General features: G+C 73.9%; 52 protein-coding genes and 1 riboswitch. Of the genes, 23 read left to right on the forward strand and 29 right to left on the reverse strand.

The features are described 5' to 3' along the window. Positions 1–91 precede the first annotated feature (91 nt). Positions 92–1,222, reverse strand: a complete 1,131-nt coding sequence (locus tag AB0953_RS19195; RefSeq protein WP_366860684.1) for an alpha/beta fold hydrolase — start codon at positions 1,220–1,222, stop codon at positions 92–94. 388 nt (positions 1,223–1,610) lie between these two features. Between AB0953_RS19195 and AB0953_RS19200 the strand changes: the two genes are divergently transcribed. From AB0953_RS19200 to AB0953_RS19230, 7 genes are all read left to right on the forward strand, one after another. Continuing rightward, a complete protein-coding gene (locus AB0953_RS19200; RefSeq protein ID WP_366860685.1) occupies positions 1,611–2,918 on the forward strand; it encodes an inorganic phosphate transporter in 1,308 nt (435 codons plus the stop codon). Between the two features lie 28 nt (positions 2,919–2,946). Further along, positions 2,947–3,168 (forward strand): hypothetical protein, encoded by a 222-nt coding sequence (locus tag AB0953_RS19205; RefSeq protein ID WP_366860686.1) that lies wholly within the window; start codon positions 2,947–2,949, stop codon positions 3,166–3,168. Positions 3,169–3,388: 220 nt separating this feature from the next. After that, positions 3,389–3,473: riboswitch (cobalamin riboswitch) on the forward strand. 58 nt (positions 3,474–3,531) lie between these two features. Beyond that, positions 3,532–4,518, forward strand: a complete 987-nt coding sequence (locus tag AB0953_RS19210) for a cobalamin biosynthesis protein (RefSeq protein WP_366860687.1) — start codon at positions 3,532–3,534, stop codon at positions 4,516–4,518. Between the two features lie 17 nt (positions 4,519–4,535). After that, positions 4,536–6,062 carry a cobyric acid synthase gene (locus AB0953_RS19215; protein ID WP_366860796.1) on the forward strand — a complete coding sequence of 509 codons (1,527 nt, stop codon included), beginning with the start codon at positions 4,536–4,538 and terminating at the stop codon, positions 6,060–6,062. A 322-nt stretch (positions 6,063–6,384) separates the two neighbouring features. Then, complete coding sequence (locus tag AB0953_RS19220) at positions 6,385–8,565, forward strand: putative cobaltochelatase (protein WP_366860688.1); 2,181 nt, start codon at positions 6,385–6,387, stop codon at positions 8,563–8,565. Further along, a complete protein-coding gene (gene cobO, locus AB0953_RS19225) occupies positions 8,565–9,164 on the forward strand; it encodes a cob(I)yrinic acid a,c-diamide adenosyltransferase (protein ID WP_361917758.1) in 600 nt (199 codons plus the stop codon). The genes AB0953_RS19220 and cobO overlap by 1 nt, the downstream gene beginning before the upstream one ends. Next, the gene (locus AB0953_RS19230) at positions 9,158–10,576 is read left to right on the forward strand and encodes a cobyrinate a,c-diamide synthase (protein WP_366860689.1); all 1,419 of its coding nucleotides are present in this window, start codon (positions 9,158–9,160) and stop codon (positions 10,574–10,576) included. The genes cobO and AB0953_RS19230 overlap by 7 nt, the downstream gene beginning before the upstream one ends. Before the next feature lie 74 nt (positions 10,577–10,650). On the opposite strand, the gene AB0953_RS19235 is transcribed toward AB0953_RS19230, so the two are convergent. Beyond that, positions 10,651–11,376 (reverse strand): ZIP family metal transporter, encoded by a 726-nt coding sequence (locus tag AB0953_RS19235; protein ID WP_366860690.1) that lies wholly within the window; start codon positions 11,374–11,376, stop codon positions 10,651–10,653. Between the two features lie 86 nt (positions 11,377–11,462). On the opposite strand from AB0953_RS19235, the gene cobC reads away from it, so the two are divergent. Both cobC and AB0953_RS19245 read left to right on the forward strand, forming a co-directional pair. Continuing rightward, entirely contained in the window at positions 11,463–12,908 is a 1,446-nt protein-coding gene (gene cobC / locus AB0953_RS19240; RefSeq protein ID WP_366860691.1) for an Rv2231c family pyridoxal phosphate-dependent protein CobC, read from the forward strand. Positions 12,909–13,259: 351 nt separating this feature from the next. Beyond that, the gene (locus AB0953_RS19245) at positions 13,260–14,489 is read left to right on the forward strand and encodes a CapA family protein (protein ID WP_366860692.1); all 1,230 of its coding nucleotides are present in this window, start codon (positions 13,260–13,262) and stop codon (positions 14,487–14,489) included. 21 nt (positions 14,490–14,510) lie between these two features. Here the strand turns inward: AB0953_RS19245 and AB0953_RS19250 are convergent, their stop codons facing one another. Both AB0953_RS19250 and AB0953_RS19255 read right to left on the reverse strand, forming a co-directional pair. Continuing rightward, positions 14,511–15,437, reverse strand: coding sequence for an SCO1860 family LAETG-anchored protein (locus AB0953_RS19250; RefSeq protein ID WP_366860693.1), 927 nt, complete (start codon positions 15,435–15,437; stop codon positions 14,511–14,513). A 320-nt stretch (positions 15,438–15,757) separates the two neighbouring features. Then, positions 15,758–16,846 carry an amidohydrolase family protein gene (locus AB0953_RS19255; RefSeq protein WP_366860694.1) on the reverse strand — a complete coding sequence of 363 codons (1,089 nt, stop codon included), beginning with the start codon at positions 16,844–16,846 and terminating at the stop codon, positions 15,758–15,760. 67 nt (positions 16,847–16,913) lie between these two features. On the opposite strand from AB0953_RS19255, the gene AB0953_RS19260 reads away from it, so the two are divergent. After that, positions 16,914–18,002 carry an aminotransferase class V-fold PLP-dependent enzyme gene (locus AB0953_RS19260; protein WP_366860695.1) on the forward strand — a complete coding sequence of 363 codons (1,089 nt, stop codon included), beginning with the start codon at positions 16,914–16,916 and terminating at the stop codon, positions 18,000–18,002. A gap of 24 nt (positions 18,003–18,026) precedes the next feature. On the opposite strand, the gene AB0953_RS19265 is transcribed toward AB0953_RS19260, so the two are convergent. From AB0953_RS19265 to AB0953_RS19295, 7 genes are all read right to left on the reverse strand, one after another. Further along, positions 18,027–18,734, reverse strand: coding sequence for a DsbA family oxidoreductase (locus tag AB0953_RS19265; protein ID WP_366860696.1), 708 nt, complete (start codon positions 18,732–18,734; stop codon positions 18,027–18,029). 88 nt (positions 18,735–18,822) lie between these two features. Beyond that, positions 18,823–19,314 carry a GNAT family N-acetyltransferase gene (locus tag AB0953_RS19270; RefSeq protein ID WP_366860697.1) on the reverse strand — a complete coding sequence of 164 codons (492 nt, stop codon included), beginning with the start codon at positions 19,312–19,314 and terminating at the stop codon, positions 18,823–18,825. A gap of 64 nt (positions 19,315–19,378) precedes the next feature. Further along, positions 19,379–20,827: a penicillin-binding protein 2 gene (locus tag AB0953_RS19275; protein WP_366860698.1), complete on the reverse strand. Its 1,449-nt coding sequence runs from the start codon at positions 20,825–20,827 to the stop codon at positions 19,379–19,381. 62 nt (positions 20,828–20,889) lie between these two features. Beyond that, positions 20,890–21,552, reverse strand: coding sequence for a response regulator transcription factor (locus AB0953_RS19280; protein WP_366860699.1), 663 nt, complete (start codon positions 21,550–21,552; stop codon positions 20,890–20,892). Continuing rightward, complete coding sequence (locus AB0953_RS19285; RefSeq protein ID WP_366860797.1) at positions 21,549–22,820, reverse strand: histidine kinase; 1,272 nt, start codon at positions 22,818–22,820, stop codon at positions 21,549–21,551. The genes AB0953_RS19280 and AB0953_RS19285 overlap by 4 nt, the downstream gene beginning before the upstream one ends. 238 nt (positions 22,821–23,058) lie before the next feature. Continuing rightward, the gene (locus tag AB0953_RS19290) at positions 23,059–24,084 is read right to left on the reverse strand and encodes a hypothetical protein (protein WP_366860700.1); all 1,026 of its coding nucleotides are present in this window, start codon (positions 24,082–24,084) and stop codon (positions 23,059–23,061) included. 94 nt (positions 24,085–24,178) lie between these two features. Then, positions 24,179–24,892 carry an IclR family transcriptional regulator gene (locus AB0953_RS19295; RefSeq protein ID WP_366860798.1) on the reverse strand — a complete coding sequence of 238 codons (714 nt, stop codon included), beginning with the start codon at positions 24,890–24,892 and terminating at the stop codon, positions 24,179–24,181. Positions 24,893–25,249: 357 nt separating this feature from the next. Here AB0953_RS19295 and AB0953_RS19300 point away from each other — a divergent pair, with 357 nt between their 5' ends. The 4 genes from AB0953_RS19300 (at position 25,250) to AB0953_RS19315 (ending at position 28,635) form a co-directional block, all read left to right on the forward strand. Then, a complete protein-coding gene (locus AB0953_RS19300) occupies positions 25,250–26,800 on the forward strand; it encodes an aldehyde dehydrogenase (NADP(+)) (RefSeq protein ID WP_366860701.1) in 1,551 nt (516 codons plus the stop codon). Between the two features lie 47 nt (positions 26,801–26,847). Continuing rightward, complete coding sequence (locus tag AB0953_RS19305; protein ID WP_366860702.1) at positions 26,848–27,069, forward strand: hypothetical protein; 222 nt, start codon at positions 26,848–26,850, stop codon at positions 27,067–27,069. A 49-nt stretch (positions 27,070–27,118) separates the two neighbouring features. Beyond that, positions 27,119–28,321 (forward strand): TerD family protein, encoded by a 1,203-nt coding sequence (locus AB0953_RS19310; RefSeq protein WP_366860703.1) that lies wholly within the window; start codon positions 27,119–27,121, stop codon positions 28,319–28,321. 125 nt (positions 28,322–28,446) lie between these two features. Then, the gene (locus AB0953_RS19315; RefSeq protein WP_366860704.1) at positions 28,447–28,635 is read left to right on the forward strand and encodes a hypothetical protein; all 189 of its coding nucleotides are present in this window, start codon (positions 28,447–28,449) and stop codon (positions 28,633–28,635) included. Positions 28,636–28,729: 94 nt separating this feature from the next. Here the strand turns inward: AB0953_RS19315 and AB0953_RS19320 are convergent, their stop codons facing one another. Continuing rightward, entirely contained in the window at positions 28,730–30,169 is a 1,440-nt protein-coding gene (locus tag AB0953_RS19320) for an alkaline phosphatase PhoX (RefSeq protein WP_366860705.1), read from the reverse strand. Positions 30,170–30,459: 290 nt separating this feature from the next. After that, the gene (locus AB0953_RS19325) at positions 30,460–31,980 is read right to left on the reverse strand and encodes a hypothetical protein (RefSeq protein ID WP_366860706.1); all 1,521 of its coding nucleotides are present in this window, start codon (positions 31,978–31,980) and stop codon (positions 30,460–30,462) included. A gap of 332 nt (positions 31,981–32,312) precedes the next feature. On the opposite strand from AB0953_RS19325, the gene AB0953_RS19330 reads away from it, so the two are divergent. The 3 genes from AB0953_RS19330 to AB0953_RS19340 all read left to right on the forward strand — a co-directional run bounded on the left by AB0953_RS19330 (position 32,313) and on the right by AB0953_RS19340 (position 35,093). Next, positions 32,313–34,154 carry an endonuclease/exonuclease/phosphatase family protein gene (locus AB0953_RS19330; RefSeq protein ID WP_366860707.1) on the forward strand — a complete coding sequence of 614 codons (1,842 nt, stop codon included), beginning with the start codon at positions 32,313–32,315 and terminating at the stop codon, positions 34,152–34,154. A 64-nt stretch (positions 34,155–34,218) separates the two neighbouring features. Next, positions 34,219–34,656, forward strand: coding sequence for a GNAT family N-acetyltransferase (locus AB0953_RS19335; protein ID WP_366860708.1), 438 nt, complete (start codon positions 34,219–34,221; stop codon positions 34,654–34,656). Positions 34,657–34,835: 179 nt separating this feature from the next. Continuing rightward, on the forward strand, positions 34,836–35,093 hold the full coding sequence (locus AB0953_RS19340) for a hypothetical protein (RefSeq protein ID WP_366860709.1): 258 nt from the start codon (positions 34,836–34,838) through the stop codon (positions 35,091–35,093). A 345-nt stretch (positions 35,094–35,438) separates the two neighbouring features. On the opposite strand, the gene dapD is transcribed toward AB0953_RS19340, so the two are convergent. Together dapD and AB0953_RS19350 are read right to left on the reverse strand one after the other, a co-directional pair. After that, positions 35,439–36,419, reverse strand: coding sequence for a 2,3,4,5-tetrahydropyridine-2,6-dicarboxylate N-succinyltransferase (gene dapD, locus AB0953_RS19345; protein ID WP_366860710.1), 981 nt, complete (start codon positions 36,417–36,419; stop codon positions 35,439–35,441). Positions 36,420–36,428: 9 nt separating this feature from the next. Next, positions 36,429–37,661: an MFS transporter gene (locus tag AB0953_RS19350; RefSeq protein WP_366860799.1), complete on the reverse strand. Its 1,233-nt coding sequence runs from the start codon at positions 37,659–37,661 to the stop codon at positions 36,429–36,431. Positions 37,662–37,757: 96 nt separating this feature from the next. On the opposite strand from AB0953_RS19350, the gene AB0953_RS19355 reads away from it, so the two are divergent. Both AB0953_RS19355 and AB0953_RS19360 read left to right on the forward strand, forming a co-directional pair. Further along, entirely contained in the window at positions 37,758–38,636 is an 879-nt protein-coding gene (locus tag AB0953_RS19355) for a winged helix-turn-helix transcriptional regulator (protein ID WP_366860711.1), read from the forward strand. A 143-nt stretch (positions 38,637–38,779) separates the two neighbouring features. After that, positions 38,780–39,646, forward strand: coding sequence for a hypothetical protein (locus tag AB0953_RS19360; RefSeq protein ID WP_366860712.1), 867 nt, complete (start codon positions 38,780–38,782; stop codon positions 39,644–39,646). On the opposite strand, the gene AB0953_RS19365 is transcribed toward AB0953_RS19360, so the two are convergent. From AB0953_RS19365 to AB0953_RS19415, 11 genes are all read right to left on the reverse strand, one after another. Continuing rightward, on the reverse strand, positions 39,643–40,278 hold the full coding sequence (locus AB0953_RS19365) for a TetR family transcriptional regulator (protein ID WP_366860713.1): 636 nt from the start codon (positions 40,276–40,278) through the stop codon (positions 39,643–39,645). The genes AB0953_RS19360 and AB0953_RS19365 overlap by 4 nt on opposite strands. Next, positions 40,278–40,598, reverse strand: a complete 321-nt coding sequence (locus tag AB0953_RS19370) for a multidrug efflux SMR transporter (protein ID WP_366860714.1) — start codon at positions 40,596–40,598, stop codon at positions 40,278–40,280. Before AB0953_RS19370 ends, AB0953_RS19365 begins: the two co-directional genes overlap by 1 nt. 79 nt (positions 40,599–40,677) lie before the next feature. Further along, positions 40,678–42,033 (reverse strand): hypothetical protein, encoded by a 1,356-nt coding sequence (locus tag AB0953_RS19375; protein WP_366860800.1) that lies wholly within the window; start codon positions 42,031–42,033, stop codon positions 40,678–40,680. A 173-nt stretch (positions 42,034–42,206) separates the two neighbouring features. Continuing rightward, positions 42,207–42,551 carry a metal-sulfur cluster assembly factor gene (locus AB0953_RS19380; RefSeq protein WP_366860715.1) on the reverse strand — a complete coding sequence of 115 codons (345 nt, stop codon included), beginning with the start codon at positions 42,549–42,551 and terminating at the stop codon, positions 42,207–42,209. Further along, the gene (sufU, locus tag AB0953_RS19385) at positions 42,548–43,009 is read right to left on the reverse strand and encodes a Fe-S cluster assembly sulfur transfer protein SufU (protein ID WP_366860716.1); all 462 of its coding nucleotides are present in this window, start codon (positions 43,007–43,009) and stop codon (positions 42,548–42,550) included. The genes AB0953_RS19380 and sufU overlap by 4 nt, the downstream gene beginning before the upstream one ends. A gap of 10 nt (positions 43,010–43,019) precedes the next feature. Next, entirely contained in the window at positions 43,020–44,276 is a 1,257-nt protein-coding gene (locus tag AB0953_RS19390; protein WP_366860717.1) for a cysteine desulfurase, read from the reverse strand. After that, positions 44,273–45,046 (reverse strand): Fe-S cluster assembly ATPase SufC, encoded by a 774-nt coding sequence (gene sufC / locus AB0953_RS19395; protein ID WP_366860718.1) that lies wholly within the window; start codon positions 45,044–45,046, stop codon positions 44,273–44,275. The genes AB0953_RS19390 and sufC overlap by 4 nt, the downstream gene beginning before the upstream one ends. A 7-nt stretch (positions 45,047–45,053) precedes the next feature. After that, the gene (locus AB0953_RS19400; protein ID WP_361902233.1) at positions 45,054–45,371 is read right to left on the reverse strand and encodes a bifunctional 3-phenylpropionate/cinnamic acid dioxygenase ferredoxin subunit; all 318 of its coding nucleotides are present in this window, start codon (positions 45,369–45,371) and stop codon (positions 45,054–45,056) included. Continuing rightward, positions 45,371–46,549: a Fe-S cluster assembly protein SufD gene (gene sufD, locus AB0953_RS19405; protein ID WP_366860719.1), complete on the reverse strand. Its 1,179-nt coding sequence runs from the start codon at positions 46,547–46,549 to the stop codon at positions 45,371–45,373. The genes AB0953_RS19400 and sufD overlap by 1 nt, the downstream gene beginning before the upstream one ends. A gap of 62 nt (positions 46,550–46,611) precedes the next feature. Then, positions 46,612–48,027, reverse strand: a complete 1,416-nt coding sequence (gene sufB, locus AB0953_RS19410; RefSeq protein WP_366860720.1) for a Fe-S cluster assembly protein SufB — start codon at positions 48,025–48,027, stop codon at positions 46,612–46,614. Beyond that, positions 48,024–48,785 carry an ArsR family transcriptional regulator gene (locus AB0953_RS19415; RefSeq protein WP_366860721.1) on the reverse strand — a complete coding sequence of 254 codons (762 nt, stop codon included), beginning with the start codon at positions 48,783–48,785 and terminating at the stop codon, positions 48,024–48,026. Before AB0953_RS19415 ends, sufB begins: the two co-directional genes overlap by 4 nt. Positions 48,786–49,004: 219 nt before the next feature. Here AB0953_RS19415 and AB0953_RS19420 point away from each other — a divergent pair, with 219 nt between their 5' ends. From AB0953_RS19420 to AB0953_RS19435, 4 genes are all read left to right on the forward strand, one after another. Further along, on the forward strand, positions 49,005–49,931 hold the full coding sequence (locus AB0953_RS19420; RefSeq protein ID WP_366860722.1) for an ABC transporter ATP-binding protein: 927 nt from the start codon (positions 49,005–49,007) through the stop codon (positions 49,929–49,931). Further along, entirely contained in the window at positions 49,928–50,710 is a 783-nt protein-coding gene (locus AB0953_RS19425; protein WP_366860723.1) for an ABC transporter permease, read from the forward strand. The genes AB0953_RS19420 and AB0953_RS19425 overlap by 4 nt, the downstream gene beginning before the upstream one ends. 85 nt (positions 50,711–50,795) lie before the next feature. Continuing rightward, positions 50,796–51,947: a hypothetical protein gene (locus AB0953_RS19430; protein ID WP_366860724.1), complete on the forward strand. Its 1,152-nt coding sequence runs from the start codon at positions 50,796–50,798 to the stop codon at positions 51,945–51,947. 4 nt (positions 51,948–51,951) lie between these two features. Then, complete coding sequence (locus AB0953_RS19435) at positions 51,952–52,941, forward strand: COX15/CtaA family protein (RefSeq protein ID WP_366860725.1); 990 nt, start codon at positions 51,952–51,954, stop codon at positions 52,939–52,941. A gap of 67 nt (positions 52,942–53,008) precedes the next feature. On the opposite strand, the gene AB0953_RS19440 is transcribed toward AB0953_RS19435, so the two are convergent. The 3 genes from AB0953_RS19440 to AB0953_RS19450 form a co-directional block, all read right to left on the reverse strand. Further along, a complete protein-coding gene (locus tag AB0953_RS19440) occupies positions 53,009–54,130 on the reverse strand; it encodes an amidohydrolase family protein (protein ID WP_366860726.1) in 1,122 nt (373 codons plus the stop codon). A 125-nt stretch (positions 54,131–54,255) separates the two neighbouring features. After that, entirely contained in the window at positions 54,256–54,609 is a 354-nt protein-coding gene (locus AB0953_RS19445; protein WP_366860727.1) for a hypothetical protein, read from the reverse strand. A 15-nt stretch (positions 54,610–54,624) separates the two neighbouring features. Beyond that, positions 54,625–55,572: a heme o synthase gene (locus tag AB0953_RS19450; RefSeq protein WP_366860801.1), complete on the reverse strand. Its 948-nt coding sequence runs from the start codon at positions 55,570–55,572 to the stop codon at positions 54,625–54,627. Positions 55,573–55,742 lie beyond the last annotated feature (170 nt).

The raw sequence follows: 55,742 nt of genomic DNA on the forward strand, positions 1-55,742 counted from the left end.
ACGGAATCGGCCATTATCAGAGGTCACCAAAGGGGCATATCGGGGCGTAGCTCATACCCTGCCCCAGTGTGCACACGGAGTTCACACCAGTTCACATCAGGGGGGTGAGGAAGCGGCGCAGGGCTTCCTCGTAACCCTCCGGGTCGGCGTTCCACATCGCCGCGTGCGGGGCGTCGCGGACCGTCTTCAGGGTGACGAGGTCGGGCCGGGCGGCGGCGAGCCGGCGCGAGGGCTCCCAGGGCGCGATCACGTCGTCGGGGCCGTGGAAGATCAGCACGGGGACGCGCAGCACGCCGGGGTCCGCGCCGGGCGCCCTGCGGTCGGCCCGCAGTCCGGCCCGCCCCTCGGCCGCGCGCACGGCGAAGGGCATCAGCGCGGCCGGGGTGCGGCGGGCGGCGGCGAGGGCGCGCAGGGTGGTGTGCCAGTCGAGCACCGGCGAGTCGAGCACCAGCCCGCTGATCCGGCCGGCGAGGGCGGAGCGCTCGGCGGTGTGCAGGGCCATGGCGGCGCCGGTGGACCAGCCGTGCAGGACGACGCGGCGGGCGCCGTAGCGCAGGGCGTAGCGGATGGCGGCGTCCACGTCGCGCCACTCGGACTCGCCGAGGTGGCCCAGGCCGTCCGGCGAGGCGGGGGCGCCGAGGTCGCCGCGGTAGGCGAGGGCGAGGACGGGCAGCCGGAGGCGGTGGAGGAAGGGCATGACCACCATCGGGTGCTCGCGGCCGGCGCCGAGCCCGTGCACGGCGATCACCCAGGTGTCGCGGGCGCCGGGCACGAACCAGGCGGGCAGTTCGCCGAGCTCGCCGGGTACGTCCACGTCGGCGTGGTCGAGGCCGAGGGCGGCGCCGGGGTCGCCGAGGTGGACCTGGGGGGTGAGCACGACCCGGGTGCCGGGCTCCAGGCTGCCGTGGGTGACGGCGAGGAGCCGGCGCACGACGGTGTCCGGATCGTGGGCGGCGCCGTCGATGACGGGCCCGACGACGGCATGCACCCCGGGCGCGGCGAGCCCGTACGTACCGGGGCGCAGCGAGGCCAGTGAGCGGGTCAGCGCGACCCGGCCGGGGGCGGTGGAGTGGACGCTGAGCCGCGGCGTGCCGGGCAGCGGGCGCCCCGGCTCGGGCCGCAGGGCGGCGTCCGCGGCGTACCGGCCCGCGGCGACGGCGGCCGCGCCGGCGCCCAGGAGCGTGGTGGCGACGGCCGCGGCCGTCGCTGTGGCGGTGCGCACCGCTCCAGTGTCGGGGCGGAAGCGCACGGGGGCCATTCGGCGCGGGGGCGGGGCGCTGCGGCCGCGGGCCCCGGGGCGGCAAGCGGAATCCTCTCCGGGAGGTCCGCGGCCGGTGCGCAGGAGGGGCGCCGCACGCATGATCGAAACAGGTGATGTGGATCACTTTTGCGCGGCCGCCGAGGGCGTCCGTCACGCTCCGCCACTGCCCGAAGCGATGGGTTCACCCCCCTTTGACGTGCATTAATCCTGGTATCAGGGGCAAAATCGGGAGGAAGGCGCCACCGCGGGGCCGCATGCGTACATCGCTCCGCCGGTGTCAGTTCATCTTCCGTTCACCCAGGTTGCCTACGGTCGGCGTGCCACTGACGCCAAACAGAAGCCTGGGTAAATGGAGCACATAACGCTTCTCCTCGGGATCGTGATCATCACCGCTCTCGTGTTCGACTTCACGAACGGTTTCCACGACACAGCCAACGCGATGGCGACCACCATCTCGACCGGCGCCCTCAAGCCCAAGACGGCGGTGGCCATGTCCGCCGTGCTCAACCTCGTCGGCGCGTTCATGTCCGTGGAGGTCGCCAAGACGATCTCCAAGGGCCTCGTCAACGAAACGGGCATCCAGCCCGAGGTGATCTTCGCGGCGCTCGTCGGCGCGATCCTCTGGAACCTGGTCACCTGGCTGGTCGGACTCCCCTCCAGCTCCTCCCACGCCCTGATGGGCGGCCTGATCGGTGCCGCGGTCGCCTCCGCCGGCATCGGGGCCGTCAACGGCAGCGTCGTCGTCACCAAGGTGCTCATCCCCGCCGTCGCCGCGCCGATCGTGGCCGGTGCGGCCTCGATGCTGGCCGCGCGCGTCACGTACAAGCTCGGCGGCCGCATCGGCGAGAAGACCTCCGCCAAGGGCTACCGCGCGGGCCAGATCGCCTCGGCCGGCCTCGTCTCCCTGGCGCACGGCACCAACGACGCGCAGAAGACCATGGGCATCATCACCCTGGCGCTCGTCGCCGGCGGCGCCCTGGAGTCCGGCGCGAACCCGCCGGTCTGGGTCATCGTCTCGGCGGGCACGGCCATCGCGCTCGGCACCTACCTGGGCGGCTGGCGCATCATCCGCACCATGGGCAGCGGCCTGACCGACCTCCAGCCGCAGCAGGGCTTCGCCGCCCAGACCTCGGCCGCGAGCGTCATCCTGGCCTCGTCCAACCTCGGCTTCTCCCTCTCCACCACCCACGCCTGCTCCGGTGCGGTGATGGGCGCGGGCCTGGGCCGCAAGGGCGGTGTGGTCCGCTGGTCCACCGCCACCCGCATGTTCGTCGCGTGGGGCCTGACCCTGCCGGCCGCCGCCCTGGTCTCCGCGGGCGCCGAGCTGATCATGGGCACCGGCAACCTCGGCATCGCCGCCGTCACGGTCTTCCTGATCGGCTCCTGCCTGGCCATCTGGCTGGTCTCCCGCCGCCAGGTCGTCGACCACCACAACGTCAACGACGTGCAGCCGGCCGCCGCCTCCGCGGTCCCGGCCGAGGAGCCGGGCGTCGTCACCACGGCCATGGCCGCCGTCGCCGTCCCGCCGACCGCGGGCGCGGCCGCCGCCGCTGCCGCCGGTACGACCGCCGCCGTCACGGACGAGGACCTCAAGGCCACCATCCCGGCGGCCGGCCCGACCCCTGCGACCCCTGCGGCCCCGGCCGCCGCGGTCTGACCCCGCGAACGACAGAGGAATCCGCAGCATGAAGATCGACTGGGCAGCCCTCGGCTCCGTCTTCGGGGTCAGCCTCTCCGCCACCGTCGCCCTCGTGGCCCTGTTCACCGTGGGCCTGGTGGGCCTGTCGAAGCACGAGGCCGCCACCGAGCAGGGCGGCACCGCCACCCTGGCCCGCAGCGGCGCGTACGCCTGCTTCGCGGTCGTCGCCGCAGCCGTGGTGTACGGCATCTACCTGATCGTCAGCTGACCGGCCCGGCCCCCGCCGCGTACGGGGTCCGCCGCCGCAGCGCTCCAGAGCTCCCCCCGGTCCTTCCGGGGGGAGCTCTGCCGTGTCCGCGCGCCCTGCCGGCGGGCTGCCGCGCCCCGGCCCGCGCCCCGGCCCGCGGCCCGCCAGAGCGCAGGTCAACGGCGAGTTGACGGGCCTTCGCGGTGCGTGGTGGACTGCCCGAGCCAATACGGCGGCATGGAGAGGAAGTCCGGTGCGATTCCGGCGCGGTCCCGCCACTGTCACCGGGGCGCACGCGGCGCGTGCGGCCCGGGAGCCAGGAACTCTCGCCGCCGGACACGTCGAACCAGGGCGCGGACCCTGAGTGAGGACATACCTGCAACCATGCGTGCCGATCGCGTCTTCGCGTACGGCGCCACGGTGGGCCTGATCGGCGACCGGATCCTCGGTGATCCGCGCCGGGGACACCCCGTGGCCGCCTTCGGACGGGCCGCCGCCGCCGTCGAACGCGCCCTGTGGCGCGACGACCGCGCCCGCGGCGTCCTGCACACCCTCGTCTGCGCCGGGGGCGCGGCCGCCGTCGGCGCGCTGGGCGCCCGCGCCGTGCGCTCCCGGCCTGCGGCCGCCCGCATCGCCCTGACCGCCGCGGCCACCTGGGCCGTCGTCGGCGGCACCTCGCTGGGCCGCGAGGCCCGCGCCATCGGCGGAGCGCTCGCCGCCGGCGACGAAGAGGTCGCCCGCGAGCGGCTGCCGCACCTGTGCGGGCGCGACCCGCAGGCCCTGGACGGACAGCAGATGGCCCGGGCCGTCGTGGAGTCGGTCGCCGAGAACACCTCCGACGCGGTGGTGGGCGCCCTGGTGTGGGGCGCCGCCGGCGGCGTCCCCGGACTGCTGGCCTTCCGCGCGATCAACACCCTCGACGCGATGGTGGGCCACAAGTCCCCCCGCCACCTGCGCTACGGCTGGGCCTCCGCCCGCCTCGACGACCTCGCCGGCTGGCCCGGCGCCCGGCTCACGGCCCTGGCCGCCGTGGTGGCCGGGCCCGACCGGCGCGGGGCCGTACGGGCCTGGCGCGCCGACGCCGCCGCCCACCCGAGCCCCAACGCCGGGCCGGTGGAGGCCTCCTTCGCGGGGGCGCTCGGCGTACGGCTGGGCGGCACCCTCTCGTACGGCGGGCGCGTCGAGCACCGGGCCGTGCTCAACGGCGGGGCGGGGCGGCCGGTGGAGGTCGCGGACATCGAACGGGCCGTGCGGCTGTCGCAGCGGGTGACGTGGCTGGCCCTGGGAGCGTGCGTGGCACTGCGGTGTGCGGTGTCGCGGTGGTCGGCGGCGTCGTCGGCGTCGGCGTCGTCGCGGAAGGGGCGGGCATGAGCGGGGGCGGTACGGCCATGGACGGCAGGAAGGCGGGGCAGGCGGGGGGACTCCTCGTCGCGGGCACCACGTCGGACGCCGGCAAGAGCGTGGTCACGGCCGGAATCTGCCGGTGGCTGGCCCGCCGGGGCGTGAAGGTGGCGCCGTTCAAGGCGCAGAACATGTCCCTCAACTCGTTCGTGACGCGCGAGGGCGCCGAGATCGGCCGGGCCCAGGCCATGCAGGCCCAGGCCGCCGGCGTGGAGCCGACCGCGCTGATGAACCCCGTCCTGCTCAAGCCCGGCAGTGACCGCAGCAGCCAGGTGGTGCTGCTGGGCAAGCCGGTGGGCGAGATGAGCGCCCGCGGCTACCACGGCGGGCGGCAGGAGCAGCTGCTCGGCGTCGTCACGGACTGCCTGGCGCAGCTGCGGGGCACGTATGACGCCGTGATCTGCGAGGGGGCGGGCAGTCCGGCCGAGATCAACCTGCGCCGGACCGACATCGTGAACATGGGCATCGCCCGCGCCGCACGGTTCCCGGTGGTCGTGGTCGGCGACATCGACCGCGGCGGCGTCTTCGCGTCGTTCTTCGGCACGACGGCGCTGCTCTCGCCCGAGGACCAGTCCCTGATCGCCGGCTACCTGGTGAACAAGTTCCGCGGGGACGTCTCCCTGCTGGAGCCGGGCATGGAGATGCTGCGGTCGCTGACCGGCCGGGCCACGTACGGGGTGCTGCCCTACCGGCACGGGCTGGGCATCGACGAGGAGGACGGCCTGAGGGTCTCCCTGCGCGGCTCGGTGCGCGAGTCGGCGGTGGCACCGCCGGTCGGCGAGGACGTGCTGCGGGTCGCGGTGTGCGCGGTGCCGCTGATGTCGAACTTCACCGATGTCGATGCGCTGGCGGCGGAGCCGGGCGTGATCGTGCGGTTCGTGGACCGGCCGGAGGAGCTGGCGGACGCCGATCTGGCGGTCGTGCCGGGGACCCGCGGCACGGTGAAGGCCCTCGCGTGGCTGCGCGAGCGCGGCCTGGCGGACGCGCTGGTGCGGCGGGCCGCGGAAGGACGCCCGGTCCTGGGCATCTGCGGCGGCTTCCAGGCGCTGGGCGAGCGGATCGAGGACGAGGTCGAGTCGAAGGCGGGCGTGGTGGACGGGCTCGGCCTGCTGCCGGTGCGGATCCGCTTCGCGCGCGAGAAGACCCTGGCGCGGCCCGAGGGCACGGCACTGGGCGAGCCGGTCGCCGGCTACGAGATCCACCACGGCGTGGCGGAGGTCCTGGGCGGCGACCCCTTCCTGGACGGCTGCCGGGTCGGCTCGGTGTGGGGCACGCACTGGCACGGCTCCCTGGAGTCGGACGGCTTCCGCCGGGCGTTCCTGCGGGAGGTGGCGCGGGCCGCGGGCCGGCGCTTCGTCCCCTCGCCGGACACCTCCTTCGGCGCGCTGCGGGAGGAGCAGCTGGACCTCCTGGGCGACCTGATCGAGGAGCACGCGGACACGGCCGCGCTGCTCCGCCTCATCGAGACGGGCGCCCCGGCCGGGCTGCCGTTCCTGCCGCCGGGTGCCCCGTGAGGGCCGCCCTGCGGGCAGCCGCCCCCACCCCGCCCCTTCCCGACACCGGGACCTGCGCCCCCGGCCCCCGCCACTGCGCTCACACGCCGCGCGGGCTGGAGGTGCCCCGCCGGCGTGTGAGGCGGGGGGTCCGGGGCGGGGCTCCGGGGGACGGGGGAAGGACGGGCCGGGGAGCGGCTCCGCGCAGCGGCACCCGCCCCCTCACGTACGCCGACCACCCGGGATCAACCCCGCACGACCGGGGAACACGCACCAACTCTCGCACCATGGGCGCGCGTCGGCCGGCGCGTCGACACGAGCCACTCGAAGGAGCGATCGGTACATGAGCAGCGCCCCCTTCCCTTTCACCGCCGTGGTCGGCCAGGACGACCTGCGCCTGGCCCTGCTGCTCAACGCCGTGAGCCCGGCGGTCGGCGGCGTGCTCGTGCGCGGCGAGAAGGGCACGGCCAAGTCCACCGCGGTCCGCGCCCTGTCGGCCCTCCTGCCGGAGGTCGACGTCGTGCCCGGCTGCCGGTTCAGCTGTGCGCCCGCCGCCCCGGACCCGGCCTGCCCGGACGGCCCGCACGAGCCGGGCCCCGGCGCCGCGCGCCCCGCCCGCATGGTCGAGCTGCCCGTCGGCGCGTCCGAGGACCGCCTCGTCGGCGCGCTCGACATCGAGCGGGCCCTGTCCGAGGGGGTCAAGGCCTTCGAACCCGGCCTGCTCGCCGACGCGCACCGCGGGATCCTCTACGTCGACGAGGTCAACCTGCTGCACGACCACCTCATCGACCTCCTGCTGGACGCGGCCGCGATGGGCGCCTCGTACGTGGAGCGCGAGGGCGTCTCCGTGCGGCACGCCGCCCGCTTCCTGCTCGTCGGGACCATGAACCCCGAGGAGGGCGAGCTGCGCCCGCAGCTGCTCGACCGGTTCGGGCTGACCGTCGAGGTCGCGGCCTCCCGCGAGCCCGAGCAGCGCGTCGAGGTGGTGCGCCGCCGGCTCGCGTACGAGGACGACCCGGCCGGGTTCGCGAGCCGCTGGGCCGGTGACGAGGCGGAGGTCCGCGCCCGCGTCGTGGCCGCCCGGGCCCTGCTGCCGCAGGTCCGCCTCGGCGACACCGCCCTGCTGCAGATCGCGGCGACCTGCGCCGGCTTCGAGGTGGACGGCATGCGCGCCGACATCGTGATGGCCCGCACCGCGACCGCGCTGGCCGCCTGGGCCGGGCGGACCTCCGTACGCAAGGAGGACGTGCGCCGGGCCGCCCTGCTGGCGCTCCCCCACCGGCGCCGGCGCAACCCGTTCGACGCGCCCGGCCTCGACGAGGACAAGCTCGACGAGATCCTGGACGGCTTCCCCGACGAGGAGCCGGAGACGGACCCGGAGGGTCCGGACGACGGCGGCCCCGGCGACGGCGGCCCCGACGGCGACGGCGGCGGGGTTCCCCCGCAGGGCGGCGGCCCGGAGGAGGCCCCGGCACCGCAGGCGCCCGGAGGACCGCAGGCGCCCGGAGGACCGCAGGCACCGGAGCCCGCCGAGGCCCCCGCCGAAGCACCCGGCGACGCCCCCGCCGAGGCCCCGCAGCCCACAGCCCAGGCCGCCGGCGCGCCCGAGCAGGCCGCCGTACGGGCGGCGGAGCCGTTCCGCACGAAGGTGCTCAGCGTGCCGGGCCTCGGCGAGGGGGCGGCCGGCCGCCGCTCCCGCGCCCGCACCGCGCACGGCCGCACCACCGGCGCCCAGCGCCCCCGCGGCCAGCTGACCAAGCTCCACCTGGCGGCGACCGTGCAGGCGGCCGCGCCGCACCAGCGGGCGCGCGGCCGCACCGGCCGCGGCCTGGTGGTCCGCAAGGACGACCTGCGCCAGGCCACCCGGGAGGGCCGGGAGGGCAACCTCGTCCTCTTCGTGGTGGACGCCTCCGGCTCGATGGCCGCCCGCCGGCGCATGGCCGCGGTCAAGGGCGCCGTGCTGTCGCTGCTGCTGGACGCCTACCAGCGCCGCGACAAGGTCGGCCTGATCACCTTCCGCGGCGCGGGCGCCGAGCTCGCGCTGCCGCCCACCTCCTCGGTGGACGCGGCCGCGGCCCGGCTGGAGCGGCTGCCGACCGGCGGCCGCACCCCGCTCGCCGCGGGCCTGCTCAAGGCCCACGAGGTGCTGCGGATCGAGCGGCTGCGGGACCCGAGCCGCAGGCCGCTGCTCGTGGTCGTCACCGACGGCCGCGCCACCTCGGCCGCCGGCCTCGGTTCCGGTTCCGGCTCCGGCTCCGGCGGCGCGGGCGGCGACGCCCGCGAGCTGGCCGCGCGCAGCGCCCGGCTGCTGGCGGCCGAGGGCACCGCCTCGGTGGTCGTGGACTGCGAGTCCGGCCCCGTCCGGCTGGGCCTGGCCGGGCGGCTGGCCGCCGACCTCGGCGGCCCGGCCGTCACGCTCGACGGGCTGCGGGCCGAGGCGCTCGCCGGGCTCGTGAAGAACGTACGTACCCCGGTGGCGTCCCCGGCGTCACCGTCACCGCACACCCACAGGAGGGCCGCGTAATGCCGCAGGGAAAGCCGACCGTCGTTCCCGACGACGGACTCACCACCCGCCAGCGCCGCAACCGCCCGCTCGTCTTCGTCCACACGGGGCCGGGCAAGGGCAAGTCGACGGCCGCGTTCGGCCTGGCGCTGCGCGCCTGGAACCAGGGTTGGCCGATCGGGGTGTTCCAGTTCGTCAAGTCGGCGAAGTGGAAGGTCGGCGAGGAGAACGCGCTGAAGGTGCTCGGCGCCTCCGGCGAGGGCGGCACGGTCGTCTGGCACAAGATGGGCGAGGGCTGGTCCTGGGTCCAGCGCGACGCGCAGCTCGACAACGAGCAGGCGGCCAAGGAGGGGTGGGAGCAGGTCAAGCGCGACCTGGCCGCCGAGACGCACCGGCTGTACGTGCTGGACGAGTTCGCGTACCCGATGCACTGGGGCTGGATCGACGTCGACGAGGTCATCGAGGTGCTCCGCAACCGCCCCGGCACCCAGCACGTGGTGATCACGGGCCGCAACGCGCCGGAGAAGCTGGTGGAGTTCGCGGACCTCGTCACCGAGATGACGAAGGTCAAGCACCCGATGGACGCCGGCCAGAAGGGCCAGAAGGGCATCGAGTGGTGAAGCCGCCCCACCCGCTCGCCGTGCCGCGGCTGGTCATCGCCGCGCCCTCGTCCGGCAGCGGCAAGACCACCGTCGCGACGGGCCTGATGGCGGCCTTCGCCGGGCGCGGCCTGGCCGTGTCCCCGCACAAGGCCGGGCCGGACTACATCGACCCCGGCTACCACGCGCTGGCGACGGGGCGCCCCGGGCGGAACCTGGACGCGTTCATGTGCGGGCCGGAGCTGGTGGGTCCGCTGTTCGCGCACGGGGCGGCCGGCTGCGACCTCGCCGTCGTCGAGGGCGTGATGGGCCTGTACGACGGGGCCGCGGGGCGCGGTGAGCTGGCGTCGACGGCCCAGGTCGCGAAGCTGCTGCGGGCGCCGGTGGTGCTGGTGGTGGACGCCTCCTCGCAGTCCCGGTCGGTGGCGGCGCTCGTGCACGGCTTCGCCTCGTTCGACCCACAGGTGCGCCTCGGCGGCGTGATCCTGAACAAGGTCGGCTCGGACCGCCACGAGGCGATGCTGCGGGAGGCGCTGGAGGAGGCCGGGATGCCGGTCCTGGGCGTCCTGCGCCGCGCGCCGCAGGTCGAGGCGCCGTCCCGGCACCTGGGCCTGGTCCCGGTGGCGGAGCGGCGGGCGGACGCGGTGGCCGCCGTCGCGGCGCTGGCCGAGCAGGTCCGGGCCGGCTGCGACCTGGAGGCGCTGCTGGCGCTGGCCCGGTCGGCGCCGCCGCTGGACGGTGCGGTCTGGTCGGCGGAGCAGGCGTTGACGGAATCTCAGGTTCCGGTGCCGGCGTACCCGGCCGGGGCCTCCGGCCGGGGGGCCCGCCGGCCCGTCGTGGCCGTCGCGGGCGGGGCCGCGTTCACGTTCTCGTACGCCGAACACGCGGAGCTGCTCACCGCCGCCGGAGCCGAGGTCGTCACCTTCGACCCGCTGCGCGACGAGGCGCTGCCCGAGGGCACCGCCGGCCTGGTCGTCGGCGGCGGTTTCCCCGAGGTGTACGCCCCGGAGCTGTCCGCCAACGAGCCGCTGCGCAAGGCCGTCGCGGACTTCGCCGCGGCGGGCGGGCCGGTGGCCGCCGAGTGTGCGGGGCTGCTGTACCTCGCGCGCTCGCTCGACGGCAGGCCCATGTGCGGGGTGCTGGAGGCGGACGCGCGGATGTCGCAGCGCCTGACCCTCGGCTACCGCGAGGCCGTCGCGGTGTCGGACAGCTCCCTCGCGGGGGCCGGAACCCGGCTGCGCGGGCACGAGTTCCACCGGACGGTGGTCGAGCCGGGCGCCGGCGCGGCCCCCGCCTGGGGGTTCACGCACCCCGAGCGGCGCGTCGAGGGCTTCGTCCAGGGGGGCGTGCACGCCAGCTACCTGCACACGCACTGGGCGGCGGAGCCCTCCGTCGCCCGGCGCTTCGCGGCAGCGGCGGCGGCGCACCGGTGAAGCCGACGCCGTCGCCGCCGGCGCCCGCGCGCGCACCCGCAGCCCCGATCCGCGCGGCATCGACCCACGCGGCCTCACTCCGCCAGGCCCACCACGAGCCAGATCCCGGCCACCCCGCCCACCGTGCACAGCAGCGTGGACAGGGCGGGGTGCCTGTGGTGCGCCTCGGGCAGGATCTCGGCGGCCGCCAGGTACAGCAGCACCCCGCCGAAGAACCCGAGGTACGCCCCGAGCGGTTCCTCCGGAAGGGTGAACAGCGCAGTGGACGCCGCCCCCACCACCGGGGCGACGGCGTCCGCGAGCAGCATCAGCTGCGCCCGCCGGCGGGCGTTGCCGTACAGCCGGGTGAGCGTGTACGTGTTGAACCCGTCGGCGAAGTCGTGCGTGACCACCGCCAGTGCCACGGTCAGCCCCATCCCGCCGCCGACCTGGAACGCCGCACCCAGCGCGACGCCGTCGGCGACGCTGTGGCCGACCATCGCCGCGGCCGCGGTCAGCCCGACCTGCGGCACGCGGGCGCCGTTCTCGGCGCCGTGCGCGGCCTGGCGTACGGCGAGCAGGCGCTCCACGACGTGCGCGACGAGGAACCCGGCCACGAACAGCAGCAGGGCGAGCGGCACGCCGAACACCGGCCTGCCCGCCGCCTCCAGCGACTCCGGCAGCAGGTCGAGGCCCACCACGCCGAGCATCAGCCCGCCGGCCAGGCCCAGCACCAGGTGGCGGCGGTCGGTGACGCGCTGCGCCGTCCACCCGCCCGCCAGGGTCATCAGGAACGCGCCCAGCGCCACGATCACGGCCATGTGCCCCTGGATACCGACTGCCGACCGCGTGTGCACGTGTGCGCGCGGGCGGCGGTCCACGCACGATTGACGACTGAGGAGGGGCGATGAACCCGGCGGACGAGCAGGCGGCGGATGCCTACGCGACGCGGCTGGTGGTCGGCGTGGGCGGCCGGGCCGGGGTGTCGGTCGCGGAGGTCTGCGCCCTGGTCGAGGAGACGCTGCGCGGGGCCGGACTGGCCGCGGGTGCGGTGAAGGCGCTGGCCACGGTGGAGTCGAAGGCCTGCGAGGCGGGGATCACCGGCGCGGCGGAACGTTTCGGCGTGCCCCTGCTCAGCTATCCCGCCGAGCAGCTGGCCGGCATCGACGTGCCGCACCCCTGCGACGCGGCCCGGCTGGCCGCCGGCACCCCCTCGGTCGCGGAGGCCGCGGCGCTCGCGACCGGCGGCGAACTCCTCGTACCGAAGCGGCGGTCGGTCGCGGCGACCTGCGCGGTGGCGACGGCCCAGCCGCACGACCTGCGCCACCACGGCGACGCGGAGGTGCGCGGCGACGGCGGGACGCTGGTGGACCTCGCGGTCAACGTACGGGCGCACACACCCCCGGAGTGGCTCAAGCAGCGCATCGCGGCTTCGCTCGACGTGCTCTCGGCATACCCCGACGGGCGCGTGGCTCGCGCGGCGGTGGCGGATCGGCACGGGCTGCCGGTCGAGCGGGTGCTGTTGACGGCCGGGGCGGCGGAGGCGTTCGTGCTGATCGCGCGGGCCCTCGGCGCGCAGCGGCCGGCGGTGGTGCACCCGCAGTTCACCGAGCCGGAGGCCGCGCTGCGGGACGCGGGGCACCGGGTGGAGCGGGTGGTGCTGCGCGCGGCGGACGGGTTCAGGCTGGATCCGGCGGCCGTGCCGGAGGAGGCGGACCTGGTGGTGGTCGGCAACCCCACGAACCCGACCTCCGTCCTGCACCCGGCGGCGACGCTGGCCGCGCTGGCCCGGCCGGGCCGGATCCTGGTCGTGGACGAGGCGTTCATGGACGCCGTCCCGGGGGAGCGGGAGGCCCTGGCCGGGCGGACCGACATCCCGGGGCTGGTGGTGCTGCGGAGCCTGACGAAGACGTGGGGCCTGGCGGGGCTGCGCATCGGCTACGTGCTCGCGGAGCCGGAGGTCATCGCGCGGCTGGAGGCGGCGCAGCCGCTGTGGCCGGTGTCCACGCCGGCGTTGGTGGCGGCGGAGGCGTGCGTCGGGCCTGCGGCGCTGGCGGAGGCGGAGGCCGCGGCGCGGCAGATCGCCGTGGACCGCGAGCACCTGGTCGCCGGGCTGGCGGAGTTCGAGGAGATCTGGGTGGCAGCCCCTGCGGAAGCCCCCTTCGTCCTGATCCGCCTGGACAACGCGGCGGAGATCCGCACCCGTCTGCGGAACCTCGGTTTCGCGGTGCGCCGCGGGGACACCTTCCCCGGGTTGGACGACTCCTGGCTGCGCCTGGCCGTCCGCGACCGCACGACGACGGGCCGCCTCCTCCAGGCCCTGGACCACGCCCTGGCCCTCACGACCCCCTGACCCCTCGTCACCTCCGACCCGACCGCCGGTGCCGCTCGCTACCGCTGGGGGTACCCCCTGCGCCTCAAACGCCGGCGGGGCTGGAATATCCAGCCTGCGCGGCGTTTGAGCGCACCGGGCGCGAAGCGCCCTGGGGGTCCCCCCGGACGGAGTCTGGGGGAGGGTCCGGGCGGAGCCCGGTTTCGGGAAGGGGCGGGGTGGGGGACGGCTCCGCGCAGCGGAACAGCGGCAGCGGCAGCGGCAGCGCGCTGACCTGCGGAGAGGCCTGGCGGAGGCGCCGACTCCGGATGGCGCCCCGCGCCCCCGTCCGCGATGATCGCCCCATCGGCAGCACACCCAGGGGGGACCACCATGAAGAAAGCCGCCAGGATAGCCGCGGCAGCAGCGGCCCTGGCGGTGGCGGGCGGCGGCGCACTGTACGCCGTCCTCCCCACCGCCAAGACGGCCCAGACCACCACCGACCAGCGGCTCGCCGCCAAGCCGACCCCCGGCAAGGCGAGCCCCGCGGCCCCGGCCGACGCCCGCCCGTTCACGCTCCTGGCGACGGGCGACACCATCCCGTACCCGTCGATCATCCAGCAGGCCGCGGACGACGCGAAGGGCGCCGGGGGCCAGAGCCACGACTTCCGCAAGATACTCGCGGGCGTCAAGCCCCTGGTGGCCGCCGCCGACCTGGCGATATGCCACCACGAGATACCGTACGGCCGGCCCGGCGGCCCCTACACCGGATACCCGGCCTTCAAGGCCCCGCACCAGCTGGCCGACGCCCTGAAGGACGCGGGCTACGACAGCTGCTCGACCGGCTCCAACCACACCCTGGACGACGGCTACGACGGCCTCGTCCGCACCCTGGACCACCTCGACCGGGTCGGTCTGAAGCACGTCGGCTCGGCCCGCAGCGCCGACGAGGCCAAGGCGCCGGCCGTGCTCTCCGCCGGCGGCGCGAAGGTCGCCCAGCTGGACTACACGTACGGCACGAACGGCATCCCGCTCCCGTCCGGCAAGCCGTGGTCCGTCAACCTGATCGACCAGGACCGGATCATCGCCGACGCCCGCGCGGCGCGCGCGGCCGGTGCGCACGTGGTGGTCATGAGCGTCCACTGGGGCACCGAGTGGCAGACGGCCCCCGACCAGCAGCAGCGCGACCTCGCGCAGGCGCTGACCGCCTCCCGCGGCCCGGACGGCCTGCCCGACATCGACCTCATCGTCGGCACGCACAACCACGTGCCGCAGCCGTACGAGAAGATCAACGGCACCTGGGTGGTCTTCGGCATGGGCGACCAGATCGCGAGCTTCTACGAGTCCGAGAAGCTGCGCGGCAACATGTCGTCCATCCCCCGGTTCACGTTCACGCCGTCATCGGCGCATCCGGGCCGCTGGGAGGTGACCAAGGCCGAGTACCTGACCTCGTTCTCGGACCGGGGCGCTCCGTTCCGCGTCGTGTGCACCTCCTGCGCCGCTTCGGACGGCGGACTCGGCTCCGCCAAGCGGACCGAGTACGCCGCCGTCGACCAGCAGGTCAGCGAGGCCGTGCTGTCGCGCGGCGCGGACAAGCAGGGGCTGGTGCACGCCACGCGCTGAACCCCCGCCGCCGGGCGGCCGCTATGAGGCCCGGCCGCGCCGGGTCACGACGAGGGCGCCCGCGCCGAGTCCGAGCAGGGCCACGGCGCCGCCCGCGACGTACGGGGTGAGCGAACCGCCGCCGGTCTCGGCGAGGCCTGGCCCGTCGTGGGCGACGACGGCCCCGGTCCCGGAGGCGCCCGTCTGCGGCTTGATGTCGGGCCCGCCTGCGGGGTTCGGGGAGGCGGGCGGCCCGGCCGGGGACTCGCAGTGCGCCTCGGCGAGGACGACCTCGCCCTCGACCTGCGCCACGTTCAGGTCCAGGGGGTTCACGGACACCTTCAGCCTCAGCGCGGCCGCCGCGGCGGTGGTGGAGGTGGTCTGCGCCCCGGAGAGCTCCAGGCTGACCAGGCCCACCTTGGGGACCTCGACCTTGGTGGGGCCGCCGGCGGAGAGGGTGACCTTCTTGCCGAGGACGGTGACCGCGCCCAGCACGTTGGCGGTGGCGACGGGCTTCCGGCCGGCCTCGCACACCGCCTTGGAGGTGACCTTCTCCACCTCGATGAGGGAGAGGGCCGGCAGACCCGGCACGTGCACCCTGGCGCGGGCGAGGTCGGCCTCGGCCGCGGCGCGGCTGCGGTCGGCGGTGGCCTTGGAAGTGGCCACGTCCGCGCGCAGCACGCTCACCGGCTGCCCGCCCTCGACGCCGTCCAGGGCCACCGTCAGCGCGGTCTTCTCGGCCGTCGCCGGGGCGCTGACCTCGTTGAGGGTGGTCTTCAGCGGGAGGTGGACGGCCTTGTTGAGCAGGCCCACGTCCAGTCCGGCGCGCAGGACGACGGCACCGGCGCGGCCCTCGCTCCCGGCGGCGGCCGCGGGGCCCGCGGCGTGGGCGGGCGGGGCGGTGAGCAGGGCGACCGCTCCCGTGGCGAGCAGGGCGGCCGCGGGCATGCGGAAGGAGTTGCGGTTCAAGGTGGTGGAACCCCCGGGGAGTTGGGGGCCGTCGCGCAGCCAATGGGGGACATCGCGCGCCGACGGCCTGTTACCCGGGGAATTTTTTACGCACGGAGAGTGAACGGGCAGCCACCCGAGGTGAGTTCACCCCAACGGGTGGTTTCCATGCACGTATTCGAATCCTCGGTCCTCAGGAGGCACAGGAGTTCTTTTTCGCCACAGGAGTGGGTGGCTGCGGGTGCCGGTCGGGCAGGTACAACGCCCGCCGACGCCCCCGCGTCACGCCGCGTCGGCCGTTGCGTCAACCCGCGCGTCAACCCGTCGCGCCAACGGCCCGCTCACGCCCTGACCGTGCCGTTCACGACCACCCGCAGCGGCTGCGCCAGCGCCCGTACGTCGGCCCGCGGGTCGGTGCCGTAGACGACGAGGTCCGCCGGGGCGCCCTCGGTCAGACCGGGCCTTCCCAGCCACGCGCGCGCCGCCCACGTCGTCGCCGACAGGGCGTCCAGCGGCGGGATCCCGGCCCGCACCAGCTCCGCGACCTCGTCGGCGACCAGGCCGTGCGGCAGCGAGCCGCCGGCGTCCGTGCCGACGTACACCCCGATGCCCGCGTCCCAGGCGGCCCGGACGGTGTCGTAGCGGCGCTCGTACAGTCGCCTCATGTGCGCGGACCAGCGCGGGAACTTGGCCTCGCCGCCCGCCGCGAGCTTGGGGAACGTCGCGATGTTCACCAGGGTCGGGACGATCGCCACCCCGCGCTCCGCGAACAGCGGGATGGTGTCCTCGGTCAGGCCGGTGGCGTGCTCGATGCAGTCGATGCCCGCCTCGACCAGGTCGCGCAGCGAGTCCTCGGCGAAGCAGTGCGCGGTGACCCGGGCGCCGAGCCGGTGCGCCTCGGCGATGGCCGCCTCCACCTCGGCCCGGGGCCAGCAGGCCGTCAGGTCGCCCGCGTCGCGGTCGATCCAGTCCCCGACCAGCTTCACCCAGCCGTCGCCGCGCCGCGCCTCGCGCCCGACGTACGCGACGAGGTCCGCCGGCTCGATCTCGTGGGCGTAGTTGCGGATGTAGCGGCGGGTGCGGGCGATGTGCCGGCCCGCGCGGATGATCTTCGGGAGGTCCTCGCGGTCGTCGATCCAGCGGGTGTCGGAAGGGGATCCGGCGTCGCGGATGAGCAGGGTGCCGGCGGCGCGGTCGGTGAGGGCCTGCCGTTCCGCGGTCGCTGCGTCGACCGGGCCGTGGGCGTCCAGCCCCACGTGGCAGTGGGCGTCGACCAGGCCGGGCAGCACCCAGCCGGACACGGTCGTGGTCGCCCGGGCGCCGGTCGGGCGCTCGTAGGAGATCCGGCCGCCGACCACCCAGAGCTCGTCGCGCACGTCGTCGGGTCCGACGAGCACACGTCCCTTCACATGCAGCACGTCATCGGTCATGCCCGCACTGTACGTGCGCCCTCGATAGGCTCTGGCGGGTAGCCCCGGACGAAGAGAGAGCACCCCCGTGACCCACCCCCTGCTGGACCTCCCGCCGCTCACCGCGGAGCGCTTCGCGTCGATCGAGCAGCAGGTCGCGGACCTGCTGCGGACCCGGCAGGACGTGGTGATCACCCAGGGCGAGGCGCTGCTGCCGCTGGAGGGGTGCATCCGCTCGGGGGCCCGGCCGGGCTCGACCGCGCTGAACATCGTCACGGGCCCGTACGGGACCACGTTCGGCAACTGGCTGCGCGACTGCGGGGCGAGCGTGGTGGACCTGGCGGTGCCCTTCGACACCGCGGTGGGCGCCGAGGCGGTCGCCCGGGCCCTGGACGGGCACCCGGAGATCGATTTCGTGTCGCTGGTGCACGCGGAGGCGGCGACCGGCAACACCAACCCGGTCGCGGAGATCGGCGAGGTGGTACGGGCCCACGGGGCGCTGTTCATGCTGGACGCGGTGGCGTCGGTGGGCGCGGAGCCGCTGCTGCCGGACGCGTGGGGCGTCGACCTGTGCGTGATCGGCGCGCAGAAGGCGATGGGCGGCCCGGCCGGGGTCTCGGCGGTGTCGGTCTCGGAGCGGGCGTGGGAGCGGTTCGCGCAGAACCCGGCGGCGCCGCGCCGCTCGTACCTGTCGCTGCTGGACTGGAAGGAGCGCTGGATCGACGGCGGCCGCACGGCGCTGCTGCACGCCCCGGCGCAGCTGGAGATGCTCGCGCTGGAGGCGTGCCTGGACCGGATCGCGGCCGAGGGCCTGGACGCGGTGACGGCCCGGCACGCGGCCGCCGCGGCGGCGACCCGGGCGGGCGCGGTGGCGCTGGGCCTGGCCCCGTACGTGGGGCGGGCCGCCGAGGCCGCGCCGGTGGCCACGACGCTGCGCGTGCCGCAGGCCTCGCAGGTGGCGGCCAAGGCGCTGGCCGCCGACCCGTCGGCCCCGCTCGCGGCGGGCGGGGGCGCGCTGGCAGGGGAGATGGTCCGGGTCAACCACTACGGACCGGACGCCTCGCCGGCCGCGGTCCGCTCCGCCCTGACGGCCCTGGCCGCGGCCCTGTCGGCGGACCCGGCCGAGGCCGTCGCCGCCGCGGAATCGGCCTGGCAGTCGTCCGCCGCCGGAGCGTGAGGGCCGGGCCGGGTCCGTCGGCCGTTACGCCTGCGGGACCGCGCAGGCGCCGTCCGGGTCGCAGGCGTCGGCCGTGGGCTTCGGCTCCTCGATCTCCCGGCCCGCCCAGGCCTGTTCCAGGGCGCGGGTGAACACCTCGGCCGGCTGGCCGCCGGAGATGCCGTAGCGGCGGTCGAGGACGAAGAACGGCACGGCGTTGGCGCCCAGTTCGGCCGCCTCCCGCTCGTCGGCCCGCACCTGCTCCGCGTAGGCCGAGTCGTCGGCGAGGACGGCGCGGGCCTCGGCCTCGTCGAGGCCCGCCTCGACGGCGAGCGCGAGCAGCACCTCGGCGTCGAAGACGGACCGCTCCTCGGCGAAGTTGGCGCGGAACGCCAGGTCGAGCAGTTCCTCCTGGCGGCCGCGGGCGGCGGCCAGGTGCAGCAGCCGGTGGATGTCGAAGGTGTTGCCGTGGTCGCGGCCCTCGGTGCGGTAGTCCAGGCCTTCGGACCGGGCGGCGGCCGCGACGTGCTCCTCCATGCCGCGTGCCTCGTCGAGGGTGCGGCCGTACTTCCTGGCGAGCATCTCCAGGACGGGGGCGGTGACGCCCTTGGCGCTGTTCGGGTCGAGCTCGAAGGAGCGGAAGACGACCTCCACCTCGTCGCGGTGCGCGAACGCGGCCAGCCCCTTGGCGAAGCGGGCCTTGCCGATGTAGCACCAGGGGCAGGCGATGTCGCTCCAGATCTCGACGCGCATGTTCCTTCTTCTCTCCGGGTTCGAGGGACGGCGCCGCCGCGACGGGGGAGCCGCGGCGGTTTCACGTTCAACCACCTTGCGGAGCGTCTCATTCCCCGGACGGGGGCCCGATTCTGAGCCAGAGCGTCAGGTGGGAGCCGGCGCGGGGCGCGGAGGGGTCCGGGAGCCAGCCGTGGCGGGCGTAGAAGGCCTGGGCGCGCAGGTTGTGCTCGTAGACCTCCAGGCGGACGCGGTCGACGCCGGCTCGGCGCCAGGCGTCCAGGCAGGCCGCGTGGAGGGCGGCGCCGGTGCCGCGGCGCCAGTGGGCCGGGTCGACGTGGAGCTGGGTGAGGGTGGTCTCGCCGTCGGCGGTGCGGAAGGCGGCGACGCCGGTGAGCTCGCCGTCCTCCTCCGCGCACAGCACCCCGCCCTCGGCGGCGGCGCGGGCCACGGCGCGCGACCAGCCCTCGCGGGTCCGCGCGAGCTCGGCCTCGCCGGCATAGGCCTCCTCGGGCACACGGCCCCGGTAGTAGGTGGCGCGCGCCCGGGTGTGGAGGGCGGCGATGTCGTCGAGGTCTGCGGGTCGCGCGGTCCTGATCATGGGAAGGGAAACGCGCCGGGAACCTTGTTCGGTTCCCGGCGCGTCGAGGGCGCGGCGGGCATGGCTACTTCTTCAGCCACGCCTCCATCATCTTCTGCGCGATGGGGGCGGCCAGCCGGCCGCCGCCGATCTCGGACCGGTCGGTGTCCGAGTTCTCGATCATCACGGCGACCGCGATCTGCTTGTTGTTCATCTTCCCGTACGAGGTGAACCAGGCCAGCGGGGGAAGGCTGTTCTTCACGCCGCGCTGGGCCGTGCCGGTCTTGCCGCCGACCTCGGCGCCCGCGACCTGCGCGGGCTTGCCGCCGCCCTCGGTGGCGACGGTCTTCATGGCGTCCCGCAGCATCGCGGCGGTCTTCGGGCTCAGGACCTGCTGGACCTTGGGGTTCTTGAAGCTCTCCAGAACGGTGCCGCCCGAGTCGGTGACCTCGGAGACCGAGTGCGGGGCGACGAGCTTGCCGTCGTTCTCGATCGCGGCCGTGACCATGGCGATCTGGAGCGGGGTGGCCTGCACGTCGAACTGGCCGATACCCGTCTGCGCGACCTGGTCCACCGACATCTTCTTGGACGGGTACTTGCTCGGCAGCCGCGTGGTGACCGGGGTCTCGACATTCGCGTTGAAGCCGAGCTTCTCGGCCGTCGCGCGCATCTTGTCCTGGCCCAGCTTCGAGGCGAGCTCGGCGAAGACGTTGTTGCAGGACAGCCGGAGCGCCGTGCGCACCGAGACGTTGTTGCAGGCGGCGGAGCCGGCCTCGCTGGGCAGCAGGGTCTTGGTGCCCGGGATCGTGTACGGGTCCGGGGTGCCGGTCGGCGCGTCGATGCTGGTGACCAGCCCGTTCTCGATGGCCGCCGCCATGGTGACCAGCTTGAAGGTGGAGCCGGGCGCCTGCGGCTTGCGCAGCGCCACGTTCTCCATGGCCTTGCCGTTGTCGGCGGACAGCTCCTTCCAGGCCTCGGCGTCGTTGGCGCCGGAGATGCGGCCCGGGTCGAAGGAGGGGTTGTTGACGATGGCGAGGATCTCACCGGTCGCGGGGTCGATCGCGACGGCGGAGCCCTGCTTGCCCTGGAGCGCGGCGTACGCGGCCGTCTGGACGCCCTTGTCGATGGTGGTCAGGACGTTGCCCGGCGAGGCCCGCTTGTTCGTGATCATGTCCATCACGGTCTTCAGGCGGTCGTCGGAGCCGTTGAGGATCTTCTTGTAGACACCCTCCAGCATGCTCGTGCCGAACGCCTGCGAGCTGAAGCCGGTGACGGGCGCGTAGAGCGGACCGTCGGTGTAGGTCCGCTTGTACCCGAAGTCCTTGCCGCCGGTCTTGACCGAGCCGGTGATCGCCTCCCCGCCCACGATGATGTTGCCCAGCGGGTTCTCGTACTGCCCGATGAGGTTCCGCCGGTTGTTCTCGTTGTCTGCGAGGGCCTTGCCTTGATACGCCTGCACCCACGTGACCCGCAGCAGCAGGGCGAGCACCAGGAGCAGGCAGAAGACCGACGCACGCCTGATCGTCTTGTTCATCTTCCGAAAAGACGCGCGAAGGCGTCCGTGCGTTCCCCTCTGCCCCGATTGTGGCCGGGTTCTCAGCTTTTCCTCATGACGAACCCCCCTTCGTAGGCGGCGATGACGGCCTGCGTGCGGTCGCGGGAACCGGTTTTGGACAGGATCGCGGCCACGTGCGTCTTGACGGTCTGGGGGCCGACGCCGAGGCGCTCGCTCATCTCGTGGTTCGACAGGCCGGTGGCCATCAGGCGCAGTACGTCGGCCTCGCGCTCGGTGAGCCGGGCCACCCAGGGCGCCGTCGGGCCGTCGGCAGCCGCGTGCGAGGCGGCCAGGGCGCGCACGGCCGCCGGGAAGAGCAGGCAGTCCCCGCGGGCGACCAGCCGTACCGCGCCGACCAGTTCGTCGGGGTCGGCCCGCTTCAGCAGGAACCCGGCGGCTCCGGCGCGCAGCGCGTCGTAGACGTAGGCGTCGTTCTCGAAGGTGGTGACGACCACGATCCTGGGCGGCTGCGCCATGGTGGCGAGGATCTGCTCGGTGGCCCGTATGCCGTCGATCTCCGGCATCCGGACGTCCATGAGCACCACGTCGGGCGCCAGCGAGCGGACCACCGACACGGCCTCGGCGCCGGTGGCGGCCTCGCCGACGACCTCCAGCCCGGGTTCGGCCTCGAGGATGACCCGCAGCGCGGTGCGCACCATCCGCTCGTCGTCGGCGAGGACGATCCGCAGCGGCGGCCGGCTCATCGGGCCCCCGCCCCGAGCGGGAGGACGGCCCGCAGCCGCCACAGCCCCCGGTGCGGGCCGGCCTCCACGCGGCCGCCGAGCAGGGCGGCCCGCTCGGCGGCTCCGTGCAGCCCTCGGCCCCCGGTACTGCGGGCCGCCGGCCCGTCGCCGGATCCGGGCGGATTGGTCATGGTGATCTCCAGTTCGCGGTGTGCGCTGCCCCCGCCGTCCGTCTCCTGCACGGCGATCCGCAGCTCTACGGGTCCCGCGCCGTGGCGCAGGGCATTGCTCAGGCCCTCCTGGACGATCCGGTACGCCTCGCGGGAGGCGATCGCCGGTATCTGGGTCCAGTCCCCGGCGGGCCCGGGGTCCTGGTGGGCGGTGACGGCGGTGCCGGAGGCCCGGGTGCGGGCCAGCAGCCCGTCGAGGTCGGCCGCCAGGGTCGGGGCGGGCGCCGCGTCCGGCCGGCCGGGGTCCCCGTCCCGCAGCAGGCCCAGGACGGCGTCCAGCTCGCCCACGGTCCGCCGGGTGGTGTCCTCGATGGCGGCCAGCGCCTCCCGTACGAACGCGGGGTCGCTGTCGAGGACCCGCCGGGCCGCGACGGCCTGGAGGGTGACGGCGCTCAGGGCGTGCCCGACCGCGTCGTGCAGCTCCCGGGCCAGCCGGTTGCGCACGGCCAGGTCGGCGGCCCGCTCCTCGGCCGCGGCGAGCCGGTCCGCCGCCGTCGGCCCGAGCAGCCGCGGCGCCGCCCGGGCCAGCAGCAGCCCCGCACCCGTGGCGCACAGGACGAGGCCGGCCAGCAGCCCGACCCCGAGGAAGGGCGCGGTGTACGGCGAAGCCAAGGCGCTGAGCCAGACCGGCCCCTCCCTGACCTTCTGCAGGGAGTCGAAGAACGGCAGGGCGATCAGCACCACCGCCATGGGCGGCACGGCCAGGCTCATCCCGCTGACCGCCGCGCCGACGCCGAGGTGCAGGGACCACCAGGCGGCGGCCCTGCCCCGAGCCGCCCAGGACCGGGCCGGCCCCTCGGCCAGCAGCTCCCCCGGCACCCCGCACATGGCCCGCACGGCGGCCACGGACAGCGGCCGGACCGGCCCGAACACCGCGGTCAGCGCCGCGAGCGGCACCGACACCCCGTAAGCGATGAAGGTCAGCGGGGTGGAGGCCAGGGCGTTGACCCCGCCGGCCAGGACGCCGACCACCACCTGCGTGAGCAGGAAGTACGGCATCAGCAGGGCCCCGCCGAGGATCAGGTGCACCCAGCGCAGCCGGGCCCGTGGCCCGAACAGCCGCCCCGGCCCGCCCCGTACGGCCGCCCCCGCCCCGGCCCGGGCTCCCGGCCGCGGACCCGCCTTGTCCTCCGCCCCGTCCGGCTCCCCCTTCCGCACACCTGCGGCCGCCCCCGCCCTCGGCCTCGTATCCGGCCCTGATGCCGGACCGGTTCCCCGCTCTCGCTCCGACTCTGTCCCGCTCCGCACCCTGCCCCCCTTTCCGGATGCGCCCGCTCCCGCCGGTCCCACTCCCCCGTCAGGCCGCCGCGCACCGTGCGGCCGCGAATCGGGCCAGGACCACGGCCCCGAGGCATCCGGTGACCACCTGGCCAGCGTAGGTCAGGAAGATCACGGCCGGGGTCCCGTCGCCCGGCCCGAGGTCCGGTCCCAGCGCGGCCACCACCAGCCACAGCCCCCAGGCCAGCATCTCGGCCGCCCCGATCCACGCCAGCGCCAGCGGCCACCACGCCCGGCGCGCCCCGCCCCGGGCCAGCAGCAGCACCCCCACTCCGGCGAGCAGGGAGCACACCGCGTGGACGCCCGAGACCACACCGGTCTCCGCGGAGTACAGCGCCGCCCTCTCGGCGCCCAGCCCGGCGCTGCCCCCGAAGGCCCAGTACAGGTGTACCGCGCCCACCGCAGTGCCGAGTGCGGCCGCGGCTCCCGCCACCACCCCCGTGGGCGACGGGAGCCGCGTGCCCAGCGCGCCCTGCCAGACCCGGCCCCAGCGCCGCCGCGCGTAGGGGACGAACAGGCCGGCCAGGGCGAGTCCTTGGATCGTGAAGCCGCCGTAGACCACCGTGAACACCCACGGGTCGAGGAAGGGCCCCCGGGCCGCCTTGACCGCCTCACTCGCCCCCATGCCCAGCGCCCTGACCAGCATCTGGCCGGGGAACGCGGTCATGATCGGGGTGAGCAGCCCGGTGGCCGTGAAGGCCGGTACGAGCAGCAGCCAGCCGGGCACCCGTCTTCCCCAAGGTCTGGTGAGCAGCAGGGCGAGCACGATCACCGCGGCGTCCATGGCCACGGTGACGGCATTGGCCACCGTGAGGAACAGCCCGGCCTTCAGCAGCACGCTGCCCTCCGGTATGCCGATGTGACTCCCCGACAGCCAGGCGACCTTGAGGACCAGGTACGGCGCCGTGGCGAGCACGGCCACCGCCCTCAGGATCCGCTGCGCCCGGCCCGGGCCGGTGTCGGACGCCGGACCGTTCACCGCGCCGGCTGCTACCGGGCCGCCTACCGCGCTGTTCGTCTGCTGCACCGCTGCTCGTGTGGTCATGGCTCAACGATCAGGCCCGCACCGGCCCCTGCACCTCCCCCGCGAAGGGGAACCGCCTCCCCCGCCCGGGGGAGGAGCCCCTCCTTCCCCCGCCTCACATGCGCCGGGTCACCACCGAGAGCCGGTCCCGCGCCGCGAAGAGCGCCTCCTTGATGGTGTGTTCGTGCTCCGCCGTCAGCCGGGCCACCGGAACCGAGCAGCTCACCGCGTCCCGCGCCGGCGTCCGGTACGGCACGGCCACGCCGAAGCAGCGCAGCCCGAGCGTGTTCTCCTCGCGGTCCACGGCGTAGCCCCGCTCCCGCACCACTGCCAGCTCCTCGATGAGCTGTTCGCGGTCGGTCACGGTGTGCTCGGTGACCGCCTCCAGCCGCTGCGGCAGCAGCGCCCGTACCTCCGCGTCGGAGTGCGTGGCGAGCAGCGCCTTGCCCAGCGCGGTCGAGTGGACGGGCAGACGGCGCCCGACGCGGGTGAACGGCCGCAGGTAGTGCTGGGACTGGCGGGTGGCCAGGTAGACCACGCTCGTGCCGTCCATCCGGGCCAGGTGGATGGTTTCGGTCGTGTCCTCGGAGAGGCGGTCCAGCGTGGGCCGGGCGGCGGCGACCACCTCGTCCCCGTCGATGTACGAACTGCCCACGAGCAGGGCGCGTACGCCGATGCCGTACCGCGTCCCCGTCGCGTCGGTCTCCACCCACCCCAGGTTCACCAGCGTGCGCAGCAGCATGTAGAGGCTGGACTTGGGCAGCCCCAGGTCGTGCTGGATGTCGGCCAGGCTGTGCAGGCCGGGCCGCGCGGCGAAGTGCTCCAGCAGGAGGACCGTGCGGACACGGCGGACTTGACGGCTGCCGGAGCCGCCGGAGACGCAGCTCCCGCCCCGCCCGACGCGTCCGGCAACGCCGCTCCCGCCGCATCTGACGCATCCACCGAATCCGCCGCATCCGACGTTTCCACCGAATCCGCCGCTCCGGACGTGCCCGATGCTTCCGGTCCGGCAGCGGACCGGTCCGACTCACCTCTGTTCATTCGCCTTCTTGCCCCTTGTCTCTTGTCACGCGAAAGGCGCGGAAATAGAGTCCGGAACGGATGGAGATCATTCATCCATCGGAACGGCGTTCACCATACTGAACGACTTCGCGCGGGTCAGCGTGGATCCAGGAGGCAGTGCGGCATGGCAGCAACCCCAGTCTGGAGTGTGGACCCCCGCACCGGGAAGCAGCGCGCGCAGGTCACGGTGGAAGCCGGCCCCCGCGAGGTGGACGAGGCGGTGCGCGCCGCCCACGCCACCCGCGGCGCGCTCGCGGACCGCACGGCCCGCGCCGCCTTCCTGCGGGCGGCCGCGGACCTGCTCGACGGAGCGGCCGCGCGCGTGGTGGAGACCGCCGACGCCGAGACCGCCCTCGGGCCGGTCCGGCTCACCGGCGAACTCGCCCGGACCACCGGCCAGCTGCGGGCCTTCGCCGACAGCGTCGACGAAGGCGGCTACCTCGACGTCCGGATCGACCGGGCCGACCCCTCCCTCACCCCGCCGCGTCCCGAACTGCGCCGTTACAAGGTGCCGCTGGGCGTCGTGGCCGTCTACGCCGCCTCCAACTTCCCGCTCGCCTTCTCCGTCCCGGGCGGCGACACCGCGAGCGCCCTGGCCGCGGGCTGCCCCGTGGTCGTCAAGGCGCACCCCGACCACCCGGCCGCCTCCGAGCTGTGCGGCGCGCTGCTGCGCCAGGCCGCGGTGGCGGCCGGCCTGCCGGCCGACGTGGTGAGCGTGGTCCACGGCTTCGACGCGGGCCTGGAGCTGATCCGCCACCCGCTGGTCACCGCGGCCGGGTTCACCGGCTCGCTGCGCGGCGGGCGCGCGCTGTTCGACGCGGCGGCGGCGCGGCCCGTGCCCATCCCCTTCCACGGCGAACTGGGCTCCCTCAACCCCGTCGTCGTCACCCCCGGTGCCGCCGCCGAGCGCGCCGAGGAGATCGGTGCCGGGCTCGCCGCCTCCGTCACGCTCGGAGCCGGCCAGTTCTGCGTCAAGCCCGGCCTGGTCCTGGTCCCGGAGGGCGAGGCCGGGGACCGGCTCGCCGAGGCCCTCGCCAAGGCGCTCGGCGAAGCCGCCCCGGGCGTCCTGCTCGACCACCGGATGCGGGAGAACTTCCTCGCCGGGGTCGCCGAGCGGGCCGCGCTGCCGGGCGTCGCCGCGCCCGTCGCCCCGGGCGCCGCCGGCGAGCACACCGTCGGCGCGGGGTACCTGAGCGTGCCGGCCGAGCGCCTCCTCGCGGGCGGTGCGTACGGTCTGCTGCTGGAGGAGTGCTTCGGCCCGGTGACCGTGGTCGTGCGGTACGCGGCCCAGGACGAGGCCGGTGCGGTGTTGGACCTGCTCCCCGGGAACCTGAGCGCCACCCTCCAGCTGTCGTCCGACGAGGCGGCCGGGGCTCCGGGCCCGGCGGCCGAGCTGGTCTCCCGGGTGACGGCGCTGGCCGGGCGGATCGTGGTCAACGGCTGGCCGACCGGGGTCGCGGTGGCGCCGGCCCAGCACCACGGCGGGCCCTACCCGGCGGCGACCTCGCACTCCACCTCGGTCGGCGCGACCGCGATCGAGCGCTGGCTGCGGCCGGTGGCCTACCAGTCGGTGCCGGACCCGCTGCTGCCGCCGGAACTGCGCGAGGCCAACCCTCTGGGGCTGCCGCGCCGGGTCACCGGAGCGCCGGACTCCACGGCGCGGCCGGCCGGCTGAGCAAATTCCGTTGCCCGCCCCGCCCCGTACGGGGCAGGCTGCGGCCCATGCCGAGACCGCATGGATTCACGTACGAGCAGCGGGGCGACGGCTCCGTCGTCATCACCCACCGGGGCAGGGCCGCGGGCACCCTGCGCGGCGCCCGCGCCGGGAGGTTCCTGGCCGAGGTCGAGTCGGGGGACGCCCAGCTGGTGATGGCCCGCTGGACGGGCGCGTACAAGTTCGGCAACGAGCGGGTCGCCCGCAACCACCCGCGCAACCGGGGCTGACGTCGGGGAACGGCACGGGCCCCCCGGTCGTTCTCCCGGCATGACCGCTATGACCCCTGGTTCCAACCTGCCGCTCCACACCGCCCGGGTGACGGTGGACGTGGCTGCCCCGGTGCGGCTCGACGTGTCGGGGCTCCTCCTCGCGGCGGACGGCAAGGTGCGTTCCGACGCCGACTTCATCTTCTACAACCAGCCGTCCGGACCGGGTGTCAGCCACCGCTCCGGGGGCGGGACGGCGCCCGATTCCATCACCGTCGACACCGGGGCCCTGCCGGCCGGCATCGAGCGCGTCGTCGTCACGGCCAGTCCGGATGCGGCCGGGCAGACGTTCCAGGGCATCGAGCCCACCGCCACCGTGCGCCATGCGGACACCGGCGCGGTGATCGCCACCTTCACCCCGCCGCAGCTGGGCACCGAGACGGCGCTGCTGGTGGTGGAGGTCTACCAGCGCGGCGGCGTGTGGAAGGTGCGCGCCGTCGGGCAGGGGTACGCCAACGGGCTGGCCGGCATCGCCACCGACTTCGGGGTCACGGTGGACGAGGAGCCGGCCCCTGCGGCGGCCGCCGCGGCGCAGCCTCCCGCCGCGCCGCAGCCTCCCGCCGCGCCGCAGCCGCCCGCAGCACCGCCGGCCGCACCGCCCGCGCCGCCCGCCGTCGCCGCTCCCGCCGGCACGGGGCGGATCAACCTCGACAAGGGGCGGGTCAGCCTGCAGAAGAACCAGACCGTCTCCCTGGTCAAGAACGGCCGTCCGCTGCTCTCCCAGGTGAAGATGGGCCTGGGCTGGGAGCCCGCGTACGGCGGGCGGGACATCGACCTCGACGCCTCGGTCATCGCGTACGGACCGCAGCGCAACCACATCGACAGCTGCTACTTCGGCAGACTGACGATCCTCGGCGGAGCCGTGAAGCACTCGGGCGACAACCTCACCGGCGAGGGCGCCGGGGACGACGAGGTGATCGTCGTGGACCTCGGCCGGCTGCCCGCGGAGGTGACGGGGCTGGTCTTCACCGTGAACTCGTTCTCCGGTCAGAAGTTCACCGACGTGGCCAAGGCGTACTGCCGCCTGATCGACGGGGCGAGCGGCGAGGAGCTGGTCCGCTTCGACCTCACGGACGCCGAGCCGCAGACGGGCGTGATGATGGCGAAGCTGATCCGCCAGTTCTCGGGGGAATGGGAGATGACGGCCATCGGGGACTTTGTGAAGTCGCGCACAGTGCGCGGCATGGTGCAGCCCGGCTCGATGGCACTCTGAGCAGGTGAGCGGGCACATGGAGCGACCGGGGGCCGGTCCGCGCCGCCGGCCCGGACCGGTCGAGGTGATGGATTACACCCGGAAAGCGGGGGTGACCGTCAGTGCCCGCCCGTAGCCTTGGAAGCATGTACAGCACACTCCGGCCCGCGGGTCCCGCCCGCCCGTCCGCCGCAGAGGCGAACGAGGCGATACGGCACCTCGTCGAGTCCAGGGTGGATGGCGAATGGCCCTCTGAGGCGTACGAGTTCCTGCTCGAGGAATGGGCCAACGCCAGCCGCGCCGAAATGCTCGCCGAGTTCGCCGCCGCCCAGTGAAGGGCGGCGGCGCAGCCGCCGATCCCCGGCCGGGCGCACCGCCCGGCCCTTCCGCGGCGTCACCCAGCGTGGCCGCAGGCCCCGAGGGGCGTGCTCAGTGGGCGCGGCGCCAGGGCCCGGTGATGGCCAGCATGATGCCCGGCTCCTGGATGTTGGCGAAGAGGGTGCGCCCGTCCGGGGAGAAGCAGACCCCGGTGAACTCGGAGTACTCCGGCTCCTGCTCGGTACCGATGTTGAGCTCGTTGCGCGCCAGCGGGTAGGTGCGGCCCGATTCTGTCGCGCCGAACAGGTGCTGCAGGCCGCTGCCGTCCTCCGCGATGACGAGGCCGCCGTACGGGGAGACCGTGATGTTGTCGGGGCCGTCGAGCGCGCCGTCCCGGTCCGGATCGGCGTTCACTCCGAGCAGCACCTTCAGCGTGATGGTGCGCCGCTTCGGGTCGTAGAACCACACCTGCCCGTCGTGCGCCGCGCCCGGGCTCTCCTCACGGGCGTAGGAGGAGACGAAGTAGGCGCCCCCGTCGGCCCACCACATGCCCTCCAGCTTCCGGGCCCGCGTCACCGCGCCGTCCGCGAACTGCTTGCGGACCGAGACCGTACGGGCGTCGCGGTCCGGCACGGCCGCCCAGTCGACGCCGTAGACGGTGCCGGTCTTGGTCGCCCGTGACAGGTCGTCGACGAACCGTCCGGCGCTGTCGAAGCACTTGGCGGCCGCGAGCACCCCGGCGTCGGCCGCCAGCGTACGGAGCCGGCCGCGCCCGTGGCGGAAGCCGCTCGGCGGGGTCCAGCGGTAGAGCAGCCCGTTGGGGCCGGAGGCGTCCTCGGTCAGATAGGCGTGGCCCTGGCGCGGGTCGATCACCACGGCCTCGTGCGCGTACCGCCCGAAGGCCTTGACCGGCTGCGGGTCGCGGTTGGCGCGGCGGTCGTGCGGGTCGACCTCGAAGACGTACCCGTGGTCCTTGGTCATGCCGTTCTTGCCCGCGAGGTCCTCGGTCTCCTCGCAGGTCAGCCAGGTGCCCCAGGGGGTGGCGCCGCCGGCGCAGTTGGTCGACGTGCCGGCCACGCCCACCCACTCGGCGACCTCGCCGCCGCGCCGGACCTCGACGACCGTGCAGCCGCCGGCCGCGGCCGGGTCGTAGACCAGGCCCTCGGCGAGCGGGACGGGGTGGGCCCAGTTGGCGCGCTTGCCCTTGAGCTCGTGGTTGTTGACCAGGAGGGTGACGCCGCGGTGGCCCTCGAAGGCGGCCGTGCCGTCGTGGTGGGAGGGGGTGGACTCGCCGGATTCGAGGGTGGTGACACCGCTGTGGGTGAGGACGCGGTACGTGAATCCGGCGGGCAGGGCGAGGATTCCGGCCGGGTCCGGCACGAGGGGGCCGTAGCCGGGCTCGCAGGGCCGGCCCTGCTCGTCGCGCAGGGCGGCGTCGTCGGCGGCGAGGGCCCCCGGCGCGGTGGCGAGGGCGCCGACCGTACCGGTGAGCGCCATTCCGGCGCCGGCGAGGACGGTGCGGGCGGTGAAGTCTCTGCGGCTGAGCGGCATGGGGTCTCCAGGGGTGGGGAGCGGGTACGCGCCTGTCGTACGGTCGTCCGCCTGTCGTGCGGCCGTCCGCCTGTCGTGCGGTCGTCGGCGCACACGCTCCCGCCCGCACGTGAAGCGCGGCTGAACTACCCGTGGGGGCGAAGCGACCCCTCGCCGGTGGCGGCAATGGCCGACACCGCCTCAGGAACGTCTCGTTCCGCCCCTCTTGAACGTCAACGCCCCGCGCCGGCCGCTCCCGCCTTGGCCCCGCCCGGGCGGCGCCGGTCCGGCGTCCGCCCGCCGGAGCGGTGTCAGCGCCGGCGCGAGCGGGCCTTGAAGGCCGCCTTGCGGGCCTCCTTGGCCGCCTTGCGGTCCGGGTGCATCCGGCCCATCGCCTCCAGCACCTCGGCCGTCGCCGGGTGCTCGACCCGCCACGCCCGCTCGAAGAATCCCGTGTGGTGTGAGGTCAGGGACTGCATCAGGAGCGGCAGTTCACCCGCCTCCTCGGTGGAGGCGCCGAGGGCGGCCCCCGACCCGAACGGCCCGTCCGCGGCGAGCTGGGCCGCGAGGGTGTCCACGGTCAGCCAGTACACGAGCTCCGCGTCCGGCGCCGGTACGCCGGCCGCCCCCCGCTCGGCCAGCCACACGCGCGCGAGCCCGCCCAGCTCCGGGTCGTCCAGCACCGCCCGCACCGCCGGCTCGGCCTCGGGCCCGGCCAGGGCGAGGGCCTGCTGGCAGCGCAGCCGCCGCAGCGGGCCGGCCGCGTCGGCGCCCCGGGCCGCGGCCAGCAGCTCGGCCACCGCCGCGGGCAGGTCGCGGCCGTCGAGCCACTGCGCGATCTCCGCCTGGGCGGAGCGCTCGGGGTAGCCGCAGACCGCATCGAGGAGCGCGTCGGCGCCCTTGTCGGCCAGCTCGCCGACGGCGGGGGCCCCGATGCCGGCCTCCCGCATGCGGGCGCGGACCCCGTACAGGCCGAGGGGGGTCAGGCGGACCATCCCGTACCGGGCGACGTCCTCGTCGTCGAGGGCGCCGGCCACCGAACCCGCGGCGAGCTCCTCGTCGTCCGCCTCCGCCATCAGCGCCTCGTCGACGGGCCGGAACTCGACCAGCCCGATCGGCTCCAGCTGCCGGAACTGGTCGTCGAGGCGCATCATCGCGTCCGAGACCTGCTCCAGGACGGCGTCGGTGGGGGCGCCCATCCCCTCGGGCACGACCATGGAGGCGGCGAGCACGGGCAGCGGCACGGGGCCCTGGCCGGCCCCGCGTTCGTCGGCGGTCAGCAGGTAGAGGTTGGCGAGGACGCCGTCGAGGAAGTCGGCCTCGCGCTGCGGGTTCCAGTCGAGGCGGTCGAAGTCGATCGTGCCGCCCTCCTCGAGGGCGTCGACGAGGTCGTCCAGGTCGGGCACCGCCGCGTCGGCGAGCACGGCGTCCAGGGCGGCCCGCCACAGGTCGAGGACGTCGGCGGGTGCGCCGCCGGTGATCAGCGCCAGGTCCTCGCCGGGCGAGGCGGTGCCGTACTCCTCCTGGACGGCGCCCCCGTCGCCCTCCGGTTCCGTGACCTCGACGAGGCCGGTGTCCAATGCCACGCGCCACGCCTGGCTCGCGAGGGCCGGGGCGTCCTCGTCGGCCGGGTCGAGGCCGAGGGCCTGCGCAGCCTCGGCCAGCTGCTCGGCGGCGAGTTCGCCGCTGCCGTCGACGCGGATGCCGGGTCCGGACCAGCGGGCGAGGCGTACCGCGCGGGCGAACAGGGGCGCGCCGAGGGCGTCCCGGGCGAGTTCCGCGCCGGAGGGCAGCCGTACCGGGGGGAGCGTGGGCTGCGGCTGTGCGGACATCGGGCGGTCTCCTCGCGGCGGGCGGATCGCATGGCCCTCGGCGGCCATCCGGCGCACCAGAGTAGACGCATTTCGGGCGTGTCCGGCGGGCATCCCTTTGGTTCATCTCACAGTTGCCCTCCGTATGCCCTGTAGGTCTTGACAACTTCGCTGGTCACGCACGAAATTGACGCGCGTAGAACCTTCGGGGGACCTCCCGGAGCCCTGCGGACGCCACGGCCCGGCCGTCGACCACCGCAGGTTTCCGGCCGTATTCACGCTTCAGGCTCCACCACGCTCCACGCTTCACCCTCCTGCCGCTTTTCCTCTCCACACACCGGAGTTCCTTGACCATGCGCTCCTCGCATCCCCGTTCCGCCGCCGTCGCGGCCCTCGTCGCCGGCGCGCTGGCCACCGGCCTGCTCACGGGTACCGCCGATGCGGCCGAAGGCGCCGTGTCCGCCGACGCGGTACGCATCCACGACATCCAGGGCACCACCCGCATATCCCCGCTGAACGGCAAGCAGGTTGCCGATGTCCAGGGCATCGTGACGGGGGTGCGCACGTACGGCTCGCGCGGCTTCTGGATGCAGGACCCCGACGCCGACGACAACGCCGCCACCAGCGAAGGCATCTTCGTCTTCACCGGCTCCGCCCCGACCGTCGCCGTCGGCGACGCGGTCAAGGTCTCCGGCACGGTCGGCGAGTACGTCCCCGGCGGCGCGTCCTCCGGCAACCAGTCGGTCACCCAGATCACCAAGCCCGCCGTGACCGTGGTCTCCTCCGGCAACGCCCTGCCCGAGGCCGTCGACGTCAACGAGTACTCGGTGCCCGCCGCGTACGCCCCGGCGGGCGACCCGGCCGCCGGCGGCAGCATCAACGGCCTCGCCCTGGAGCCCTCGCGCTACGCGCTGGACTACTACGAGTCCCTGGAGGGCATGAACGTCGCCATCGGCACCTCCCGCGTCGTCGGCGCCACCGACCCGTACGCGGAGCTGTGGGTGACCGTCAAGGGCTGGGAGAACACCGCCAAGCGCGGCGGCACCATCTACGGCTCGTACGAGTCGCAGAACACCGGCCGGCTCCAGATCCAGCAGCTCGCGCCGCTCGCCCAGCAGCCCTTCCCCGTCGCCAACGTCGGCGACAGGCTGACCGGGCGCACCGAAGGTCCGATGGACTTCAACCAGTTCGGCGGCTACACGCTGGTGGCCCGCACCCTGGGCACCGTCGCCAAGGGCACCCTCGCCCCCGAGAAGACCAAGGCGCAGGCGCCGGGCGAGCTCGCGGTGGCCACGTACAACGTGGAGAACCTGGACCCGGGCGACCCGCAGGAGAAGTTCGACGCGCTCGCGAAGGCGGTCGTGGAGAACCTGGCCTCGCCCGATATCCTGGCCCTGGAGGAGATCCAGGACGACAACGGCGCCAAGAACGACGGCACCGTCTCGGCGGAGCAGACGCTGACGAAGTTCACCGCGGCGATCGCGGCCGCGGGCGGCCCCGCGTACCAGTGGCGGACCGTCAACCCGGAGAACAACAAGGACGGCGGCGAGCCCGGCGGCAACATCCGCCAGGTGTTCCTGTTCAACCCCGAGCGGGTCTCCTTCACGGACCGCGCCGCCGGCGACTCCGCGACCGCGACCGGTGTGACGACGGAGAAGGGCCACGCGGCCCTCACCCACTCCCCCGGCCGCATCGACCCGGCGAACGCGGCGTGGAAGGACAGCCGCAAGCCGCTGGCCGGCGAGTTCGTCTTCCGCGGCCGCACGGTCTTCGTGATCGCCAACCACTTCAGCTCGAAGGGCGGCGACGAGGGCCTGGCCTCGCACCACCAGCCGCCGGTGCGCTCCTCCGAGGCCAAGCGGCTGCTGCAGGCGCAGGCCGTGAACGGCTTCGTCAAGGAGCTGCTGGCGACCGACAAGAACGCCAAGGTCCTCGCGGTCGGCGACATCAACGACTTCGAGTTCTCCGGGACGGCGCAGGCGCTGGAGGACGGCGGCGCGCTGTACTCGGCGATCAAGTCCCTGCCGAAGGCGGAACGTTACTCCTACGTCTACCAGGGCAACGCCCAGGTCCTCGACCAGATCCTGGTCAGCCCGGCGATCAAGTCCTACGCGTACGACAGCGTGCACATCAACGCGGAGTTCTCGGCTCAGAACAGCGACCACGACCCGCAGGTCCTGCGCTTCCGCCCGTAACACCCCGCAGTCCGCAGGGGGCCCGGCCGCCGTCCCGGCCGGGCCCCCTGCCACACTCCTGGCCATGGAGCTCCGCGAAGCCACCCGCCAGGACCTGCCCGTCGTACTCGCCCTGCTCGCCGACGCGGGCGAGGAGCGGGCCGAGGTCACCGAGGCCCACGAGCAGGCCCTCGCCGCCATCGGCGCCGACCCCCGCAACGAGATGCTGGTCCTCGCCGACGGGGAGGCGGTGGTGGGCTGCCTCCAGCTGACGTACATCCCGGGCCTCGGCCAGGGCGGCCGCGAGCGGGCGCTGGTGGAGGCGGTACGGATCCGCGAGGACCGGCGCGGCGGCGGGCTCGGCGCGGTGCTGATGCGGCTGGCGGTGGAGCGGGCCCGCGGGCGGGGGTGCGCCCTGGTGCAGCTGACCAGCAACAAGCGGCGGAGCGCCGCCCACCGCTTCTACGAGCGCCTCGGCTTCGCCCGCAGCCACGAGGGCTTCAAGCTCCGTCTGGACGGCTGAGCGGCCCGCGGGCGCGCCCGGAGCAGGCCCGGGAAGCGGCCCCGGGCGGGTCCGGCGGGCGAGATGGGGACTTTCGCCCCTGGCGTGACGCTCGACACATCAGTACCCATTCGGCCCGGGTTGTGGTGTTGAGTGTCCCCACACGCTCGACCATGTCCCACCGTCCCCTGGGAGGACGCGTGTTCCCCTCCATCTCCCCCGCCGGGGAAGTCGGCCTCGCCGTCCTGCTGGCGGCGGCCCTCGCCGGGGTCGTCGTCGGTCTCGGCCGCATGCTGCGGGACAGCCGGTTCCACCGCTCGGAGCCCGGGGCGCGCGGGGGCCTCGCAGCCATCCCCGCCCAGCGCACCGCGGCCGCCCATCCCATGGAGACGGTCGAACTGACCGCGGCGGAGGAGGAAGCCTTCGACGGCCTCATCCGCACCCTCCCCCTGCACTGACCCCCCACTGCCCCCCGGCCCGCCGGCGGCCGCTCCCCCGCTCGGGGAGGGAGCGGCCGCCGACCGGCCGGCCGGACCCCGTGTGGCCGCGGCGACACGGGCGTACGTCGAAGAGGCCTGGGCCCGCACCACGTGCCGGCTCTGCGGCGAGTACTGGCCCGTCGGCAGCCGTTCTTCGGCGAGGCGCTGGCGCGCCGCCGACGCGGGCCTACCGGATCCCCGTCAGGCTGACCTTCGGGGCCGAGGTCCGGGACCTGCCGTACGGGGACCCGCCCTGACGCGAGCCCCCGGGCCGGCCGCTCCGTGCCGGCGGGCAGGGAGCGGCCGCCGCTGACGACCCGGGTGTCAGTTGTGGGAGTGGAGGATTTCGTTCAGGCCGCCCCAGACCGCGTTGTTCGGGCGGGCCTCCACCGTGCCGGTGACCGAGTTGCGGCGGAAGAGGATGTTGCTGGCGCCCGACAGCTCCAGGGCCTTGACGATCTGGCCGTCCGGCAGGGTGACGCGGGTGCCGGCGGTGAGGTAGAGGCCGGCCTCGACGACGCACTCGTCGCCGAGGGCGATGCCGATGCCCGCCTCGGCGCCGATCAGGCAGCGCTCCCCGACCGAGATGATCTGCTTGCCGCCGCCGGAGAGGGTGCCCATCGTGGAGGCGCCGCCGCCGATGTCGGAGCCGTCGCCGATGACGACGCCCGCGGAGATGCGGCCCTCGACCATGGAGGTGCCGAGGGTGCCGGCGTTGAAGTTGACGAAGCCCTCGTGCATGACGGTGGTGCCCTCGGCGAGGTGGGCGCCCAGGCGGACGCGGTCCGCGTCGGCGACGCGCACGCCCTTGGGGGCGACGTAGTCCGTCATCCGCGGGAACTTGTCGATCGAGGTGACCTGCAGGTGCAGGCCCTCCGCGCGCGCGTTCAGGCGGACGGTCTCGACCTGGTCGACGGCGACCGGGCCCAGGGAGGTCCAGGCGACGTTGGCGAGGAGGCCGAAGACGCCGTCCAGGTTCTGGCCGTGCGGCTTGACCAGGCGGTGGCTGAGCAGGTGCAGGCGCAGGTACGCGTCGTGCGCGTCCAGCGGCTTGTCCTCCAGGGAGGCGATCACGGTGCGGACGGCCACGACCTCGACACCGCGGATCCCGTCCTTGCGGATGGCCTTGGACGCGGCGGCGCCCAGCAGCTCCACGGCCTGTTCGGCGGTGAGGCGCTCGGTGCCGGCCGGGCCGGGCTCGGCGACGAGCTCGGGGGCGGGGAACCAGGTGTCGAGGACGGTGCCGTCGGCGGCGAGGGTGGCAAGTCCGGCGGCGACGGCGCCGGTGGTACGCGTAGCAGTCATGCCTGAAACCTAACCGGCGACGGGTTGAGGGTGCGAACCGGTCTCAGGTGCCGGGCGCGCCGCCTGCCGTCCCGGGCGCCGGGCGGCGCGGAACACCGCTGCGCCCGCCCCCGCGGCCAGCGCCGCGCACAGCGGCCACAGCAGCCCGGGCGCGGCCGCGTACAGCGCCCCGCCGAGCGCGGGGGCGAGGACGGTGCCGCTGACCGAGACCCCGGCGTACAGGCTCTGGAAGCGCCCGATGGCGTGCTCGGGCGCCTGGTCGGCGACGTACGCGGTGGCGGTGGTCTTGTACAGGATCTCCCCGAGGCTGAGCAGCACCATCATGGCGACACCGGTCGCGATCCCCGCCCCGGGCAGCAGCGCCGCGTACCCGGCCGCGACCAGGAGCAGCCCGGTGCCGATGACGGGCAGCGGCGGCCTGGTGCGCAGCAGGGCGGCCGCGGGCAGCTCCAGCAGCAGGATGACCGCGCCGTTGAGGGCGATCACGAAGCCGAAGTCGGTGGTGTCGAGGCCGCGGTCGGCGAGGAAGACGGGGAAGACGCCGTACTGCTGGCGGTAGACGACGTCGGTGACCAGGATGGCGCCGAGGAGGACGAGGACGGCGGGCCGCTCCCGCAGCTCCCGGAGGAGTCCGCGGCCCCCACCCCCGTGGGGGGCCGCGGAGGCGCTGCTGCGCGCGCGGCCGCGGGCCGGGACGACCCGGGCGGTCCACAGCGCGAAGAAGAGGGTGCCGAGGCCGTCGCCGACGAAGAGCCAGTCGTACGAGAGCCCGGTCGCGATCAGCGCGCCCAGCGGCGGGCCGAGGGTGAAGCCGCCGTTGGAGACGCAGCGCACGACGGCGAAGGCCTGGCGGCGGGCCCCCTCGGGGACCGTCACGGCGACGAGGGCGGAGTTGGCGGCCCGGATCACCCCGGATGCGTACTGGGCCAGCGGCAGGGGCGCGTACAGCAGCGGGCCGGGCAGCAGCGGGAACGACATGAGGGCGAGGCCGGCGACGGTGGCGGCGACGAGGAGGACGCGGCGGTGGCCGAAGCGGTCGCCGTACCAGCCGCCGGTGAAGTTCCCGGCGACCAGTCCGAGGCCGCCGATGCCGGTGACCAGGCCCGCCTGGGCGGTGTCGAGGCCGCGCGGCCCGGTCAGGTAGAGGAACACGAAGACGAAGGTGAAGCTGACGACGGCGTTGACGAACACCCCCGCCGCCAGCAGCCACACCGCTCTCGGCACGTCCTTGAAGGCTTGCACCACGTCCTGCCACTCCCCCGCCCGCACTAGTCAGTTCCTTTTGGGAACGGACTATGTCAGCATGACAGCCTTGGGTCAACGGACGAAGGAGTTCCCATGGCCCAGCGCACACACCTCGGCGACGCCGACTGCGCGATCGCCCAGGCCCTCGACGTGGTGGGCGACTGGTGGACGCTGCTGATCGTCCGCGACGCCGCGCGCGGCCTGCACCGCTTCGAGGAGTTCCAGCGCGAGCTGGGGGTGTCCCGGAAGGTCCTGGCCGAGCGGCTGAAGCTGCTGGTCGAAGCCGGGGTGCTGGCGCGCGAGCCGTACCGGGAGCGCCCGGTGCGGCACGAGTACCGGCTGACCCCGCGCGGGCGGGGGCTGCTGCCGGTCCTGGTGGCCCTCCAGGACTGGGGAGACGCATGGGTCCTGGGAGACGGAGAGATGACGGCGACGACGCAGGAGGCCTCGCGGGAGGCGGAACGGGTGCACGCGCTGCGCGGCTCGCGGGTGCCGGAGCTGCTCCTGCCGGACCGTTTCGGCGAGCTCCGCGACCCGGTGGCGGGCGACACCCCGTTCACGGTCCTGTACTGCTTCCCCGGCGCGTACGCCCGGGCCGAGTCCTACCCGCCCGGCTGGGCCGGGATCCCGGGCGCCAAGGGCTGCACGCTGGAGTCGTGCACGTACCGCGACCAGCTCGCGGAGTTCACTGCCGCGGGGGCGACGGTCCACGGGGTCTCCACGCAGCGGCCCGACGAGCAGCGGGAGTTCGCGGAGGCGGAGCGGCTGCGGTTCCCGCTGCTGTCGGACGCGGACCTGGCGCTGACGGCCGCGCTGCGGCTTCCGACGTTCCGGGCGGCCGGGGTCAGCCGGATCAAGCGGCTGACGCTGGTCCTGGACCGCGACCGCACGGTGCGCGAGGTGATCTACCCGATCCGCGACATCGAGGCGAGCGTCACCGCGGCGCTGGCGGCGCTGCGCCCTCCGCACTGACGCACCCGGCCGCCGGAGTGCCGCGGACGCCGGTGGAGCGGAGAATGGACGTGCGCCGGGTGGGGCCGGGGGCGGGGGTGCCCGTGCGGGGAGCGGCCACCGGTGGGGCGTGTCCCAGTACCGCGAAGGAACGGGAAAGTCCTATGGCATCCGCATCCGCATCCGCATCCGCGAGACGAACGCGCCGGGCCCTGCACCTCTCGCTCGGTTTCGGCATGGTGTGCGGCCTGGCAGCGGCGACGACCGCGCCGGCCGCCGCCGCCGATCCCATCGTGAAGGCGCCGACCCTGATGACCCTGCGGCTGGACGCGCCGACGGCCTATCTCACGTTCAAGGACAACTCAGAACCGGACACCCTGTACACGATCACCCTGACCGAGAAGGACAACCCGGGGTACACCAAGATCGTGCGCCAGGCGCCCGGCGGGGTGCCCGGGACGGGCCGGGTGGCCACACGGTCGGCCACCGGCATCAAGCCGGGCGTGGCGTACTGCGCGACGATCAGGGCGACGGTCCACTACGACTATTCCGACCTCAACCCCTACGAACTGGAGGACCCGGACACTCCCGAGTCCAACAAGGTGTGCGCGGATCCCGTGGACGCCTCCAAGCCCCAGAGCGCACCCACGGACCTGTCCATCGGCCCCGTCACCGGCGAGGCCAAACCGCCGTCGGGCACCAGCCGGAACTACTGGGTGGCTTATTCCAACAAGGGCGCCGACGCGAAGGGCGTCGTGCTGGAGGTCTGGGCGACGGGGCCGATGAAGCTGAGGCGGCCTCCGGAGAACGGCACCTTCAGCGGCTTCACGTGCGCGGCCGCCGGAGCCTCCGGCTTCCGCTGCACGGGCGGCACCGTCAAGCCCGCGGAGAAGGGCAGCATCCCCTTCCTGATCTCGGTGACGGGAACCGGCAACGGCACCATCCACGCGTCGATCACCGGATCCGGCGACGCGAACACCGCCGACAACGCGTCCTCGTTCGACTTCGAGGCGATCCCGCGGGTGGTCTAGCGGACCGCGGCCGGCCCCGGGCCGCCGGGCCCCGGGCCGCCGGAGCTCCCCCGCCCGTCCCCGGAAGCCGCCCGCCCGTCCGCTCCGGCCAGGAGCCGGCCCAGGACCTCGCGGGCGTACTCCTCGTCGTAGGCGGAGCCGGTCAGGAGCACCTGGAGGCCGATGCCGTCCATGGCGGCCACCAGGGCGCGGGCGGTCACAGGGTCGGTCCGCACCGACAGGGCCGCGGCGACGGACTCGCACCACCGGGCCGCCACCGGCCGCAGCGCGGGCCGGCGCAGGGCGGCGAGGTAGAGCTCGTACTCCAGCTCCGCCCGCCCCCGGTCCGCGCCGAGGAACTCCCCGAGCAGCCGGGCCAGCGCCCCGGCCAGGTCGGCGCCGGGGTCGGCCAGCGCGGGCGAGGCGGCGACCGTCTCCTCGAAGGCGGCGTTGACCTGGGACAGGGCCGCCACCAGCAGGTCGTCGAGCGTGGCGAAGTGGTACGTGGTGGAGCCCAGCGGGACGTCGGCCTCGGCCGCCGCGCTGCGGTGGCTCAGGCCGGCGATGCCCTTGGCTCCCACCACCCGGATCGCCGCGTCGATGATCCGCTGCCGCCGGTCCGGGTCGTACCTGCGCCCCGCGCCGGCGGCCATCAGTGGGCCCCGCCGAGGTTCACCAGCACGACCCCGGCGATGATCAGCGCGATGCCGGCGAGTTTCGCGGCGGTGGCCGCCTCGCCCATGAACACCATGCCGATGGCGGCGATGGCGGCCGTTCCCACGCCGGCCCATATCGCGTAGGCGGTGCCCACCGACAGGGACTTCAGCGTCTGCGCGAGCAGGGTGAAGGCGACGAGGTAGCCGACGACCGTGCCCAGCGAGGGCCACAGCTTCGTGAAGCCGTCGCTGAACTTCATGGCGGTGGTCCCGCCGACCTCGGCGGCGATGGCGGCGGCGAGCAGCACGTACGGCATGTGGACCAGCGTACACATCGTTGCGTACGCCCGTACACAACGAGGTGCGCCGCGCCGGCCCGGGTTGCCCCGGCTCCGGTCAGTTCAGCGTGAACCAGGCCGTCCGCGCCTTCTTCCACTCCGCGTGGGTCAGGTCCTTCGCCTCGACCCCGTCCCCGTACAGGTCCGCCGAGCCGCTGTCGGTCACCAGCTGCACCCGCGCCCCCGCGGCCGACAGGTCCGGGACCTCCACGATGGCCTCCCAGCCGCCCGGGTCCGCGGTCGGCAGGTCGAGCCGCTTGACCGGCCCGTGGCCGGGGACCCCGTCCCACTGGTAGAGCGCGTACGGGTCGGAGTTGTCGTCCGCCGCCCAGGAGCCGGCCAGGATCAGGTACTGGCCGGCGGCGTTCTTGCGGATGTCGCGGACGGACAGCCCGCCGAGGTCCAGCTCGATCCCGGCGCCGAAGACCGCCGCCGCCCCGGAGGCGAGCACCTTGTCGAAGTTGGCCACCGGCACCAGCAGCGCCTTGCCCCCGGGCACCGCGGGCGCGAGCGGGGCCCGGAAGCCCACGTAGGCGGTGGACGTGGAGCCGGGCGCGAACTCCAGCCCCTCCACGTTGAAGCCGTCGATCTGCTTCGGCGCCTGCCCGGCCGCCGTCCCGGCCGCGAAGCCGTACCGGTTGCCGTTCGCGGCGTCCCAGGCCACCAGGTCGTCGCGCAGCCGCTTGTAGGCGCGCCCGTACGCCAGCTGCGTACCCGGACCGGAGCCGCTGACGGTCGTGGTGAAGACGGTGTTGCGGGGCGCCTTGTACTCGCCGTCCTTGTTGTTGCCGAGCGAGCCCGTCCAGTAGATGGTGTCGCCGATCCGGGTCGCGCCCTCGATGTCGACCTCCTTGGTGACGCCGAGCTGCCCGCTGAAGTCCCAGGTCCGCACCGGCGCGCCCGAGCGGGAACGGTCGTACAGGCGCAGCACGTTGTTCTCGTCGTCGGCGACCACGGCGTACCCGCCGCCCACGTCCACGGCGGCCGAGGAGTCGGAGGCGCCGCTGAAGTAGCGGGCGTCGGCCGGGTTCTGCACGGCGGCGGAGGCGGCGTAGGAGAGGGTCGTGGTGGCGGTCTTGCCGCCGAGCCCGGTGACCTTGATCGTGAGGTCGGTGTAGCCGCGGCCGCGCGCGGTGACGGCCAGCCGGCGCACGGCGCCGGCGCCGGTGGCCGTGACGTCGCCGGTGCCTGCGACGGAGGCCTTGCTGGAGGCCGAGGCGCTGACGGTCAGCGCGGAGGCGTCGGCGCCGCTCTGTCCGACGGTGACGTCGACGGTCTGGTCGCCGACCCCGCCGACGGATCCGGACAGGTAGGCGGCGGACAGCGAGATGGTCGGCGTCCCGTAGGCCACCGCGTGCGCGGGCACGACCGTCGCGGCGAAGACAAGCGCCGCGGCGCCCGCGGCGCCCGCCATGCCGAGCTGCTTCTTCAAGGTGGCGTCCTCTCCCTCACGGCGTCACACCGTGACGACCGTCGAGAAGATTCGGCCGGCCCGGCCAACTCCCGGTGCACGCCGGCCGTCGGCTGCAAGAACAGGGAGGGCCCCCGGCACGACCGTGCCGGAGGCCCTCCCTGGAGCGGAATCGCTCAGACGTTGAAGCCGAGCGCGCGCAGCTGCTCGCGACCATCGTCCGTGATCTTGTCCGGGCCCCACGGGGGCATCCAGACCCAGTTGATGCGCAGCTCGTTGACGATGCCCTCCGTCGCCGACTTCGCCTGGTCCTCGATGACGTCCGTCAGCGGACAGGCCGCCGAGGTCAGGGTCATGTCGAGGGTGGCGATGTTCGCGTCGTCGATGTGGATGCCGTAGATCAGGCCCAGATTGACGACGTCGATGCCCAGCTCGGGGTCGACCACGTCGTAGAGCGCCTCGCGGATCTCTTCCTCGGTGGCCGGCTTGATCGACGCCTCGGGCGTCGCGTTCTCGGTCATGCCGTCTTCCTCTCGGCGTCGCCCAGCACCTGGGCGGTCGCGTCCTTCCAGGCCATCCAACTCAGCAGAGCACACTTCACGCGAGCCGGATACTTGGAGACGCCGGCGAACGCGATCGCGTCCTCCAGGACCTCCTCCATCTCCTCGTCCGGCTCGATCTTGCCCTTGGACTGCATCAGCTCCAGGAAGGTGGCCTGGATCCGCTGCGCCTCGGGCAGCTGCTTGCCGACGAGCAGCTCGTTGAGCACGGACGCGCTGGCCTGGCTGATGGAGCAGCCCTGGCCCTCGTACGAGACGTCGGTGAGCGTCTCGCCGTCGTACTTCACGCGCAGCGTGATCTCGTCGCCGCACGTCGGGTTGACGTGGTGCACCTCGGCGTCGCCGTCGCGCAGGCCGCGCCCGTGCGGGTGCTTGTAGTGGTCCAGGATCAGTTCCTGGTACATCGAATCCAGCTTCACAGCGTCCCCGTCATCCGAAGAAGTTCCGTACGTGCTCCAGTCCGTCGATCAGCGCGTCGACGTCGGCCGGAGAGGAGTACAGGTAGAAAGACGCTCGCGTGGTCGCCGGAATTCCGTACCGCAGGCAGACCGGGCGCGCGCAGTGGTGTCCCACGCGGACCGCGATGCCCTGCTCGTCCAGGACCTGGCCGACGTCGTGCGGGTGGATGTCGCCGAGGGTGAAGGAGATCGCGGCGCCGCGGTCCTCGGCCGTGGTGGGGCCGATGATCCGCAGGTCGGGGACCTCATGCAGGCGCTTGACGGCGTACTCGGTGATCGCGTGCTCGTGCGCGGCGATCTTGTCCATGCCGATCGAGGTGAGGTAGTCCACGGCCGCGCCGAGGCCGACGGCCTGGGCGATCGGGGGCGTGCCCGCCTCGAACTTGTGGGGCGCCGGGGCGTACGTCGAGGAGTGCATCGAGACGGTCTCGATCATCTCGCCGCCGCCGAGGAACGGGGGCAGGTCCTCCAGGAGCTCCTGGCGGCCCCACAGGACGCCGATGCCGGTCGGGCCGCACATCTTGTGGCCGGTGAAGGCCACGAAGTCGGCGCCGAGGGCCTGGACGTCCAGGGGCATGTGCGGGGCGGCCTGCGAGGCGTCGACCAGCACCAGCGCGCCGACCTCCTGGGCGCGCCGGACGATCGCCTCGACCGGGTTGACCGTGCCCAGGATGTTGGAGACCAGCGTGAAGGAGACGATCTTCGTCTTCTCCGTGATGACCTCTTCGATCGCGGACAGGTCGAGGCGGCCGTCGTCGGTGAGGCCGAACCACTTCAGCTTCGCGCCGGTGCGCTGCGCGAGCAGCTGCCACGGGACGATGTTGGAGTGGTGCTCCATCTCCGTGATGGCGATCTCGGTCTCGCGGTCGACCCGGTAGGGCTCGTCGGCCCAGCCGAGCATGTTCGCGACCAGGTTGAGCGACTCCGAGGCGTTCTTGGTGAAGATCACCTCGTCGCGGCTCGGCGCGTTGATGAAGGCGGCCACCTTGTCGCGGGCGCCCTCGTACAGTGCCGTGGCCTCCTCGGCGAGCACGTGGACGCCGCGGTGGACGTTGGCGTTGTGCCGTTCGTAGTAGGCGTTCAGCGCGTCGAGCACCTGGCGCGGCTTCTGCGAGGTCGCCGCGTTGTCCAGGTAAACGATCTTCTTCCCGTCGTGGACCACACGATCCAGCAGGGGGAAGTCCTTGCGGATCGCCTCGATGTCGAGGAGGCCAGGCAGCTGCGTCACGCGGTAGCGCCACCCTTCACGTACTTGTCGTAGCCCTCGTTCTCGAGCTGGTCGGCCAGCTCGGCGCCGCCGGACTCGGCGATGCGGCCGTTGGCGAACACGTGCACGAAGTCGGGCTTGATGTAGCGCAGGATGCGCGTGTAGTGGGTGATCAGCAGGGTGCCGACCTCGCCGGTCTCGCGGACGCGGTTGACGCCCTCGGAGACGATGCGCAGGGCGTCGACGTCGAGGCCGGAGTCGGTCTCGTCGAGGATCGCGATCTTCGGCTTCAGGAGCTCCAGCTGCAGGATCTCGTGGCGCTTCTTCTCACCGCCGGAGAAGCCCTCATTGACGTTGCGCTCGGCGAAGGCCGGGTCCATCTGGAGACGCTCCATGGCCTCCTTGACCTCCTTCACCCAGGTGCGCAGCTTGGGGGCCTCGCCGCGGATGGCGGTGGCGGAGGTGCGCAGGAAGTTGGAGACCGAGACGCCGGGGACCTCGACCGGGTACTGCATGGCGAGGAAGACGCCGGCGCGGGCGCGCTCGTCGACGGACATCTCCAGGACGTCCTCGCCGTCGAGGGTCACCGAGCCACCGGTGATGGTGTACTTCGGGTGGCCGGCGAGCGAGTACGCCAGGGTGGACTTGCCGGAGCCGTTGGGGCCCATGATGGCGTGCGTCTCGCCCTGCTTGACGGTCAGGTCGACGCCCTTGAGGATCTCGCGGGTGCCATTCGCCGAGTCACCGGTCTCGACGGAGACGTGCAGGTCGTGGATTTCAAGCGTTGCCATGGGTGCCTCAGGACTCCTGGGTGAGGGAGACGAGCACGTCGTCCCCTTCGATCTTTACGGGGTATACGGGAACGGGGCGGGTCGCCGGCAGCCCCGACGGCTTGCCGGTGCGCAGGTCGAACGCCGAGCCGTGCAGCCAGCACTCGATCATGCAGTCCTCGACCTCACCCTCCGAGAGGGAGACGTTCGCGTGCGAGCAGATGTCGTTGATCGCGAACACCCCCTCGTCGGTGGAGACGATGGACACGGGCGTGCCGTCGAGCTCGACCCGCTTGGGGGTGTTCTCCTCGAGCTCGCTCAGCGCGCAGGCCTTGATGTAGGTCATCAGACGGACGCCTCGAGCTCGGTCTCGATCCGGGCGATGAGGCGCTCTTCGATGTCGTCGACGCCGATCTGCTGGACGAGCTCGGCGAAGAAGCCGCGCACGACCAGGCGGCGGGCCTCGTCGGCCGGGATGCCGCGGGCCTGGAGGTAGAAGAGCTGCTCGTCGTCGAAGCGGCCGGTCGCCGAGGCGTGGCCGGCGCCGACGATCTCGCCGGTCTCGATCTCCAGGTTCGGCACCGAGTCGACGCGCGCGCCGTCCGTGAGGACGAGGTTGCGGTTCATCTCGTAGGTGTCGGTGCCCTCGGCGGACTTCTCGATCAGCACGTCGCCGATCCAGACCGCGTGGGCGTCCTGGCCCTGCAGCGCACCCTTGTAGACCACGTGGGACTTGCAGTGCGGGGCGTCGTGGGTGACCAGGAGGCGGTGCTCCTGGTGCTGGCCGGCGTCGGTGAAGTACAGGCCGAGGAGCTCGGCCTCGCCGCCGGTGCCCGCGTAGCGCACGCGCGGGTGGATGCGGACGACGTCACCGCCGAAGGTGACGACGACCGACTTGAAGCTGGCGTCGCGGCCCAGCAGCGCGTTGTGCTGCGAGGTGTGCACGGCCGTGTCGTCCCAGTCCTGGACGGACACGAAGGTCACCTTGGCGCCGTCGCCGACGAGGATGTCGACGTTGGCGGCGCGCACGCCGTCACCGGTGTGGTCGATCACGATGGTCGCTTCGGCGAACGGCTTGATGTCGAAGACGGTGTGCCCGAAGGTCGTGCCGCCCTCGCCGTGCAGGGCGACGCGGATCGGCTCGGCGAGCACGGTCTCCTTGGGCACGGTGACGACCGTGGCCTTGGCGAAGGAGGAGAAGGCCTGGGCGGCGATCCGGTCGACCGGCGTGCCGGCCTTGCCGATGCGCTCGTCGCCGCGCTCGACCGTCTCGACGGTGACGCCGTCGGGCGCGTCGATCTGGGCCTTCATGGTGCCGTTGGCGACCGCGGAGCCGTCGTGCAGACCGCGCAGGCGGGCGAGCGGCGTGAAGCGCCACTCCTCCTCGCGGCCGTGCGGGATGGGGAAGTCCGCCACGTCGAAGGACGGCGGCGCGCTCATCCGGGTGGCGACGGTGGACTCTGCGGCCACCGCGATCGAGCCGGCGGTGGTGGAGCCCACCGGGATGTTCTGAGCATCAGCCATGGCTGTCGTTCTGCTCTCTTCCTACGTCAAAGAATGTGCTGCGGGACGGGGGCGGTCGGGGACTAGCCGACCGAACCCTCCATCTGCAGCTCGATCAGCCGGTTGAGCTCCAGTGCGTACTCCATCGGCAGCTCCTTGGCGATGGGCTCGACGAAGCCGCGCACGATCATGGCCATGGCCTCGAACTCGGTCATGCCGCGCTGCATCAGGTAGAAGAGCTGGTCGTCCGAGACCTTGGAGACGGTCGCCTCGTGGCCCATGGTGACGTCGTCCTCGCGGACGTCGACGTACGGGTACGTGTCCGACCGGGAGACGGTGTCCACCAGCAGGGCGTCGCAGAGCACGTTGCTCTTCGAGCCCGAGGCGCCCTCGCCGATCTCGACCAGGCCGCGGTAGGAGGTGCGGCCGCCGCCCCGCGCCACCGACTTGGAGACGATGTTCGAGGAGGTGTTCGGCGCCATGTGGACCATCTTGGAGCCGGCGTCCTGGTGCTGGCCCTCGCCCGCGAAGGCGATGGACAGGGTCTCGCCCTTGGCGTGCTCGCCCATCAGGTAGACGGCCGGGTACTTCATGGTGACCTTGGAACCGATGTTGCCGTCGATCCACTCCATGGTCGCGCCCTCGTACGCCACGGCGCGCTTGGTGACCAGGTTGTAGACGTTGTTCGACCAGTTCTGGATCGTCGTGTAGCGGCAGCGGCCGCCCTTCTTGACGATGATCTCGACCACGGCGCTGTGCAGCGAGTCCGAGGAGTAGATCGGGGCGGTGCAGCCCTCGACGTAGTGGACGTAGGCGTCCTCGTCGACGATGATCAGCGTCCGCTCGAACTGGCCCATGTTCTCCGTGTTGATGCGGAAGTAGGCCTGCAGCGGGATGTCCACGTGGACACCCTTGGGGACGTAGATGAAGGAGCCGCCGGACCACACGGCGGTGTTCAGCGACGCGAACTTGTTGTCGCCGACCGGGATGACCGTGCCGAAGTACTCCTGGAAGAGCTCCGGGTGCTCCTTGAGCGCAGTGTCCGTGTCGAGGAAGATCACGCCCTGCGCCTCCAGGTCCTCGCGGATCTGGTGGTAGACGACCTCGGACTCGTACTGGGCCGCGACACCGGCGACGAGGCGCTGCTTCTCCGCCTCCGGGATGCCGAGCTTGTCGTACGTGTTCTTGATGTCCTCCGGCAGGTCCTCCCAGGACTCGGCCTGCTTCTCGGTGGACCGCACGAAGTACTTGATGTTGTCGAAGTCGATGCCCGACAGGTCCGAGCCCCAGGTGGGCATGGGCTTCTTGTCGAACAGCTTCAGGCCCTTGAGGCGGAGCTTCAGCATCCACTCGGGCTCGTTCTTCTTGGCCGAGATGTCCCGGACGACCTCTTCGGACAGGCCTCGCTTGGCAGCCTGGCCGGCCTCGTCGGAGTCGGCCCAGCCGTACTCGTAGTTGCCCAGACCCTCGAGCTCAGGGTGAGCAGTCTCCGTGGTCATGCGGGGTTCCTCCCGGCCGTGCTTGCAGATGCTGATGTGTTGGACTGTGCTGGGCCCGCGCCACGCGGGATGAAGGTGGTGCACACCCCGTCGCCGTGGGCGATGGTGGCGAGACGCTGCACATGGGTCCCGAGCAGACGGGAGAAGACCTCGGTCTCCGCCTCGCAGAGCTGCGGGAACTGCTCGGCTACGTGGGCCACCGGGCAGTGGTGCTGGCAGAGCTGTTCACCGCTGTGCGGACCGGGAGCGCTCTTCGCCGTAGCAGCGTACCCGTCCGCGGTCAACGCCTTGGCCAGGGCCTCGGTGCGGTCCGCGGGGGCGGCTGCGTCGACCGACTCGCGGTACGCCTGGGCCTGGGCCTCCATCCGCGCCCTGGCGAAGGCGGCCACGGCCGCCTCGCCCTGCTCGCCGCCGCCGGCGGACTGCGCGATCCAGCGCAGGGCGTCCGCGGCGAGGGAGTCGTAGGACTGGTCGAAGGCGTCGCGCCCGCAGTCGGTGAGTGCGAAGACCTTGGCGGGCCGGCCCCGGGTGCGCGTGCCGTAGACCCGCTGTTCACGGGCTTCGACGACGTCGTCCGCGACGAGGGTGTCGAGGTGGCGTCGGACGGCGGCCTGGGTGAGGCCGAGCCGCGCGGCGAGGTCGGCGACGGTGGAGGGGCCGTGGTCCAGGATGGACCGCGCGACCCGGTTGCGGGTTGACCGCTCCCCGGTAGCGAGCTCCCCCTGAGGGGCCTCGATCAGCCGTTCGCCGTATTTCACAACGCCATTGTTGCGTAATTACCGGAGCCCCGACAAGCCGTGACGGACGCCACCCCCGGTGTCCTCCATCACTAAGGGTTACCTAACCCCTCTACGCAGCGTGAGGCCCATGGGGCCTCGTACTCGACCCCACCTGCGGCGATGCGTGCGCCCCGGTCCCGCCCGCGTGCGCCCTCCCGGGCCCCCGGACCCCCCGCGCGGCTCCGTAGACTCACCCGCATGAGCAACGACCCCGCCGTGGAGATCCGCGGACTGGTGAAGCGGTTCGGCCCGAAGACCGCGGTGGACGGCCTGGACCTCACAGTCCGCAAGGCCTCGGTCACCGCCGTGCTCGGGCCCAACGGCGCGGGCAAGACCACCACGGTGGAGACCTGCGAGGGCTACCTGCGCCCGGACGCCGGCACCGTCCGCGTCCTCGGGCTCGACCCGGTCGCCCAGGCCGCGGCCCTGCGCCCCCGCATCGGGGTCATGCTCCAGTCCGGCGGCGTCTACTCCGGCGCCCGCGCCGTCGAGATGCTGCGCCACATGGCCGCGCTGTACGCCGACCCGCTCGACGTGGGTGCGCTGGTGGAGCGGCTCGGGCTCGGCGGCTGCGGGCGCACGCCCTACCGCCGCCTGTCCGGCGGCCAGCAGCAGCGCCTGTCGCTGGCCATGGCCGTGGTCGGCCGCCCCGAGCTGGTCTTCCTGGACGAGCCCACCGCCGGCCTGGACCCGCAGGCCCGCCGGGCGACCTGGGACCTCGTACGGGAGCTGCGCGCCGACGGGGTCGGCGTCGTGCTCACCACCCACCACATGGACGAGGCCGAGCAGCTCGCCGACGAGGTGGCCATCGTGGACGCCGGCCGGGTCATCGCCCACGGAAGCCCCGAGCAGCTGTGCCGCGGCGGCGCCGAGAACACCCTGCGCTTCACCGGCCGCCCCTCCCTGGACCTGGCCTCGCTGCTGAAGGCCCTGCCCGACGGCACCGAGGCGGCCGAGCTCACCCCCGGCGCCTACCGCGTCACCGGCGACGTCGACCCGCAGATGCTCGCCACCGTCACCTCCTGGTGCGCCCAGAACGGCGTGATGCCGAGCAGCCTCTCCGTGGAGCGGCACACCCTCGAAGACGTCTTCCTCGAGCTCACCGGTAAGGAGCTGCGCGCATGAGCGCCGGTACGTTCACCCCCCGCCCGGCGGCCGCGCCCGTCTCCCGCATGATCGCCGCGCAGACGGCCCTCGAGACCCGGATGCTGCTGCGCAACGGGGAGCAGCTGCTGCTGACCGTGATCATCCCCGCGCTGCTGCTGGTGCTGTTCTCCTGCGTCGACATCGTCGCGGTGCCGCTGGACGCCGCCGCCGGCGAGAAGTCCGTCGACTTCCTCGCGCCCGGCGTGCTGGCGCTCGCCGTGATGTCCACCGCCTTCACCGGCCAGGCCATCGCCACCGGCTTCGACCGGCGCTACGGGGTGCTCAAGCGGCTCGGGGCCTCCCCGCTGCCGCGCTGGGCGCTGATGGCCGCCAAGACCCTGTCCGTGCTGGTCACGGAGGTGCTGCAGATCGCCCTGCTGACGGTGATCGCCCTGGCCCTGGGCTGGTCCCCGCAGGGGAACCCGCTCTCGGTGGCGCTGCTGCTCCTGCTGGGCACGGCCGCGTTCTCGGGTCTGGGGCTGCTGATGGCGGGCACCCTCAAGGCCGAGGTGACGCTGGCCGCGGCCAACCTGGTCTTCCTGCTGCTGCTGGTCGGCGGCGGGGTGATCGTGCCGCTGGAGAAGTTCCCCGGCGCGGTCCGGGAGGTGCTCGGCCTGCTGCCGATCTCGGCGCTGTCCGACGGGCTGCGCGAGGTGCTGCGGCACGGGGCCGCTCTGCCGTGGGAGGACGCGGCCGTGCTGGGCGCGTGGGCCGTGCTGGGCCTGGGCGCCGCGGCCAGGCTGTTCCGCTGGGAGTGATTCCCCTCCCCCGTACGTTGGTCCGGCAGGACCACGGGCGCCGCCGCACAGGGGCGGCGCCCACCAGAACGCCGGGGGGCGGACCATGGGGGAACGGGAGGCCGCGCTGCGGCTGGACGAGCGCTGGGCGCGGATCCGGTCGGGGGCGGAGCATGCGGAGTACGCCGAGGCCGAGGGGCTGCTGGCGGAGCTGATCGGCGCGCTGCGGGGGCCGGCGCGGACGGATCCGGCCTGCGCGGCGCGGCTCGGGCTGCGGCTGGGGGACCTGGCGGCGCGCCGGTTCGCCGGCGGGGACCGGGCCGGGGCGCTGGCGGCCGTGGAGGAGGGCCTGCGGTACGGGCAGCAGGCCGCCGGGCACGATCCGGAGTACGCCCGCTGGTACGCCCGGGGGCTGATCAACCAGGGGGTCTGGCTGGCCTGGCCGCTCAGCGACGCCGACCGGCTGCCCCGGCACCCGCTGGGCACGGCCGCGGAGAGCGGCCCGAGTGCGATCGAGCGGGCGGCCGGCGAGCGCGCCCGTGACCTGACGCGGGCCGCGGTCGAGGTCTGGCACGGCCTGGACCAGCACGACCCCGTCAACCGGCGCGGCCTGGCCCAGGCCGAGGTGTTCCTCGGGGACCGCCTGGCGGAGCTGGGCCTGGTCGAGGAGGCGGTGGCCTGGGCGGTGGACGCGGAGGGCGGGTTCCGCCGGCTGCTGCTCTCGGCGCCCGGCGGCCAGGAGGCCGAGGAGGCGGAGGAGGCCCTCGACCACATCGGCCGGCAGCTGGAACTGCGGCTGCGCTTCCTGTCCTTCGACTCCCTGGCGAACCTGCGCACCCGCGGCCTGCTGCCCGAACGGCTGCTGCCCCGGGCGGTGGTGGCGGCCCGGATCCAGGGGGTGGCCGAGGACGGGATCGCCGCCGGGCTCGGGCTCGGCGCCGACCAGGTGGGCACGATGCTGGAGGTCACCCCGTGGCGGGCCGCCTGGCGCTTCGAGCTGCGCGGTCCCGACGGCCTGTGGAGCGCGCTGGACGGCCCGTGGCGCAGCAGCACGGAGGTGCGGAACAGGACGGCGGCCGACATGGGCGCCGAATTGGTGCACCGGTTCAGGGAGTCCGCGGACCACCCGGGCGAGGGCGGCTATTGGCGCGTCCTGCTGTGGTGGCACGAGGAGGGCGATCCAGCGGGGGCCCGCTTCCGCCACACGGCCGGCCCCGACACCCCCGGGAGCGCGCCCGCCGACGGCACCCCCTCGTGAAAGTTTGCACAAGGCGCCGCGTACGATAAGGGCCGTGTTGACCCCACTCGCTTACATCGCCAGCCGCTGGACGCCGTCACCCCGGACCGTCCGGCGGGCCGCGTTCGCCGCGCTCCTCATGAGCGTGGTCATCGTCGTCACCGGCGGCGCGGTGCGGCTGACCGGATCCGGTCTCGGCTGCGACACCTGGCCGAAGTGCACCGACGACAGCCTGGTCGCCACACCGGCTCAGGGTCTGCACGGCGCCATCGAGTTCACCAACCGCATGCTGACGTACGTGCTCTGCTCGGCCGTCGGCTGGGGCATCGTCGCGGCCCGCTCGGCCAAGCCCTGGCGCCACTCGCTCACCCGGCTCGGCTGGGTGCAGTTCGCCATCGTCATGGCCAACGCCGTCCTCGGCGGCATCACCGTCATGACCGGCCTCAACCCGTACAGCGTGGCCGGGCACTTCCTGCTCGCCACCTCGCTCATCACGGTGACCGTGGTCACCTGGCACCGCACCGGCGAGGGTGACACGGCGCCCCGGCCGCGGGTGCCCGGGCCGGTGCGCAAGCTGTCGTGGGCGCTGCTCGCGAGCACGGTGGTGCTGATCGCCGCGGGCACGGTGGTCACCGGCTCGGGCCCGCACGCCGGCGACCGCAGCGAGATCAAGCGCATGCCGCTCGACTGGGCGACCACGGCGCACCTCCACGCGGTCTCGGCGTGGCTGGTGTGCGCCCTCGCGGTCGCGATGTGGCTGGTGCTGCGCGTGGTGGACGCCCCCGACGACACCCGGGCCCGCGCCCGCGACCTGCTCATCGTGCTGGCCGCACAGGGCGCCATCGGGTACGTGCAGTACTTCACCGACCTGCCCGAGGTCCTGGTCGCCGTGCACATGCTCGGTTCCTGCCTTGTGTGGATCTCCGTGCTCCGCGTGGCGCTGAGCCTGCGCGAGCGGCCCGTGGACCGGGCCGGCATCCCGGCGCAGAGCGACCCCCAGCTCTCCGCCCTCTGAGCCGCCTCCGGGCCGCGCGGCCCGGCCGCACCCCGCCGATCCGGCCGGCCCTCGCGGCCCGGCCGGCTCAGCCGCGTTCGTCCAGGCGGTAGACGCGCCGGGCGTTGTCCGCCGCGAGCATGGCGGCGACCCGCTCGGCGTCCCGCCAGGACCAGGCCCCCTCGCCGACCCAGCCGCCCAGCACCCGCCCCAGCGCCTCCCGGAAGACCAGGGCGCCCACCGCGTGCAGTTCGGGCAGCCGCCGCCCGCCGCTGGAGAAGAGCAGCTTCCCGAAGGGGGCCAGCTCCAGCAGTTCCGCGAGCACGCCGGCGGCCCGCGCCCCGCTGCGCCCGAGGGCCGCGCCGAGGTCGGCGTGGACGTGCGGGAAGGCGGCCGCGAGCTGGGCGGTGCGCCGGTGGTACGGGTATCCGCCGAGCAGCACGATCCGGCTGCCGCGGCCCGCGGTGGCCCGCACGAAGTCCGCCAGCTGCGCGGGGTCGGCCCGCTCCGGCCGCTCCCCGGGCTGCGCCGCGCCCGTGTGCAGCTGGATCGGCAGCCCGGTGGCCACCGCGCTCCACAGCAGGTGCCGCAGCAGGACCGGGTCCGCCACCGTGCCGCCCTTGGGGCGTGCGGCCAGCCACCGCCCGACGGCCTCGGCCACCTCGCCCGGACCGGGCGGGCCGGGGGCGCCGGCGAGGGCGGCCGGATAGCCCGCACCGGCGCCGCAGGTGAAGGCCACGGCGCCGGCGGCGGCGTGGTGGAGGGCCTCGGCGAGGTTGGCGAGGAAGGCGGGCACGGTCCCTGAGGTGTCGGCGACGTGCTCGGCGAGCAGCTCCGGCCGGACGAGCTCGAAGGCCTCGGCACCTCCCGTGCGGGCCAGCTCCTTGGGCCCGGTGAGGTCCCCGGGCACGCCCGTGTCGACCAGGTAGGCGGCGACGCCGGCGCCGCGCAGCAGCCTGCGCCCGGACTCCAGGGGGCCGAGCTCGCGCCGCCGCGCCAGGTAGCGGGCCGGGGCGCAGTGCGGCTCCAGGCCGAGGAGGGGCGGGCACCAGCGGCGCACCGCGAAGCCCGCCTGGGTGTCGAAGAAGGTGGTGCCGGCGGCGGGCGGTCCGGCCGCGGGGGCCAGTTCGGCCTCGAAGGTGCCCAGGCCCAGCTCGCAGCGGAGCACTCCGTGGCAGTACTGGTCCACCAGGGGCGGCGTTTCGATCATCCGGGCATCCCGTTGCGGACGTGAGGAAGGGGCTTCCACACGTCCTAACGGGTGAGCGGGGTGCGAGGTGTTGCTCGCGCTGTTGACCGAGCGTCCACCGGGCGGGCGGAGCGCCGCGTCCGGGGTCAGGCCGCCGGGCCGGTCGCGCCGCCGAGCTGGATGCCCGCCATCCGGGTCCACTCGTACGGGCCGGTCTTCACGCGGGCGGCGAACTCGCCGTCGAACTCCTCGTGGAGGGTAAGGCCCGCCTTCTGCGCGGCCAGCTGAGCGGTCGCGTACGTCGGGGCCACCAGGTCGCCCCAGCCGCCGTCCGTGCCCACGAGCACGATCCGGGTGCCGGCCTGGCCGATGTGGGCGAGCTGGCCCTCGGCGCCGCCGTGCTGCCGGGCGAAGGCGCCGATCTGCTTGGCCAGCCTGGCGGCCGCCCGCTCCTGCTTCTTGTCCGCGGCGTTCGCGGTGGTGTCTGCCATGGAAGGCATGCTACCGGCGGGTAATCAGCGGAGGAAGGGATCCACGGCCACCGCCACGAAGAGCAGCGACACGTACGTGATCGACCAGTGGAACAGGCGCATCTCCTTGAGCTTCGCGCCCGTGACCCCCGCCTTGGCCCGCGCGTGCAGCGCGTGCGCCTCCCACAGCCACCAGCCGCCCGCCGCCAGCGCGACGGCCGTGTAGAACCAGCCGGTGTACCCCAGCGGGGTCAGCAGCAGCGAGACCGCGACCATGACCCAGCTGTACAGGACGATCTGGCGCGCCACGGCCTTGTTGCCCGCCACGACCGGCAGCATCGGCACGCCGACGCGCGCGTAGTCCTCCTTCACCTTCATCGACAGCGGCCAGTAGTGCGGCGGCGTCCAGAAGAAGATGACGAGGAAGAGGATGACGGCGGCCCAGGAGACCTCGCCCCGCACCGAGGACCAGCCGATGAGCACCGGCATGCAGCCGGCGATGCCGCCCCAGACGATGTTCTGCGCGGTGCGCCGCTTCAGCAGCATCGTGTAGATGACGACGTAGAAGAGGAGCGCGCCGAGTGCGAGCGCGGCGGACAGCCAGTTGACGAGCAGTCCGAACCACACGGTGGACACGACGCCGAGGGTGATGCCGAAGACGAGGCACTCGCGCGGGCTCACCATGCCCGTCACCAGCGGCCGCTGCGACGTGCGGTCCATCAGCGCGTCGATGTCGCGGTCGATGTACATGTTCAGGGCATTCGCCCCGCCGGCGGACAGGTAGCCGCCGAAGCAGGTCGCCAGAACCAGCCACAGCGAGGGCACGCCCTGCTCGGCCAGGAACATGACCGGCACTGTGGTGATCAGCAGAAGTTCGATGATCCGCGGCTTGGTCAAAGCCACGAAAGCCTTCGCACGGGCCCCGAACGGACGGTGGCCGGGGCTCGTCCCGAGCACCCCCGCTGGACGGGATTCGACGGCCGTCACGCACACCCCTGACAGAGAATCCAGCAAGCTCCGGACGGGTGGTCCGGAGCTTGCGCGTACCACGCCACTTTAGACGTTGCGCTTGCGTCGCCCCGCGCGGGGGTCGCCTCGTGTTGGTCCGATCCGAGTCCGCGACGTTGTGACGGACTGCGGGCACTCGAATAGCTGCACGCCGC

The organism is Streptomyces sp. NPDC046866 (assembly GCF_040704625.1).
In the GTDB taxonomy this organism is placed as follows: Bacteria; Actinomycetota; Actinomycetes; order Streptomycetales; family Streptomycetaceae; genus Streptomyces.

Excerpts from the sequence above, each read along its gene's own strand:
- AB0953_RS19200 (WP_366860685.1), top strand. The coding sequence starts at position 1,611 with ATGGAGCACATAACGCTTCTCCTCGGGATCGTGATCATCACCGCTCTC.
- AB0953_RS19205 (WP_366860686.1), top strand. The coding sequence starts at position 2,947 with ATGAAGATCGACTGGGCAGCCCTCGGCTCCGTCTTCGGGGTCAGCCTC.
- AB0953_RS19210 (WP_366860687.1), top strand. The coding sequence starts at position 3,532 with ATGCGTGCCGATCGCGTCTTCGCGTACGGCGCCACGGTGGGCCTGATC.
- AB0953_RS19215 (WP_366860796.1), top strand. The coding sequence starts at position 4,536 with ATGGACGGCAGGAAGGCGGGGCAGGCGGGGGGACTCCTCGTCGCGGGC.
- AB0953_RS19220 (WP_366860688.1), top strand. The coding sequence starts at position 6,385 with ATGAGCAGCGCCCCCTTCCCTTTCACCGCCGTGGTCGGCCAGGACGAC.
- cobO (WP_361917758.1), top strand. The coding sequence starts at position 8,565 with ATGCCGCAGGGAAAGCCGACCGTCGTTCCCGACGACGGACTCACCACC.
- AB0953_RS19235 (WP_366860690.1), bottom strand. The coding sequence starts at position 11,376 with ATGGCCGTGATCGTGGCGCTGGGCGCGTTCCTGATGACCCTGGCGGGC.
- cobC (WP_366860691.1), top strand. The coding sequence starts at position 11,463 with ATGAACCCGGCGGACGAGCAGGCGGCGGATGCCTACGCGACGCGGCTG.
- AB0953_RS19245 (WP_366860692.1), top strand. The coding sequence starts at position 13,260 with ATGAAGAAAGCCGCCAGGATAGCCGCGGCAGCAGCGGCCCTGGCGGTG.
- AB0953_RS19255 (WP_366860694.1), bottom strand. The coding sequence starts at position 16,846 with ATGACCGATGACGTGCTGCATGTGAAGGGACGTGTGCTCGTCGGACCC.
- AB0953_RS19265 (WP_366860696.1), bottom strand. The coding sequence starts at position 18,734 with ATGCGCGTCGAGATCTGGAGCGACATCGCCTGCCCCTGGTGCTACATC.
- AB0953_RS19270 (WP_366860697.1), bottom strand. The coding sequence starts at position 19,314 with ATGATCAGGACCGCGCGACCCGCAGACCTCGACGACATCGCCGCCCTC.
- AB0953_RS19275 (WP_366860698.1), bottom strand. The coding sequence starts at position 20,827 with ATGAACAAGACGATCAGGCGTGCGTCGGTCTTCTGCCTGCTCCTGGTG.
- AB0953_RS19280 (WP_366860699.1), bottom strand. The coding sequence starts at position 21,552 with ATGAGCCGGCCGCCGCTGCGGATCGTCCTCGCCGACGACGAGCGGATG.
- AB0953_RS19290 (WP_366860700.1), bottom strand. The coding sequence starts at position 24,084 with ATGACCACACGAGCAGCGGTGCAGCAGACGAACAGCGCGGTAGGCGGC.
- AB0953_RS19300 (WP_366860701.1), top strand. The coding sequence starts at position 25,250 with ATGGCAGCAACCCCAGTCTGGAGTGTGGACCCCCGCACCGGGAAGCAG.
- AB0953_RS19305 (WP_366860702.1), top strand. The coding sequence starts at position 26,848 with ATGCCGAGACCGCATGGATTCACGTACGAGCAGCGGGGCGACGGCTCC.
- AB0953_RS19310 (WP_366860703.1), top strand. The coding sequence starts at position 27,119 with ATGACCCCTGGTTCCAACCTGCCGCTCCACACCGCCCGGGTGACGGTG.
- AB0953_RS19315 (WP_366860704.1), top strand. The coding sequence starts at position 28,447 with ATGTACAGCACACTCCGGCCCGCGGGTCCCGCCCGCCCGTCCGCCGCA.
- AB0953_RS19320 (WP_366860705.1), bottom strand. The coding sequence starts at position 30,169 with ATGCCGCTCAGCCGCAGAGACTTCACCGCCCGCACCGTCCTCGCCGGC.
- AB0953_RS19325 (WP_366860706.1), bottom strand. The coding sequence starts at position 31,980 with ATGTCCGCACAGCCGCAGCCCACGCTCCCCCCGGTACGGCTGCCCTCC.
- AB0953_RS19330 (WP_366860707.1), top strand. The coding sequence starts at position 32,313 with ATGCGCTCCTCGCATCCCCGTTCCGCCGCCGTCGCGGCCCTCGTCGCC.
- AB0953_RS19335 (WP_366860708.1), top strand. The coding sequence starts at position 34,219 with ATGGAGCTCCGCGAAGCCACCCGCCAGGACCTGCCCGTCGTACTCGCC.
- dapD (WP_366860710.1), bottom strand. The coding sequence starts at position 36,419 with ATGACTGCTACGCGTACCACCGGCGCCGTCGCCGCCGGACTTGCCACC.
- AB0953_RS19355 (WP_366860711.1), top strand. The coding sequence starts at position 37,758 with ATGGCCCAGCGCACACACCTCGGCGACGCCGACTGCGCGATCGCCCAG.
- AB0953_RS19360 (WP_366860712.1), top strand. The coding sequence starts at position 38,780 with ATGGCATCCGCATCCGCATCCGCATCCGCGAGACGAACGCGCCGGGCC.
- AB0953_RS19365 (WP_366860713.1), bottom strand. The coding sequence starts at position 40,278 with ATGGCCGCCGGCGCGGGGCGCAGGTACGACCCGGACCGGCGGCAGCGG.
- AB0953_RS19370 (WP_366860714.1), bottom strand. The coding sequence starts at position 40,598 with ATGCCGTACGTGCTGCTCGCCGCCGCCATCGCCGCCGAGGTCGGCGGG.
- AB0953_RS19375 (WP_366860800.1), bottom strand. The coding sequence starts at position 42,033 with ATGGCGGGCGCCGCGGGCGCCGCGGCGCTTGTCTTCGCCGCGACGGTC.
- AB0953_RS19380 (WP_366860715.1), bottom strand. The coding sequence starts at position 42,551 with ATGACCGAGAACGCGACGCCCGAGGCGTCGATCAAGCCGGCCACCGAG.
- sufC (WP_366860718.1), bottom strand. The coding sequence starts at position 45,046 with ATGGCAACGCTTGAAATCCACGACCTGCACGTCTCCGTCGAGACCGGT.
- AB0953_RS19400 (WP_361902233.1), bottom strand. The coding sequence starts at position 45,371 with ATGACCTACATCAAGGCCTGCGCGCTGAGCGAGCTCGAGGAGAACACC.
- sufD (WP_366860719.1), bottom strand. The coding sequence starts at position 46,549 with ATGGCTGATGCTCAGAACATCCCGGTGGGCTCCACCACCGCCGGCTCG.
- sufB (WP_366860720.1), bottom strand. The coding sequence starts at position 48,027 with ATGACCACGGAGACTGCTCACCCTGAGCTCGAGGGTCTGGGCAACTAC.
- AB0953_RS19420 (WP_366860722.1), top strand. The coding sequence starts at position 49,005 with ATGAGCAACGACCCCGCCGTGGAGATCCGCGGACTGGTGAAGCGGTTC.
- AB0953_RS19425 (WP_366860723.1), top strand. The coding sequence starts at position 49,928 with ATGAGCGCCGGTACGTTCACCCCCCGCCCGGCGGCCGCGCCCGTCTCC.
- AB0953_RS19430 (WP_366860724.1), top strand. The coding sequence starts at position 50,796 with ATGGGGGAACGGGAGGCCGCGCTGCGGCTGGACGAGCGCTGGGCGCGG.
- AB0953_RS19440 (WP_366860726.1), bottom strand. The coding sequence starts at position 54,130 with ATGATCGAAACGCCGCCCCTGGTGGACCAGTACTGCCACGGAGTGCTC.
- AB0953_RS19445 (WP_366860727.1), bottom strand. The coding sequence starts at position 54,609 with ATGCCTTCCATGGCAGACACCACCGCGAACGCCGCGGACAAGAAGCAG.